Here is a 56,840-nt window from a genome sequence, read left to right as displayed (position 1 = left end):
GATTTGCGGGTGGGCACCATTGTGGCCGCCGAAAAAGTAGCCAAAACCAAAAAGCTGCTAAAACTCACAATTGACCTGGGCCTGGAGCAGCGTACCATCGTGAGCGGCATCGCCGAGCATTTCATCCCCGAAGCGCTAATTGGCCAGCAGGTGCAGGTGCTGTTAAATCTGGCACCACGCGAAATCAAAGGCATCCAAAGCCAGGGAATGGTGCTAATGGCTGAAAATGCCGATGGTAGCCTGGCCTTGATGCAGCCGAGCACGCCCGTGCGCAATGGCAGCGGAGTAGTCTAGTAATTAGTGGTTGTAATAAAAAAGCCCGGCTGCACTGTGCAGCCGGGCTTTTTTATTACAACCACTAATTACGGATTACTTCACATTTACCACGTTCATGGCCCGCTCCAGGCCCATGGCCCCGAAGGCTAAAACGGCATCGGCCGCTTTCTCAATGCGGGTCGGTAGCTCAATTAATTCGTCCGCCGAGAAAGGATTCAACACATAATCGACCTGGCGGCCTTTGGGGAAATTTGCATCCACGCCAAACCGCAGACGCGCGTAAACATCGGTGCCTAGCGTGGCCTGAATATCTTTCAGTCCATTGTGGCCGCCCGCCGAGCCCTGGCCTTTCAGCCGCAGCTTGCCAAATGGCAGCGCCAGGTCATCGGTGACCACCACCATGTTTTCTACCGGGATTTTCAGCGTGGCCAGCCAGTGGGCCGCCGCTTTGCCGCTGAGGTTCATGTAGGTGGTGGGCTTCACCAGGTTATAGGTGTGGCCTTTGTGCTTGAATTCGGTCACAAACGCATGGCGGCTGATTTCAAAGCGCGGCGCGTCAAACTTGGCCGCCAGATAATCGGCAACCATGAAGCCGATATTGTGGCGCGTGTCGGCGTATTCGGGGCCAATGTTGCCCAGGCAAAGAACCAGAAACTTCATAAAATCAACAAGGAATTGCCGGCCGAGGCACGACGCATTTTGAGGTAACTAAAAAGCCGCCCCAAAATTGGAGCGGCTTTTTGTATTTGATTGCCTATTTCTGAAATGCAGAAATAATACGGCAGCAACTGGAATTACTTGCCAGCAGCCAGTTCGCCTTTCAGCGCACGTGGGATGGTGATGGTGGCGATGGGAGCCTCCGAGCTGGTCAGGATGGTGTAGCCAGTTGGCTCCACGGCACCTACCTTAATGGATTTGCCCAGCTCCATCGTGCTGATGTTCACTTCTACGTAGTCGGGGAGGTTATCCATGGTGGCGCGCACGCGCACTTTGCGCAGCTTGCTCACCAGCTTGCCACCGGCCAGTACGCCCGGCGATACGCCTACGTACTTCACGGGGATGTCCATCTTCACCTCTTTGCCTTCTTCCAACTCGAGGAAGTCAACGTGGAGGAGCATTTCGTTCACGGGGTGAAACTGCGCGTCCTGCACAATGGCTTTGTACATGGTGCCTTCCACGTTCAGGTCCACAATGTGTGCCTCAGGCGTGTACAACAACTCGCGGAATAGGATAGCGGGCACAGAGAAGTGCACGGTGTCCTTGCCGCCATACAACACGCACGGTACTTGAGCGTCGAGGCGCAATGCCTTGGCGTCCGTTTTACCGAGATTCGCTCTTTTAAACCCTACAATCTCGAGGCTTTTCATAAAAAACTTTGGTTAGGAATGATTTACCACCCCGGCAACCTTGCCGAAACGGGCCGCAAAGGTAGCCGCTATTTGTCAGAATACCAATGAATGCGGCCAGAAAGACCTTCGAGTTGCCTTCCAAATCACGCGGGTGGCAACTGCCATTTCAACCGCGTGTAGGCTACCTGGAAGCCCGCCCGCTCGGCATTACGCTGCGACTGACTGCCGGGCTGCGCACACATCATGGCCAGCGTACAGCCTCGGTGCGCCGCCCAGTTCAAGCGGGTGGTGAGCAGGGCGCGTTGAGCACCTTGCCCACGAGCTTCGGACACCGTGCTGGCGCCGGCCAATAGCACCACATTCCCCTCAATAAATAGGCTGCCGGCGGCAATGGCCTTCCCATCGGCTTCTACTAGGAATGCATGCATGCCGCGGGCTTGCGCGAGTACCGGCGCAAAGTCCAGCATAAAAGCGCCCAGCTCTTCCGACTCGGCACCCCAGCCGCGGGCCGAGGTTTGTGCCCACAGGGAGACTTCTGCCGGCGTAATAGGGCGGGTGCGTAGTGCCGCCGGGGCCAAGTCGTCCACGCTCGCTTCGATAGGCCGATACATGACGTTGGTAAACTCCAGTGGCCGATATCCGCGCTTCCCCAGTAGATGGAGCGTTTCCGGGGCCGCTAACGGGCTTACTTCGTGCAGAACCGGAGACTTGCGCTCCCGAAAGTACCGTTCGAGCTGGGCGAAAATCTCCGCTGTGGGCACCTCAAACAAGCCCAATCCGAAGGTTTGCGTCAGGGGTGAGCCGGGCCCGTCGAAACAAGCGTACGTGCCCGCTATTATGGCATGTGCTGCGCCCACTTCCGCCGACAACCTTGCCCGGGATTCCACCATGGCCGCATTGCTGCGGGCTTCAGTCAGTTCCAATTGCTGCGAAAGGGCTAAATCTCCGAAAAGCATCGTGCGGCTTTGACTAAAACCAAATGACAGGAAAGTGCCCGTTAGGCAAGTTCAACGGAAGCGTCCCGTCGAGGGCCGTTTACACAAACAGCGAGCTGATGCTCTCGTGCGTCACCACGTTGCGGATGGCGGCGGCGAATAAATCAGCGAGCGAAATCACACGAATCTTGGGGTTTTCCTGGCGCAGCGGAATTGTGTCCGATACGATTACCTCCGTAAGTGCCGACTCGCGGATGCGGTCGTGGGCTGGGCCCGAGAGCAGGGGGTGGGTGATAACCGCGCGCACCGACAGGGCGCCGCGCTCCATGAGCAGGTCTGCGGCTTTGCAGATGGTGCCGGCCGTGTCCACAATGTCGTCTACCAGCACCACGTTCATGCCCGTCACGTCGCCGATGACTTGCATGGACGCAATTTCATTGGCCCGCAGGCGCATTTTGTCGCAGACCACGATTTCAGCGCCGAACTTCTTGGCGAAGGCGCGGGTGCGCACCACGCCGCCCACGTCGGGCGAGGCGAAAATGAGGTTTTCGAGGTTCAGCGACTTGATGTAGGGGGCCGAGACCGTGGCGCCGTCGAGGTGGTCGACGGGAATGTCGAAAAAGCCCTGAATCTGGCCGGCGTGCAGGTCGCAGGTCATCAGGCGGCTGGTGCCCACGCTCTGGATGAAATCGGCCACCACCTTGGCGCCGATGCTCACGCGGGGCTTGTCTTTGCGGTCCTGGCGGGCATAGCCGTAGTAGGGCATCACAATGTTGACGGAGTGAGCCGAGGCCCGCTTGGCGGCGTCTACCATCAGCATCAGCTCCATCAGGTTTTCGGCCGGCGGGTTGGTGCTCTGGATGAGGAAGACCGCGCAGCCGCGCACGCTTTCGTTGAAGCTGGGGCCGAGCTCCATGTCGGCAAAGCGCTGGATGCTGAGGTCGCCGAGCTGGGTGCCATACGCCGCGGCAATTCGCTCTGCCAGGTCGTGCGAGGCATTTCCGGCAAATATTTTGACCTGTTTCATAGGGGAAGGTGCTGAAATAATAAGTTGAAGCGCAGTAAGGCTCGGGCCAACGAGGCGATGGAAGCGGCCGGGTGGGAAAAGCGAAAGGCGCTGACCACTCCGGAAGTTGGAGAAGCCAGCGCCTTGCGTTTACTCGAGCTTTGTCGTTGTCCGACCAGGGCTCGAACCTGGACTTTCTTGAATCAAAATCAAGCGTGTTGCCAGTTACACCATCGGACAATTTCCCAGTGGGCTACGTGCCGTTTGGGAGTGCAAATGTACTACCGGAAAAATTCGAGGCAAGTTTTTGTGGAAAAATTTTCTGAATAAAATTGAGCCGGAAGCCCGGGTAAAACGCCAAAATGCTCATTGCAGGCTGATTTACACGGTGTAAAGTGCCTTGAGAGGCTCAAAAGTGAGGAGGCCGGCCTTATACTGCAAGGGGTTGGAAAAGCCGTGCTTCTGCCGTAATTTTGCGGCCTGAAAACCGCATCATCTTCATTATAAATACATCGCAATGGCGAATACCGGCAAAATCACCCAGGTCATCGGCCCAGTAGTGGACGTGAGCTTCGCGGGTGAAAACACGAAGCTGCCCAACATCCTCGACGCGCTCGAAGTAACCAAAGACAACGGCCAGGTGGTGGTGCTGGAATGCCAGCAGCACTTGGGCGAGGACCGGGTTCGGACCATTGCCATGGACTCGACCGAAGGCCTGACCCGTGGCGCCGAAGTGCGCGACCTCGGCGCTCCGATGTCGATGCCCACCGGCGACGCCATCAAAGGCCGTCTGTTCAACGTTATCGGCCAAGCCATCGACGGCATTCCCCAGCCCAAGTCGGACGGCCCACTGCCGATTCACCGCCTGGCGCCTCCCTTCGAGGACCTGGCTACCTCGTCGGAGATTCTCTACACGGGCATCAAAGTAATTGACCTCCTGGCTCCCTATGTAAAGGGTGGTAAGATTGGTTTGTTCGGTGGTGCTGGTGTGGGCAAGACCGTACTCATCATGGAGCTGGTAAACAACATCGCCAAGGCCTACGCGGGTCTGTCGGTGTTTGCCGGTGTGGGCGAGCGTACCCGTGAGGGCAACGACTTGCTGCGTGAATTCATTGAGTCGGACATCATCAAGTACGGCGATGCCTTCAAGCACTCGATGGAAGAAGGCGGTTGGGACTTGTCGAAAGTGGACGAGGCGGAACTGCTCAAGTCGCAGGCTACCCTCGTGTTCGGCCAGATGAACGAGCCCCCCGGAGCCCGTGCCCGCGTAGCCCTCTCGGGCCTCACGGTAGCCGAGAACTTCCGCGACGGCGACGGCACCGGTGCCGGCCGCGACATCCTGTTCTTTATCGACAACATCTTCCGCTTCACGCAGGCGGGTTCGGAAGTATCGGCTCTGTTGGGCCGGATGCCTTCGGCCGTAGGTTACCAGCCCACGCTGGCCACCGAAATGGGCGCCATGCAGGAGCGCATTACCTCGACCAAGCGCGGTTCCATCACCTCGGTACAGGCCGTGTATGTGCCTGCCGATGACTTGACTGACCCGGCTCCGTCGACGACGTTTGCCCACTTGGATGCTACCACAGTATTGAGCCGCAAAATCTCCGAGCTGGGCATCTACCCCGCCGTGGACCCACTGGACTCGACCTCGCGCATCCTGTCGGCCGACGTAATCGGCAACGAGCACTACAACACCGCCCAGCGCGTGAAAGAGATTCTGCAGCGCTACAAGGAACTGCAGGACATCATCGCCATCCTGGGCATGGACGAACTCTCCGAGGAGGACAAGCAGGTCGTAAACCGCGCCCGTCGCGTGCAGCGCTTCCTGTCGCAGCCCTTCTTCGTGGCGCAGCAGTTCACCGGCCTGCAAGGCGTACTCGTTGACATCAAGGACACCATCCGCGGCTTCAACGAAATCATCGACGGCAAGCACGACCACCTCCCCGAGGCGGCCTTCAACCTGGTGGGTACCATTGAGGATGCCGTGGTGAAAGGCGAGAAGCTGATTGCTGAAGCCAAGTAAGTTGTTAATTATGAGTTATGAGTTGTGGATTATGAGTTGCGATTTTGCCAATTCATAATTCATAACTCATAATTTTTAACTCAAGAATATGCACTTAGAAATCATCACCCCCGACCGCAAGGTATTCGAAGGCGAAGTGACGTCAGCCCAATTTCCGGGTGCCGATGGCTCGTTTGAAGTGCTGAACAACCACGCCCCGCTGATTGCCGCCCTGCGCGCCGGCGAGGTAACGCTGACCAGCGCGACCGGCCGCGAAGCCATTCGCATCGAAGGCGGCGTGGTGGAAGTGCTGCGCAACAATGTGATTGTGCTGGCTGAAGGCGCCATTGCTTAAGCCGGTTGTTAAAATGAATTGAGAAAAGCCTTTCCGTGACCGGGAAGGCTTTTCTGCTTTACTGCCTGTATGAACATCATCCCCAAAATCACCCCGATTTACCAAACTTCCGTCTTCAAGTTTGAGGACCTGGACGCCGTGCAGCAGTACTTCGACGAGCCAGGCAGCCGGTACCTGTACTCGCGCAACGGCAACCCCAACAGCGACGAACTGGCCGAGGCCGTGAACCGCTGGGAGGGTGGGGCGGGCGCCGTGGCCACCGGCTCGGGCATGGCTGCCATTTTTGCAGCGCTGATGACCTACTGCCAGGCCGGCGACCACGTGCTGTGCGCGGCCGATATCTACGGCGGCTCGGCGGCGCTGCTGAACCAGGAGTTGTCGCGACTGGGGGTGAGCGTGAGCTACGTGCCGTTTGAGGAACTGTACGAGCTGCGGCCGTACGTGCAGGCCAGCACTAAGCTGCTGCTCTGCGAAACGATGAGCAACCCGCTGCTGCGCGTGGTAGACCTGCGGGCAATGGCCACCGAGTGCCACCAGCACGGCCTGAAGCTGGTGGTAGACAATACTTTTGCCACGCCGGTACTCACCAAGCCCTTGGCTTTCGGCGCCGATTTGGTACTGCACAGTGTGACCAAATACCTGGCCGGCCATTCCGACGTGACCGCCGGGGCCGTAGTGGCGCGCACCGCCGAAGATGCCGCCCGCCTGCGGCAGATAGGCATGGTGTTCGGCCTCACGCTTAGCCCCATGGAAAGCTGGCTGAGCGTGCGGGGCATGAAAACCATGCGACTGCGGGTGGCCGCGCACAGCCACAACGCCCAGCAAGTAGCCGATTTTCTGGACCTGCACCCGGCGGTGCAGGCCGTGTACTACCCAGGGCTGCCCACGCACCCGCAGCACGCGCTGGCAGCCACGCAGGGCCACGGGCTGTTCAGCGGCATGCTGTCGTTCCGGTTGCCCGACGATGTGGCGGTTGTCAACCGCTTTATGCAGCGGTCCCAGCGGTTTCCGTTTGCGCCTTCGCTGGCGGGCGTCGACTCGTCGTGCTCGCACCCGCTCTACACCTCGCACCGCGCCCTGGCCGATGACCAACTGGCCGAGTTGGGCATCACCGTTGGGCTAATTCGCCTGAGCGTGGGCATTGAGCCGGTAGAAGAGCTGCTGGCCGATTTGGCGCATGCCCTGGCCTAGCGTTAGCCGGTTGAGCCGCGACAGCGCTGTTGTCTTGGCTAAGTGACCGAACCCGCCGTAGAGGTACTTAAAATGGGACGCTTTCGCTACCTGACTCGGGCCGTGTGGCTGCTCTCGCTGGTCAGCCTGTTCACTGACCTGGCCAGCGAAATGCTGTATCCGGTCATGCCGATGTACTTGCAGTCCATCGGCTTTTCCGTGTTTTTCATCGGGGTGCTGGAAGGCGTGGCCGAAGCGGTGGCGGGGCTAAGCAAAGGCTATTTTGGGCAGTGGTCAGACCGGTTGGGCCGGCGCGCGCCCTTTGTGCAGTTGGGCTACGGGCTGAGCGCGGTGTCGAAGCCGCTACTGGCGGTGCTGGCTACCCCGGCCTGGGTGCTGCTGGCCCGTACCCTCGACCGGCTGGGCAAAGGACTGCGCACAGGAGCCCGCGATGCGCTGCTGTCGGACGAAACCACGCCCGCTGACCGGGGCAAAGTATTTGGCTTTCAGCGCTCTATGGACACGCTGGGCGCGGTGCTGGGGCCGCTGGCGGCGCTCCTGTGGCTGGGTGCGCACCCGGGGCAGTTCCGGCCGTTGTTTCTCTGGGCCTTCGTGCCCGGGGTAGTAGCGGTGCTCATCACGTTTGCCTTGCGGGAGCGGAGTGCCGTGCCATCGGGCCGGCCGGTGGTGCCATTCTGGGCGTCTTTCCGCTACTGGCGGCAGGCTTCCGGCTCCTACCGCCGGGTGGTGGGCGGGCTGCTGGTGTTTGCACTGTTCAATAGCTCCGATGCGTTTCTGCTGCTACTGGCCCGGCAGCGGGGCTTACCCGCAACGCAGGTTATCGGCCTCTATATTCTCTACAACGTGACCTATGTGGCCAGCGCCTGGCCCCTGGGCCACCTGGCCGACCGCCTCGGCCCGCACCGCCTGATGGTGGCGGGCCTGGTGGTGTTTGCCGCAGTCTACGGCGGCGTGGCCTTCGCACACGAGCGGTGGGTGTTTGCCGCCCTGTTTATGCTATACGGGGTATACGCCGCCGCTACCGAGGGCGTGGGCAAGGCCTGGGTGAGCACGCTATGCGCTAAAACCGATACCGGCGCGGCGTTGGGCACGTACGCGGGCCTAAGCAGCCTAGCTGCTCTGGGGGCCAGCACCGTCGCGGGCCTGCTGTGGCAATGGTACGGCCCCTTGGCAACCTTTGGCCTGGCGGCTGCGGTCACGTTGGGTGTGGCCGCGTACCTGGCAGGGGTGCGGGTAGTGAAGCAGACAGACCAGCAGCTGTCTTCCGTTTAACTGACGGGTACGGGCAGGCCTTCGGCTACGGCCTCGGCTACCCGGCGCAAGTCGGCATCCGTCATAGCGGTGCCGCTGGGCAAGCACAGGCCGCGGTCAAATAAGTTGGCGCAAACCGAGCCGCCGTACATGGGCGCCCCTACAAATAAGGGCTGCAGATGCAGCGGCTTCCAGAGCGGGCGGCTTTCTACGTTGTGGGTTTCGAGCTGCAGCCGCAGGGTTTCCGGCGTGGCATTTGTCTCGGTGGGGTCGAGCAGGACCGTGGTAAGCCAACGGTTGGAGCGGCTGCCGGTGGGCTCGGTGGCCGGGGCCACGCCGACGCCGGGCAGGCCGGCGAGGTGTTCCTTGTACCACGCAAAAATTTCGCGGCGCCGCTTCACCCGCTCGCACAGCAGCTCCATTTGCCCGCGGCCGATGCCGGCCAGGATGTTGCTCAGGCGGTAGTTGTAGCCCACTTCCGAGTGTTGATAATGGGGTGCGTCGTCCTTGGCCTGGGTGGCCAGAAACCGGGCTTTCTGGGCCAGGGCCGCGTCGTTAGTCACCAGCGCGCCGCCGCCGCTGGTAGTCAGAATCTTGTTACCGTTGAAGGAAAACACGCCGACCGTGCCGAAGCTACCCAGCGGCTTATTGTTGAAACAAGAGCCCAGCGCTTCGGCCGCGTCTTCTAGGATGGGCAGCTCGTATTCGGCCGCGATAGCCAGTATCTCAGTGAGCCGGGCCGGCATGCCGTAGAGGTGCACCAGAAGCAGAGCTTTGGGCTTTTTGCCCCGGGCAATGCGGTCCGCTATGGCTTCGCGCAGGCGGTCGGGGCACAGGTTCCAGGTGTCGGCTTCGCTGTCTACAAAAACCGGCGTTGCGCCCACGTAGAGAATGGGGTTGGCCGTGGCCACGAAGGTGAAGGAAGGGCAGAGCACTTCATCGCCGGGGCCCACCCCGAGCAGAATCAGCCCAAGGTGAATGGCGGCCGTGCCCGACGACAGCGCCACGCAATGCGCCACGCCGGTAGCCTGGCAAATATCGGCCTCGAAGCCGGTCAGATTGGGCCCCGCCGGCGCCACCCAGTTGTCCTCAATGGCTTTGTGCACGTAGTTCATTTCGTGACGGCCCAGGTGCGGAGGGGATAGAAAAAGGCGGTCGTGGTCTTGGCTACGCATACTGTTTTGCTTATTTAGGAATTAACAATGAAGAAAATGGAATTATCGGATTTGACCAATGCTTCAGTCTTCATTCTTCATTTTTAATTCCCTGGCGGGGACGCCCACCGCCGTCACATTGGCCGGTAAATCGCGCACGGCCACCGCCCCAGCCCCGATGATGGTGTTGTCGCCGATGCGCACGCCCTGGATAACGGTGGCGTTGGTACCGAGGTAGGTGCCGGTGCCCAGTTGAGCAGCGCCGCTCACGTTGGCGTGGGGCATTAGCGAGCAAAAATCGCCGAGCACGGCGTCGTGCCCCACGGTGCAGCCCAGGTTGAGCAGTACGAAGCGGCCCAGCTCAATGTCGCAGGTCAGCAGGCAGCCTTGCTGCACGATGCAGCCCTCACCTAGCGAAACCCGTTGGTGCGAGGCCAGCATCACCTGCGGGTGCACCAGCACCGGAAACGATAGCCGCGGCGAGGTGAGCCGGGCCACCACGGCGGCCCGCCCGGCCGAGCTGCCCACGGCCACGGCCACGGCCAGCGGCACGGAGGTGGCGTTGAGGTCGGCGCTGGTGCCCAAGTAGGGGAGGGCGGCTACGGTGGGCGTAACGGGGGCCAAGTCGTCGTAGAAGCCGCGCACGTCCCAGCTGGGGTGGCTCAAGTTGAGCTGTTGCAGCAGCAACAGCACCTCCCGCCCCAAGCCGCCCGCGCCAAAAATGACGATGGGCGTGCCGGCTTCCATTTCTTCGTATTCCGAGAAAAACAACTTGGTCATACAGCAATCTACGGGGAAACGGAGGGAGGGGGGCTACCCTGGAAGGCCACGGTGGTGGCGTGCCCGGGAGTAGCCACGCCGCTGCCGCGCAGTACCCGCCCGGCGGTGCGCCACAAGATGTTCATATCCAGGCGCCACGATAAATTATCCACGTACCACACGTCGAAGGCAAATTTCTCTTCCCAGGAAATGGCGTTGCGGCCGTTTACCTGCGCCCAGCCCGTGAGGCCGGGGCGCACCTCGTGGCGGCGGGCCTGGGTGGGGGAGTAGAGGGGCAGGTACTCCGGCAGCAGTGGGCGCGGACCCACCAGGCTCAAGTCGCCGCGCAGGATGTTCCAGAGCTGGGGTAGCTCATCCAGCGACGTAGCGCGCAGCCAGCGGCCCAGGGCGGGCAGGCGGGCGGCATCGGGCAGGAGGCGGCCGGCCGGGTCGCGCGCGTCGGTCATGGTTTGAATTTTATAGAGCACGAACGGGCGCCCGTGCCAGCCCGGCCGCAGCTGCCGAAACAGCACCCGGCCCCGGTTTTGGGCCGCTGCTAGCGCGGCCGCGCCGGCCAGCAGCGGCAGGGCCAGCACCAGCAGCGGCAGGACAATGGCCACATCAAGCAGGCGCTTGCCGTGGCGGACGTAAAAAGAAGCAGGAGCGGGCACGGCGCAAAAGTAACTTTGTCCCGCAGGCTTTGGCTTGCCTTCCGCTCATGCTGGTATTTCCCAACGCCAAACTCAACCTCGGCCTCTACGTTACCGAGCGCCGCCCCGACGGGTTCCACAACCTGGAAACGGTGTTTGTGCCGCTGCCGTGGACCGATGCGCTGGAGGTATTGCCGGCCGAAGCGGGCCATGCCACCAGCATCACGCTCACCGGCCGCCCCATTCCCGGCAGCCCCGCCACCAACCTCTGCGTGCGGGCCTACGAGCTGCTGCAAGCCGATTTTCCGCAGCTGCCGGCGGTCCAGATGTACCTGCACAAAATAGTGCCCATCGGGGCGGGCCTGGGCGGCGGTTCGGCCGATGCCGCCTTTGCCCTGAAGGCAACCAACGACTTGTTTGGTCTGGGGCTCACGGTGGAAACGCTGGAAAACTACGCCCGGCGCCTCGGCGCCGACTGTGCCTTTTTCATCCGCAACAAGCCGGTGCTGGCCGTGGAAAGGGGCGACGTTTTTAAGGAAATTGAGCTGAACCTGGCGGGCACCGGGTGCGTGGTGGTCTACCCCAATCTGCACATTGGCACACCCGAAGCATTTGCCGGCATTGTGCCGCAGCGGCCCGCGCACAACCTGCGCGAGGCCGTGGCCCAACCCCTGGAAACCTGGCGGGCTACGGTGAGCAACGATTTTGAAGCGTCGTTGGCGCCAGCCTACTCGGTGCTGGCCGACATCAAGCAGCAGCTGTATGCGGCGGGCGCGGCTTACGCCAGCTTATCCGGTTCGGGCTCTGCCGTGTACGGTCTGTGGCCGGCTGCGGCAGCCGTTCCGGCCACGGTGTGGCCCCCCGACTACACCGTGTGGCAAGGCGTGCTTTAAACCGGGATGGGCGGCGTGGGCTCGGGCTGCTTGTCCTTCATCAGGCGGGCCACCAGCGGGTGAATGAGCACGCTGAACACAATGAGCAGCGTGCCCAGGTAGAAGCCCGTGGCCATGCGTTCCTTGCTGCCAAACACCAGCACGGCCAGCCCAATGCCGTACACCGGCTCGAGGTTGATGGTCAGGTTGACGGCAAAGGGCGAGAGGCGCTTCATCAGCTCAACCGAGGTAGAAAACGCGTAGACGGTGCACACGCCGGCCAGCAGGCCCAGCCAGAGCCAGTCGTAGCCGTGCCAGGCCAGCTGCAGCCCCTTGCCCTGGGTGAAATAATGACTGTAAACCGGGAAGAACAGCGCGATGCTCAGGCAGGCACCCAGCATCTCATAAAACGTGAGCCGCAAGGGCGGGTGCGACTTAATCAGCTTGGCATTCAGGACGCTAAACAGCGCCGAGAGGCCCGCCGACAGCACTGCCACGCCCAGGCCCAGGAGCTGGTCCAGCTCGGCCTGGCTCACCAGGTACAGGCCCACCATGGTAATCAGGCCCAGCCCAACTTCGTAGCCGCGCACCCGCCGCCACAGCAGCAGCGGCTCGAGCAGCGACGTCCAGAGCGCCAGCGTGGCCAAGCCTGCCAAACACACACTCACCGACGAAAGCCGGGCCGCCAGAAAGAACGTAATCCAATGCGCGGCCACCAGGGCGCCCACGCTCATCAGCCGCACCGCCTGCCCCGCTGGAATTCGCCACACAGCCCGCCGCGCCACCAGCAGCACCGCCAGGCCCGTGGAGGCCAGCAGCGTGCGCCAAAAAACCAGCTCCACCGGCGGCACCGTCAGCAACTTGCCCAGAATGGCCGTGAAGCCCCACAGGAGCACAATGAAATGAAGCTTGAGGTAGTCTTTTAGCATAAACAGGGGAGCTGATTATTTCGGCACGAAGCGGTACAGCGCCAGCCCAATTACACTGAACACCATGCTCGGTATCCACGCCGCTATCAGAGGCGCGAGACTGCCTACCTGCGCGAGGTTGCGGCTTAGCATGACAAAAATGATGAACACGAAGGCCAGCACAAAGCCCAGTGCAATTTGGCCGCCCACGCCGGCCCGCGATTTTCGGGCGCTAAGAATGACGCCAATCAGCGTGAGAATCACGATGGCGAAGGGGTAGGAGTACCGCTCGTATTTCTCGCTCAAATACAGCTGGGTGTCGTCTGCCCCGCGCTCAATCTTGGTTTTGATGTAGGCGTTCAGCTCGGGCAGGGTTAGGGTTTCGGCCAGGCGGTACGTGCTTGCGAAGTCCTTGGGAAACAGGTTCAGGGTGGTGTCGCGAGCCGCTATTGTTTCGAGCTTTTCATCCTGCGTGCCGTGGAAGGTGCGCACCAGCTGCGGCGATAAATGCCACATGTGCTTGGTCGAATCCCAGTTGATGGCATCGGCCGTGAGCCGGCGGCGCAGCATGGTGCCGTCCACGGTTTCGAGCGCAAAATGGAAGCCGATATTGCTGGTATTGTCGTAGCTCTCCATGTACACGTAGCTGCGCGGCCCAATTTTGATGTGCACGTTGCGCCCTTGAAACCGGTAAGGCAATTTGATGTACGCCCGCTCAAACGCCACCCGGGATTTATTGCCAAGCGGCAGCACCCACCCAATCAGCCCAAATATCAGCAGCCCCACCACTGCGCCGCCTATGGCATAGGGCAGCATCAATCGCCGAAAACTTACGCCACTGGCCAGAATTGCCACAATTTCGGTGCGCGCCGCCAGCTGCGCCGTCACAAAAACGACGGCAATAAAAATGGTAATCGGCGAAAGCAGATTGGCGAAATAGGGAAACAGAAAAATATAATAGCCGAAAATAATTTTCGACATCGACAGATTGTGCTGAATGAAATCGTCGTTTTTCTCGGTGAAATCAATCACGCAAATCACCGACACGAGAATCACCACCGAGAAGAAAAACGCGGCGAGAAATTTCTTAATTATGTATTTGTCGAGGATATTCACCTTAAAAGAATTATGAGTTTTGAATTACGAGTTATAAATTGAGCGGCGGTCGTCTTTGGTCGAATACAACTCATAATTCATAACTCATAATTGGGCTGGCTACAGCCTCGTCATCACCTGCTTCACCATCCGCTCTTTCCAGGGGGCAAACGTGCCGGCCACGATTTGCTTGCGCGCCTCTTTCACCAGCCACAGGTAAAAGGTGAGGTTGTGGGCCGAAGCAATTTGCGGGCCCAGCATCTCCTGGCACTGAAACAAATGGCGCACGTAGGCTCGGGTATAGAACGTGCTGGCGGGCCCGCCTAGTTCGGCGTCGATGGGCGTAAAATCGTTGGCCCACTTCTTATTCGTCACGTTCATAATGCCCTGCGTGGTGAAGAGCATGCCGTTGCGGGCGTTGCGGGTCGGCATCACGCAGTCGAACATGTCCACGCCCAAGGCAATGTTTTCCAGGATGTTGGCCGGGGTGCCCACGCCCATCAGGTAGCGCGGCTTGTCCTTGGGCAGGATGTCGCACACCAGCTCGGTCATTTCGTACATCAGTTCGGCCGGCTCGCCCACGCTCAGGCCGCCGATGGCGTTGCCCTCGCGGCCCTGGGCCGCAATAAACTCGGCCGACTTGATGCGCAAGTCCTTGAACGTGCTGCCCTGCACAATCGGGAAAAGTGCCTGTTGGTAGCCGTAGAGGCCTTCGGTGCTGTCGAAGCGCTGAATGCAACGCTGCAGCCAGCGGTGCGTCATGTCGAGGGAGCGGGCGGCGTAGTCGTACTCGCAGGGCCAGGGCGTGCACTCGTCGAAGGCCATAATGATGTCGGCTCCGATAACACGCTGGATGTCCATGACGCCCTCGGGCGAAAACAAATGCTGGCTGCCGTCGATGTGCGAGCGAAACTTCACGCCCTCTTCCTTGATTTTGCGGGTGTTGCTGAGCGAATACACCTGGTACCCGCCGCTGTCGGTGAGAATGGGGCGGTCCCAGCCGTTGAACTGGTGAAGGCCGCCGGCCGCCCGCAGCACGTCGAGGCCCGGGCGCAGGTAAAGGTGGTAGGTATTGCCGAGAATAATCTGGGCTTGGATGTCCTCTTTCAGGGTCTGTTGCGATACCGCTTTCACAGTGCCAGCCGTGCCCACGGGCATGAAAATGGGCGTTTCGATGGCCCCGTGGGCCGTTTCTAGGCGGCCGGCGCGGGCTTTGGTCGCGGGGTCTTGGGCGAGAAGGTCAAAAGTCATAAGCAGAAGCAAAGGTAGCCCACCCGCCCGGCGTCCCGTACTTTTGCCGGCCCCTTTACGCTGCCCCGCCTTTGCATCTAACTGTACCCAACTCCCCCTTTTTCTGGCTTTTGCTTGCGTGCGTAGGGGTGCAGTTCTTTTACGCCGCGTATTTCTTCTGGCCCTTTGCCCGCCGCGCTCCCGAAGCCCCGGCCGAAGTGCCCGGGCCCGATGCTGAGCCGGTTTCCATCGTCGTCTGTGCCCGCAACGAGCTGGACAACCTGCGCCGCCTGCTGCCGCTGCTGCTCCAGCAGGACTACCCCGCCGGCTTCGAAATCGTCCTCATCGACGACCGCAGCGACGACGATACCTACCTTTTCGCCCAGCAGCTCGCCCAGTACTACCACGAAAAAGTGCGCCTCGTGAGCGTGGCTCGCACGCCCCGCGACTTTGCGCCGAAGAAATACGCCCTCACCCTGGGCATCAAGGCGGCGCGCTACCCGCGGCTGCTCTTCACCGATGCCGACTGTATTCCGGCCACCAACCAGTGGCTGCGCCTCATGCAGCGCGGCTTCGCCAACCACGGCGCGGCACCAGCCGATTTGGTTGTGGGTTTCTCGGCCTATGTCGAAGCGCCAGGCTTTCTCAATAAGCTTATTCGCTACGAAACCTTGCTCACTGGCGCCCAGTACTTAAGCTTTGCCTGGCGCGGCTGGCCCTACATGGGCGTGGGCCGCAACCTAGCCTATACCCGGGCCTGCTTTACGGCCACCAAAGGGTTTGCCTCGCACATCCGCCAGCTCAGCGGCGACGACGACCTGCTGGTGCAGGACGCAGTGCGCAAGGGCCAGCGGGTGGCCGTGGTGGCCGATGCGGCGGCTCACACCCTCAGCGAGCCAGCCGCCACTTGGGCCGCGTGGTGGCGTCAAAAACGCCGGCATTTATCGGCTGGGCGGGCGTATCGGTTAACCGACCGTTTGCGGATAGGCACCTTCTTGCTGGCCAATATGTTATTCTATTTGACCGTGGTTGTGCTATTATTTTACCCAAACATTTGGGTACCTTTGGCGGTGGTATGGGCCCTCCGAACTTTGTTCGTTAGTGCCGTGTATGCCCGTCTAAGTAGCCGCCTTCACCAGCCCGTAAACGTCGGGCTGCTCCCCGTGCTCGACTTAGTTTATTTTTCTCAATATCTGGCCTTAGGAATCTCCCTATTCCTTAACCGAACCCTTCGATGGAAGTAAACAATCAGGATATTCAAAAGCAGTTTTCAGCCAAGGCCAAGCACGACTTTAAGCTGATTCGCGCCGCCGTGGACAACGGCGACGAGAAAGCTTATGCCGAGCTGATGCACATCTACAAGAAGCCCGTTTACCACGTGGTACTCAAGATGGTACGCAATCAGGACGACGCCGAAGACCTTACCATCGAGGCATTTGCCAAGGCATTTCGCAACCTGCACAAGTTCAACCCCGAGTACGCTTTTAGCACGTGGCTTTTCCGAATTGCGACGAACAACTGCATTGATTTTATCCGTAAGAATAAAATCAAAACCATGTCGATTGACTCGGCTATTAAAGTCGATAACGGCGATGAAATCACCATCGATTTCCGCGACAATGACCTGAATCCGGCCGAGCACGCCGTGCGCAATCAGAAGATTGAAATCATGCGCCACGTGGTGTCGCGCCTGCCCGATAAATACCAGCGCCTCGTGTCGCTGCGCTATTTCGACGAGCTCAGCTACGAGGAAATCGCCACCGAATTAAAAGCCCCGCTCGGCACTGTAAAAGCCCAGTTGCACCGCGCCCGCGAATTGCTCTATGACATGGTGAAGCACACCAAACAGATTATTTAATTGCAGAAAAGCCCCGGCGTAAGTCGGGGCTTTTTTTATGCAGCCCGTCATGCAGAGCGGAGCGATGCATCTCGCTTGTGATAGTAATCAAATGTTAGCTCAACGAACCGAGCGAGATGCATCGCTCCGCTCTGCATGACGGGCTGCTACCCACTTTACTCGGCGCTCGGCTACCGACAAACGTGCTGTTCTAAACCGTGGCGTGCAACTTTGCACCCATGAATCTTTTGCAGCACTACTTCCCCGAGCTTACGCCCCAGCAACTCCAGCTTTTTAAGGAGTTTGAAACCGAGTTTCGGGCCACCAACGAAGCCATCAACCTTGTGTCGCGCACCGACATGGACAACTTCGTGGAACGCCACTTGCTGCACTCGCTCGGCATTGCGAAGGTGATTAAATTTCCCAAGGGCAGCACCGTGCTCGACGTGGGCACCGGCGGCGGCCTGCCCGGCTTGCCCCTGGCCATTATGTTTCCTGAGGTGCATTTCCACCTCGTTGACAGCATCGGCAAGAAAATCCGGGCCGTGCAGTTCATGGCTGCCGCCCTGGGCCTGCACAACGTCACCGCCGGGCAAACCCGGGCCGAGCAGCTACGCACCAAGTACGATTACGTGGTAAGCCGGGCCGTGGCGCGGCTTGCCACTTTCCACCCGTGGATAGCCCATCGCTTCAAGCCCCTGGGCCAGCCCGGCTCAGGACTCTATTACCTGAAAGGCGGCGACCTAACCGAAGAAATAGCCGAATCCGGCCTGAAAGCCAAAGTCACAGACCTGAGCGATTTCTTCAAAGAAGAATTTTACGAAACGAAAAAGGTGGTTTTTGTGCCTGCCAAGTAGGAATGTGTCATTGCGAGGAGACACGACGAAGCAATCCGTCCTGGTCTCAGCGACCAGCCCAATAATGTGATAAGCCCCGGTTCAGCTCGAGCCGGGGCTTTTCGCTTTAAAAAATGCCTGGTTTCTACAGAACGGATTGCTTTGCTCCGCTCGCAATAATAGAAGGGGCCTATGCTGGTACCTCAGCCGTGAGAAACTCCACGGCGCGCCGCTCCGAATAGTATTCACCATCGGGCGAGCCTTCGGGGAAGCCCACGTGCCCGCCTTCCGAGGGGGTTTCCAGGAATACAAACGGCGAATTGTTGGCCACCTCGCGGGGGAAGCAAGATTCTGGCAGAAACGGGTCGTTTTGGGCATTCACGAGCAAGGTGGGCACCTGAATGCCGCTCAGGTAGCGCCCCGAGCTGGCATATTTGTAATAGGCATCAGCCGAGTCGAAGCCGTGCATGGGCGCAGTGTACCGGCTGTCGAATTCCTGAAAATCACGCAGTTCGTCGATGCCCGTCAGGTCGACCTGGCCCGGCATCATTTCGGCTTTTGCCCGCACTTTTAGCCGCAGCGTCTTCAGGAAACGGCGCAGGTACACCTGGTTTTGGAGACGGGCGATGTGCACGGAGCTGGCCTGCAAATCGGTGGGGACCGAAAACACGGCCGCTCGCTTTACCTCGGCCGGCACGCGGTCCGGGTCTTCGCCCAGATATTTGAGCGTCACGTTGCCGCCGGCACTGAAACCGGTGAGGTACACCCGCTGGTAGCGGCCCGTGGCCAGGGCATGGCGCAGCACCATATCCAGGTCGTCGGTATCGCCGAGATGGTAGGAGCGGAGCAGGCGGTTCATCTCGCCGCCGCAGCTGCGGTAGTTCCAGGCCAGGGCATCGAGACCGGCCCGGTTGAGGGCGCGCACCATGCCCCGCACGTAGGGTCGTGAGGCATCACCTTCGAGGCCGTGCGAAACGATGACCAGGCCATCGGTGGGCCGCGTCTCCGGCAAGCGGCTCCAGTCTAAGTTAAGAAAGTCTCCGTCGGGCAGCTCCAGTCGTTCGCGTTGGTAAGTCACATCGGGAACGGTGCGCCACAAGCTGGGTACAATGGTCTGCAAGTGGCCGTTAAAGAGATAGAACGGCGGCTGATAATGAGATTCGGATACGAGAGGCATGGCGCAGATACGATAACGGAAAGGACATCGCAGTAAGGGGATAGGGTAGCTAGTAAAGTACGCAAATAATCGGCATGCATACTAGTAAAGGGCGCTGAATATGGTTGCTCACTTGTTCTTGCATAACACGTTTATTCGGAGTCCAGTTGCAAATAGCTTTGTCACTTTGGCTCTTTCGGCGAACCCAGCTTAATCAACTTGAAACACGGCTGAGCTACCTCATTCATCAGCCAGCAGATTACAGCGCGCAGGAACCACTTTCCTGTCCAGGTTACTTTAGCCCAATTGAATGGTCATCAGGCGTTGCAGCAAGATTTTTGCCAATATGGTTTGATATTGCCGAGCAGGTTCGTACCTTTGCCCTCCCAAACACAGAACATAAGCATAACGCTCCCATATATTCCCACTCATGGCAAACCATAAGTCGGCCCTCAAACGCATCCGCAGCAACGAAGCTAAGCGCGTGTTGAACCGTTACCAGCACAAATCCACTCGTACGGCCATCAAGCGCTTGCGTGAAGCCACCGATAAAACGGCCGCTCAGGAGCTGCTGAAGAAAGTTTCGTCGATGTTGGACCGTTTGGCCAAGAAGAACATCATCCACAAGAACAAAGCTGCTAACAACAAAAGCAAGCTGACAAAACTCGTCAATGCGCTTTAGCGCGTAGCGAGTTTAGTAGGGCCAGACTGCGCCGCCCCAAGGTCTGGTTCTACGCTCCTTCACAGAAGCCCTGCTCGGAAACGTGCAGGGCTTCTTGCGTTTGGGCAATTTGGGTGCGTAGATGGTGGAGTCCCTCGCAGCTTTGGTGAAGAGTGTTGAGCTGTGGTAACTGCCTTTTGGAAGAGGTTATGTAAGGTTTCAATTGTAAAAGGACGGTCATGCAGAGCGCAGCGAAGCATCTCGCTCACGCCTCTTGTCATGCTGAGGCACGAAGCATCTTATCCCCGCTGCCGAATCGTTGAGCCGTGAGAAGATGCTTCGCTGCGCTCGGCATGACAGGCGATAAGCCGATATCCCCAGAATGTCAACTTCGCTGCGCTCGGCATGACATTCTTGAGTCGCAGGCAACTTAACGTGATTCCTAACACGCAGAAAGCCCATTCCAATCAAGGAATGGGCTTTTGCAAGTTAAAATCAGCGAAGCGTGCTGGGGCTTATGCCACGCTCACTTTCACCATATTGGCTTTGCCTTTATCTTGAATGGGCATGGAGCCGGTATTGATGGAGATATCACCGGGCTCCAGGTGGCCGGTGGTGGTCAGCACGTAGCGGATGTCGGATATGGTGCTGTCGGTGCTGATGAGGCGGTCGTAGTAGAAGCTGCGCACGCCCCACACCAGGCTCAGAGCCGTGAGCAGGGGCCGGTTGTCGGTGAAGATGAAGATATTGGCTTTGGGGCGGTATTTAGCCAGCTGGAAAGCGGTGTAGCCGTGGTGGGTCATGCCCGTAATGGCTTTTGCGCCCGTGTTTTTGGCCAGGTGGCAGGCTGCCGACAGCACGCTGTCGGCCATGAAATTGGGACTCGTGGCGTCGATGGGGAACCAGTGGTGGAAGAGCTGCGGGCTGTTGGTTTCCACGCTCAGAATGGTGCCGACCATGGAGCGAATTACTTCGGCTGGGTAGGCGCCCACGGCGGTTTCGGCCGAAAGCATCACGGCATCGGCGCCGTCGAGCACGGCGTTGGCTACGTCGCTGGTTTCGGCCCGGGTGGGGCGCGGGGCCGTTATCATGCTTTCCATCATCTGGGTGGCCACGATGACGGGCTTGCCAGCGGCGTTGCACTTGGCAATAATCATCTTCTGGGCCATCGGCACCTCTTCCATCTTCACTTCTACGCCCAGGTCGCCGCGGGCCACCATCACGGCATCGGTGATGGCGATGATTTCGTCGATATTGCGCAGGCCGTCGGGGGTTTCAATCTTGGCCACCACGCGGGTGGTCTTGCCGGCCTCGGCAATCAGGTTTTTGATAAAGCGGATATCGTCGGCTTTGCGGGCAAAGCTGAGGGCTACCCAGTCTACGTCGTGCGCCAGACCAAACTCGAGGTCTTCGATGTCCTTTTCGGTCATGGAGGGGGCCGAAACTTCGGAGTCGGGCAGGTTGATGCCCTTGCGGGGCTTCACTAAGCCGCCGTAGATTACCTCCACGTCCACTTCCTGGTCGCGGTCGGTGGCAAGTACTTTCAGCTCAATTTTGCCGTCGTCAATCAGAATCATGTCGCCGGGCTTCACGTCGCGGGCCAGGCCCAGGTAAATCGTGCTCAGGCGCGTGGCCGTGCTGATTTCCTTTTCGCCGCACACCAACTTGATTTTGTCGCCGGCCTTGATTTCAACCCCGCCGCCTTCTACTTCGCCGAGGCGAATTTTGGGTCCCTGCAAATCCTGCAGCAGGCCTACGGCGGTGCGCATGTCCTTATTAAGGCGTCGCACGGTGTTGATAACGGCCAAATGGTCGTCGTAGGAACCGTGCGAGAAATTGAGCCGAAACACATCGACGCCCTCGCGGATGAGGGTGCCGAGCCGCTCGTAGGTATTGGAAGCCGGGCCGACGGTGGCCACGATTTTGGTCTTGTTAAACGTGTGGCGATTTTCCATGCATAGGGAGATTAATGACAAAAAAACTCCCCTCCCTGGGAAGGAGGGGATGTTTCAGCGTGGAGCTGAAACGAGGGTGGCGGAACCCCTGAACGATTCCTCCACAATGGGTACTGCACCGGTGTGTGCGGCGGGCAGTTTTTCCTGCTTTATGAGCAGAGGGTATTAATTACAGAATCAGGTTTTCCTTGTATTTGAGGGTGTTAGGGTCGAATTGGCAGGCGTACTGCACGGCGTCGAGGGCCGTGAGCTGTTGTAGCAATTCATCGTCGGCGAGGGCTCCGCAGCCGTTGCTCACGGCCAGCAGATAGTCGTACTCTTTGATGTCGGGCGCTAAGAACGGCTTTTTTAAGTTGGAAGGCTCCACCGAGCGGTTGCGCAACAGCCGGAAGGTCAGGGTTTCGGTGGCGTGCAAGTAGTGCGTGAATACCAGCCGGCCCTGGCTGAGCAGGTTGAGCAGCAACTCGGGTTGCTTGACGAGGCGCAGGCGCAGGGCGCGGTTCAGCATCCAGGCCAGGGTGTAGTCGCGGGTGCTGCTCACCAGCCCAAACAGGGCAAAGTCGCACTCATAATCAACGTCGAGGGTGAAGGTCTTCATAGCAGCCGCAAAGGGAGCTCCGCGCTAGCGGGTGAGGGCAAAGCTACGGCGTGCGGCGGGCCGTTGCCAGAACCACAGCCATAATCTTGTACCCGCAATTCGAAAGCGAACCGGTGGGTTAGTTGGAAAATCTCTCGTTACTTTGCGCCGTAGTTTTCCCTAAACCCCACGGAAATGTCTGAAATCGCAGAAAAAGTAAAGGCCATTATTATTGATAAACTGGGCGTTGAAGCATCGGAAGTAACCCCGGAAGCAAGCTTCACCAATGACCTGGGTGCTGACTCGCTGGACACCGTCGAGCTGATTATGGAGTTCGAAAAGGAGTTCAACGTGAGCATCCCCGACGACCAGGCTGAGAACATCGGTACCGTGGGCCAAGCTGTCAGCTACCTCGAAGAGCACGCTAAATAGTTTTTTTTCATATCCGAGCGGAGCAAAGAATTTGAACGAATCAGTTTACCCAACTTCTTCGTTTCGCTCGGAATGAACAATTAGTTCTGCGCATACCGGCCGGCCCGCCGCCGGCCGGTTTCGTTGTTTTATCCCGCTTCACCTTTCGCGCCATTGGCGTTTGCTTATGTCGTCTATTCGACGGGTTGTCGTTACCGGCCTTGGGGCCATTACTCCGCTGGGGAACACCGCCCCGGCCTACTGGGAAGGCCTACGCACGGGAACGAGCGGCGCCGCCGCCATCACCCGCTTCGACCCGGCCAAATTCAAGACCCGCTTCGCCTGCGAAGTGAAGGGCTACGAGCCCGATAATTTCTTTGACCGCAAGGAGCACCGCAAAATGGACCTCTTCACCCAGTTTGGGGTGGTAGCGGCCGATGAAGCAATTGCCGATTCCGGCCTGCTGGAAAGCGGGGTCAACAAAGACCGGGTGGGCGTGATTTGGGGCTCCGGCATCGGCGGCCTGAAATCGCTGCAGGAAGAATGCATCGCCTTCGGGCGGGGCGACGGCACGCCGCGCTACTCGCCCTTCTTCATCCCGCGCATGATTGCCGACTCCTCGTCGGGCAACATTTCCATTAAAAACGGCTTCCGCGGGCCCAACTACGTGACCACGTCGGCCTGCGCTTCGTCGAACGACTCCATCATTGCTGCCTTCAACAACATCCGCCTCGGCCTGGCCGACGTGATGGTGACCGGCGGCTCCGAAGCGGCCATCACCGAGTCGGGCGTGGGCGGCTTCAATGCCCTCAAGGCCATGAGCGAGCGCAACGACGACCCGGCTTCGGCTTCGCGGCCCTACGATAAGGACCGCGACGGTTTCGTGCTGGGCGAAGGCTCGGGCGCGCTGGTGCTTGAAGAGTACGAGCACGCCAAGGCCCGTGGCGCCAAGATGTACGCCGAGCTGATTGGCGGCGGCATGTCGTCGGACGCCTACCACATCACCGCGCCCGACCCCAGCGGCAGCGGCGTGGTGCTGGTAATGCACAACGCCCTGCGCGATGCTGGCATCACGGCCGCCGAGGTGGACTACATCAACACCCACGGCACGAGCACGCCCCTGGGCGACGGCGCCGAAATCAAAGCTATTGAGCAGGTGTTTGGCGAGTTCGCCGAACAAATCAACATCTCCTCGACCAAAAGCATGACCGGCCACTTGCTGGGCGGTGCTGGCGGCGTGGAGGCCGTGGCTTGCCTGATGGCCATGCACCACAGCCTGGTGCCGCCCACCATCAACCTGCACACGCCCGACCCGGAAATCAACCAGGCGCTGAACTTCACGCCGAATGTGGCCCAGGCGCGCGACGTGCGCGTAGCCATGAGCAACACCTTCGGCTTTGGCGGGCACAACACCTCGGTGATATTCCGCAAGCTGTAGTTTTTACAGCTCTTCTAAACGGAACGTCATGCTGAGCTTGCCGAAGCATCTTTACCGCGCAACTAATTAGATTTAGTTTTGAGGTAGCGATGCTTCGGCAAGCTCAGCATGACGTTCCTGCTTATTACCTGTTTGAATAGGGTAATAAGTTCTTAATTACTCGATAGCACCTCTTACTTTGCTTGGTTTCGTTTCCCGGTTTTTTGGTTCTGATAAGGCATTCCGCCAGGCAATTAGCACAGTTACGGGCCTGACGCCTACCAATGTGCGGCTATACCGGCTGGCTTTTACGCACTCCTCGGCGGTGCGGCAGCAGCCGTCGATGGGGCGCCACCTTACCAACGAGCGGCTGGAGTTTCTGGGCGATGCTGTGCTGGGCACGGTGGTAGCGGAGTATCTCTTCAAAAAGTATCCTTACGAGCAGGAAGGCTTCCTGACGGAGATGCGCTCCCGCATCGTAAACCGCGAAAGCCTGAACAACATTGCCCTCAAACTGGGCCTGGATAAGCTGGTGCAACTGGATACCGCCCAGGGCCGCGCCGCCCGCTCGCGCTCCGTGAACGGCAACGCCCTGGAGGCCCTAGTAGGCGCGGTGTACCTGGACCTGGGCTACAAAGCAGCCCGGAAGTTTGTGCTCACCCGCCTGGTGAAAGGCTTTGTGGATGTGCACACGCTCACCACCACCACGGCCAACTTCAAGAGTAAGCTGGTGGAGTGGGCCCAGCGCCAGGGCAAAACCCTGCGCTACGACATCACCGGCGAGGCCCGGCCGGGCGGTATGATGGAATTCACGGCCACCGTGCTGCTGGACGAGGAAGTGGTAGCCACCGGCATGGGCTTGAGCAAAAAGCAGGCGGAGCAGTTGGCGGCCGACCGGGCGCTAACCGCTTTGGGGGTAGAATAAGTAAATTATTGAACAGTAAAGCCCCAGCGGGGCGGCATTCGCAACGTTCGAATGACGCCCCGCTGGGGCTTTTTTCTATTTATTTCGTACACGCTTCGCAACACCTGGCCCTGTCGGGCTTTTTTGTTGTAACCGTAATCCCAAACGAGCCATAAGACTATGCGTATCGCCGGCGCCGCCCTCAACCAGATTCCCATCGATTGGGAGCACAACCTTCGCAACATCCGTATTGCCATTGAGCTGGCCAAGGAAAACGGCGTGGAGCTGCTGTGTTTGCCCGAGCTGTGCCTGAGCGGCTATGGCTGCGAAGACCTGTTTCTGAGCGACTGGATGCCGCAGGCGGCGCTGGCCCACCTGCAGCAGGTGCGGCAGTGGACCAACGGCATCTGCGTGGTGGTGGGCTTGCCCGTGCGGCTCAACCACCGCACCTACAACACGGCGGCCGTGCTGCGCGACGGCCAGATTCTGGGCTTTGCGGCCAAGCAGTTTTTGGCCAACGACGGCGTGCACTACGAAACTCGCTTTTTCGCGCCCTGGCCCGCCGGCGAAACCACCACCGTGGACTGGGAAGGGGAGAAGTGGGCGCTGGGCGACCTCATTTTTGAGCACAATGGCGTGCGCTTTGGCTTCGAGATATGTGAAGACGCGTGGCGGCCCGATGACGTGCGCCCTGCGTGCCGGCTGGTGGGCAAAGTCGATTTGATTGTGAACCCATCGGCCAGCCACTTTGCCATGAGCAAAACCGACGTGCGCTACCAGTTGGTGATGAAGGCCTCGCGCACGTTCAACTGTACCTACCTCTACGCCAACCTGCTGGGCAACGAGTCCGGCCGCATCATCTACGACGGCGAGATATTGGTGGCGCGCAATGGCCATTTGCTGCTTCGCAATCAGCTGCTGAGCTTCAAGGAAGTGGATTTGGAGTGGATGGATGTTGACTTCAAAACTGAGCTGGCGCCGGCTGCTGAGATTGTGCCGCTGGCGGTGCCCGACGAGTACAAAGAGCTCAACCAGGCCATGAGCCTGGGTTTGTTCGACTACCTGCGCAAGGCGCGCAGCCGCGGCTTTGTGCTTAGTTTGAGCGGCGGGGCCGACTCGTGCTTTTGTGCCGTGGGCGTGGCCGAAATGGTGCGCCTGGGCGTGGAAGAGCTGGGCGTGGAAGAGTTCAAGCGTCGCAGCGGCTGCTTCGCCGAAACCGCTAAGGTGGTGACCCAGGAAGGAGCCGGCGGCAAAGCCGCCCAAGTGGTGGAGAGTGCCGAACCCGCGAACGAGTTGAGCAGCAACCAGCAACTGGTGCGGCAGTTGCTGACCTGCGCCTATCAGGGCACCGTGAACTCCTCCGACGACACCTTCAATTCAGCCCAAGAATTGGCCGACAGCATTGGGGCCCGCTTTCACCACTGGGGTATTGATGAGGAAGTAACCGGCTACGTAGGCAAAATCCAGGGCGCGCTGGGCCGGGAGCTGACCTGGCAAACCGACGACCTGGCCCTGCAGAACATTCAGGCGCGGGTGCGGGCTCCGGCCATCTGGCTGCTGGCCAACGTGCAGAACTGCCTGCTCATCACCACGTCCAACCGCTCGGAGGCCAGCGTGGGCTACTGCACCATGGACGGCGACACGGCCGGCAGCATTTCGCCCATTGCGGGCGTCGACAAGGACTTCGTGAAGAAGTGGCTGCGTTGGGCTGAAACCGAGTTGGGCTACCCGGCCTTGCGCCACGTCAACGCCCTGCAGCCCACCGCCGAGCTGCGCCCGCTGGAAGACAAGCAAACCGACGAGCGCGACCTGATGCCCTACACCTTGCTCAACCGCATCGAGCGGCTGGCTTTCTACGACCGCCTCAGCCCAAGCCAGGTGCTGGCCACCCTGGAGCAGGAGGAAACCGGTTTCGACCGCGAGGAGCTGAAGAAGTACGTGCGCCGCTTCTACTCGCTCTGGAGCCGTAACCAGTGGAAGCGTGAACGGTACGCTCCCAGCTTCCACCTCGACGATTACAATGTGGACCCGCGCTCCTGGCTGCGGTTTCCCATCCTCAGCGGCGGTTTTGCCGAGGAGCTGGCGGGGCTGTAGAAACGGGCGTAAGAAGCGGTAGCAGGACTTGCTATCCCGCTATCCCGCAGTAGAGCGTGCTGCTAAGCCTGCTGAAGTATCTCGCTCGCGCCTCTTGTCATGCTGACGAAGGAAGCATCTTATCAGGTCAGCACGAATCGTTAAGCCGTGAGAAGATGCTTCGCAGGCTCAGCATGACAGACGATTGGAGTTACTGCTGGAGTTACTGCTGAAATAAAGGCGGTTCGTAGTGCCTGGTCAGAGGTTGTGGTTTTACTTTAAAGCCAAGCACCATGCGCTGAGTACCTTTGGGGCGCACCTCATTTCTGTACTGCATGCTGCCTTTCCTCGCTGCCATTTACTGGAACGTCAATCCCATCATTGCCCATCTCGGGCCAATCACGTTGCGCTGGTACGGGCTGTTTTTCATGCTGCCCTTTGTGATTGGCACGTTCCTGCTCACGCACATCTACCGTTCGGAGCGGGTGTCGCCGCAGTGGGTCGACGTGATTACCATTTACATGCTGATTGGCACCATTGTGGGCGCCCGGCTGGGGCACATGCTCTTCTATGATTTTGATGCGCTGATGGCCGACCCCATGGTGGTGTTCAAAATCTGGCAGGGCGGCCTGGCCAGCCACGGCGCTACCATCGGCATCTTGCTGGCCTGCTGGCTGTTTGCCCGCAACAACAAGTTCGATTACCTGTGGGTGCTCGACCGCATTGTGATAGTGGTGGCGCTGGGCGGCGCCTGCATCCGGACCGGTAATCTGATGAACTCGGAAATCGTGGGCAAGCCCACCAACGTGCCGTGGGCCTTCATCTTTCCGCGCGACACCGAGCACCTGATTCAGGGCGTGGCCGTGCCGCGGCACCCCACCCAGATTTACGAGGCGCTGTTCTGCATTTTTCTGCTCATCCTGCTCTATTCTATGTGGAACCGCACCAAGGAGCGCACGCCCCGCGGGCAGCTCTTTGGACTGTTTGTGGTGCTGCTGTTCACGCAGCGCTTTCTGGGCGAGTACCTGAAGGAGAACCAGGTGGCGTTTGAGAACGGCCACTTGTTCAACCAGGGCCAGTTGCTGAGCATTCCCCTGATTCTTGTCGGTATCTGGGTGCTGTGGCGGGCCGGCAAGGACCCCAAGAACCCATATGGCTACGCACCGCGCGACTTGGGCAAAGAGGGCGACCCGGTGACCCTGCCCGGCAGTGGCCCGCTGCCAAGCGCAAGCGTGACCCAGCCTCGGGAACTGCGGAAATAAGCCTCGCCATTACCAGTTAAACCAAACGCCCCCGGCGCCCTCGCCTCTTGTACTACCCCTTAGGGAAGATTCAAGCAGTGAGGGCACCGGAGGCGTCTGGTTTACAGCTGTTGGCCGCTAGGGCAGCGTAAACTCAAACAAGCCGCCTTGCTCGGTGGTGATGAGCAAGGTGTTGTCGTCTTTGAAGGCGGCGCCTTCGGTTTGGCCGGCGCCGGTGAGGTCGACGCGGCGGGGCGTCGCTTTGAGGATGTCGGCCCAGGTGTTGCCGTCCAGGATAAACAGCTCGCCACGACCCAGCAGCACCAGGCGGCGGCCGTCGGAGCGCAGCGCGGCATCGGTTACTTCGCCGGGAATGGCCAGTTTGGTTACCAGCTTGGCCGTGTAGTCGCCGGGCTGGTCGGGCACGGTGTATACCTTGCTGGTGCTTTCCTGGGCCCGGTCTTTGGTAAAGAGCCACACTTTGCCGTCGTGCCAAAGGCTGGCTTCGCAGTCGAAGTTGCGCTGCTTTTTCTTGGGCGGGAATTCGCTTTGGTCGGGGTAGGAGAAGCTGATTTTGCCGACTTGCTTGGGGTTATCCAACCGCACGCGGTAGATGGCGAGGTCGCGGCGCGTGCTTTCGTTGTTGCCGCAGTCGCCAATGTAGTAGTTGCCCTGCGGGTCGCGGCTCAGGCTTTCCCAGTCGATGTTGGGCGCGTTGACGTCGATGGTGCGCACCAGTTTGCCTTCGCTAGTGATTTCGTAGAGGTTGGAGGAGTTGCCGTCGTCGCCGAAGCTGTAGTAGTGCTGGCTGGTTTCGGCGGGGGCCAGGCCCGAGCTTTCGGGTACCACGTTTTTGATGGAGCCCACCCGGTGCAGGCCGGCAATTGCCGCGGCCGCGTCTTTGTCTTTGCGGCGGTCGCCGCCTTTCACCTTGCTGGAGGCACTGGATTTGTCGGACTGAGCCTCCGAGCAAGAGGCCGTGAGTAATATGGCAAGGGCAGCCGGTAACAACGGAATAAAGCGCATTAGAAAGAGTTAAGCAGAAGGTTGACCCAGCCTATACGCAACTGCTGGGCTATGGTACGGGGTCGAAGCCGTGGCCGCCCCACGGGTGGCAGCTGGCAATGCGCCGCAACGCCAGGCGCCCGCCGCGCCACGGCCCGTACTTGGTGATGGCCTGGGCCGCATACGCCGAGCAGGTGGGTGAGTAGCGGCAGCTGGCCGGCGTGAGCGGCGAGATGAAATGGCGGTAAAACCACACCAAGCCAAGAAAAAGGGCGCTAAATAGCCGGGACATGAGCGGGAGGGTGGGAAGGCCAGCGGCCGATGATTTCCTTTTGGGCTAAAGGAAAATAGAATGAACGGCCGCTATTTCGGCAGCGCGTTAAGCTCCACTTTCCACTTTTCCCAATCGGGCATTAAGCGAGTCTGCAGGTCGTAGAAAGCCTTGGAATGGTCGCATACCAGCAGGTGGCAGCACTCGTGCAACAGCACGTAGTCGAGGCACTCGGGGCGGGCCCGGATGAGCTCCGGGCTGAGGCGGATGCGAGCGGTGCGCGGGGTGCAGCTGCCCCAGCGGGTGCGCATGTGGCGCACGGCCAGGGTGGGCCGAACGAGGTTGAACTCGGCGAAGCGGGGCCACACCCGCTCCAAGGAATCGGCAAAGTGGGGCGCGGCTTGGCGGGCGTACCAAGCGTGGAGCAGGGCCTCGGTCTGGGCGGGTGTGAGGGGCGCAGGGGAGGATATCACCAGCTCATCGGCCACGACGGTCACTGCCATTCGGCCGGCCTGGGCGAATCGCAGCGCGTAGGGCCGGCCCTGATAATAGTGAATGCTGCCGGCCTCGAAGCGGCGGGAGGGCGCGGGGGCCGGGCGGCTGGCAAAGGCAGCCTGGTGCTTGAGAATCCAGTCAGCTTTTTTCAGGACTTGTTGGGCTACCCATTCGGGCGAGGTGCCGGCGGGGGCGGTTACGTGCACGCTGCCATCGGGCTTCACGGCGAAGCCAATAGTGCGCCGCGACCGGAAAACGAGGGTGTAGCTAAGCGGCTGGTTGCGATAAAGAAGGCTTTCGCGGCGGGGCGCGGCAGAGAAGGAGCGGGGCATAAGGAGGCAAGTTCGGCAGTGGTGCCGCAATACCTAACCAAAAAGCGCGGCAAAATAATTTCTGCCGCTCCCCTCAGCCATTAACCATGGCAATATTACCTTCCCCTTATGCTACACTTTCTACCACGTTGTTCTTTGCTTATTTTATTTGGGCTTCTTGCCTGTTGGCCAGTCGCTTCGGCATTGGCTCAGGGGGCGGGCCCCGGGGTGCGGGGCGCCCGGGCTGCCGCGCTCGGCAATGCCTCGGTAGCCCTTGCCGGCGAAGTCTGGAGCATGGGCAACAACGTGGCCGGGCTGGGTGAGATTCAGCAGCCCACCGTCGGCTTTTATGCCGAGAACCGCTACTTCAGCGCTGCCCTCAACGTGGGCGCGCTCACCGCGGCCCTGCCGCTGGGCCGGCCCCTTGGGGCGGTGGCCGCGGCGGATGGGGCCAGCCCAACGCAGGCCGTGGCAGCGCCGGCCCAAGCCGCCTGGGCCCGCAACGGGGTGGTGGCTTTCGAAGCCCAGCGCTTCGGTGGCCAGCTCTACAACGAAACGCGGGTGGGGGCAGGCTACGGCTACCGGTTCGGGCAAATCAGCCTGGGCGGCCGCCTCGACGTGCTGCAGGTGACCATCGAAGGCTTAGGTAGCCGGCGCGTGGTGCTGGGCACGCTGGGCGGGCAGATTGAAGTAGTGCCCCAGCGGCTGAGTTTCGGGGCTTTGCTCTACAACCTGGGCCAAACCAAGCTGGCCAGCTACCAAGACGAGCGGGTGCCTACCGTGCTCAAAGCCGGCCTGGCCTACCGCCCCAGCTCCCAGGTGCTGCTAGTCGTCGAAACCGAAAAAGACGTGGAACGCGCCGCCAATTTCAAGGTGGGCTTGGAGTACCGCCCGGTGCCCGTACTGGCGGCGCGGCTGGGTCTGGCTTCGCTCACCGAGCAGGCCAGTGCTGGCATCGGCGTGCTGGCCGGCGCATTTCATATTGACTACGCAGCCGCGTTTCAACAGGCCTTAGGATTTAGCCAGCATTTAAGCGTTTCCAAGTCATGGGGGCAGAAAGCGCAGTAGTGCCATGGTTGGCTGCGTTGGGAGTCGCTTCACAACTTCGAACGATTGGAACAGGGCTGTGCCTAAATTCCAGGCGCTGCTTGGCACTGTTGCTAATACTGTTGAATCTATTGGCAGCCACTGAAGCTTCAGCTCAGGACTACACCCGCCGTCCACCCGATTTGGACCGCCTCACTCAGGAGCTGTTTGCTGAAATACAGTCGGACCAAGTGCCTTACGAGGACTTGTACGAAACGCTGCTGCAGTACTACCAGACGCCCATCAACCTCAATACCGCGACGCGGGAAGAGCTGCGGGCGCTGCTGCTCTTGAATGAAAACCAGATAACCACCTTGCTGCTCCACCGCCAGGCCAACGGCGACCTGCTCAGCGTGTATGAGCTGCAAAGCATCGAGGGTTACGACCTGCGCACTATCTCGCGCATTCTGCCCTTTGTGAGCGTCCAGAGCAGCAACCTAAACGCTGCCCGCGGCTCGCTCTGGCAGCGCATAGCCCGCGAAGACAACAACGCCCTGTACCTGCGCTATGAGCGGGTGCTGCAGGAGCGCCAAGGCTACACGTCGCCCACGCTCTACCACGGCCAGCCCACCACCCGCTACCTTGGCTCGCCCGATAAAATGCTGATACGCTACCGGGTGAGCCACACCAAGGATTTCAGCGTGGGCTTTTCGCTGGAAAAAGACGCCGGCGAGCCGTTGAGCTGGAACCCCGGCAGCGGGCGGCTGGGGGCCGATTACGTGTCGGCGCACGTGCTGCTGCAGGAGCGGGGGCGTCTGAAAACGCTGGCCCTGGGCGACTACCAGCTGCAATTTGGCCAAGGCTTGCTGCTGTCGTCGGGGCTGGGCGTGGGCAAGGGCGCCGAGACGATTACGACCCTGCGGCGCTCGTCGGTGGGCGTACGGGCGTATGCGTCGCTGCTCGAAAACACGTTTTTCCGGGGTGGGGCGGCCACAGTGCAGGTGGCGCCCACGGTACAAGCCACGGCGTTTGTGTCGCACAAGAATGTGGATGCCAACCTGCAGCAGGCGCAGGATTCGTTGGCTCAATTTGATGAGTTTACCTCGGGTCTGCTCTACACCGGCTTCCATCGCACGGCCTCCGAAATAGCCAACCGACACCAGCTTTCCGAAACCATCGGGGGCGGCAACCTGGGCTACACCAGCCGCGATGGCAACCTGGCCCTGGGCGCCACCGGCGTGTTTACGCACTACGGCACGCCGCTGCTCAAGCGGGCCGAGCCGTACAACCGCTTCGAATTCAGCGGCAAGGAGAACCTGGCCCTCAGCCTGAACTACAGCTACGTATGGCGCAACCTGCTGCTCTTCGGCGAAACGGCGCGCAGCACCGGGGGCGGTCTGGGCACGGTGAACGGCCTGCTGGCCAGCCTGGGGCCCACCGTAGATGCGGCCCTGCTGGTGCGGCACTACGACGCCGATTTTCACACCCTCTACGGGAATGCCTTCAGCGAAAACACCCGCAACATCAACGAATCCGGCGTGTACTTCGGGCTGAAAGTGCGCCCCGTGGCCCGCTGGGAAGTATCGGCCTACTACGACCAGTTTCGCTTCCCGTGGCTGCGCTACCGGGCCAGCGCCCCCACCGCCGGCCACGATGCCTTGGTGCGCCTGGCGTACACGCCCTCCAAAACCAGCCTGCTCTACCTGCAGCTGCGCCAGCGCCTCAAGCCCCGCGACCTGCCCTCCGATGACGTCGTGCGGCCCATTCCGCTGCCCGGCGAGCAGCTGCGCCAGAGCCTGCTGCTGTACTACAACACCGCCCCCAGCACCGCCCTGGAGCTGCGTACCCGCCTGCAAGCCTCCCGCCTGCGCGACGACCCCGGCCTGGCTTGGCGGCGCGGCTACGTGCTGGCCCAGGACGTGAGCTACCAGCTCAACCGCACCCTCAAGCTCACGGCCCGCTACGCCGTCTTCGATGCCGACGACTACGACACCCGCCAGTACGTGTATGAGCACGACGTGCTGCTGGCCGTGTCGGTGCCGGCGCTCTATGGCCAGGGCACGCGCGTATATGGCCTGGCCGAAATCCGCCTCAACCGCTCCCTCACGCTCTGGCTCCGCTACGCCGAAACCCGCTACCGCCACCAGCAAACGGTGGGCTCGGGCCTGGAAACCATCCAGGGCGCCCTGCGCAGCGAGGTGAAGGCGCAGCTACGGGTGAAGTTTTAGTAGGCCTTCTTGGTGATTTCAAGTGCTGCAACCTGTCCGACTTTGGGTAGCTGGCTCAGAATGCAAAAAGCCCCGGCTCTAAATGAGGCCGGGGCTTTTCTTGGGCTAATTCAAACCTTGTTAGGGGCGAACGGCGGGCGGAATGCCGGCTTTCTCATTGGCGTCGGCCTGCTCCCGGATTTTGCGATAACGGGCCTGAATCATCAGCCGGCGCTCGTATTGCGTCGGGGTGAGCGTCGCTTTCAGCTCATTCTCAAACTGGTTGTTGATAGCCACGTCTTCCCCTTTCAGGGCGTCGTGGTCGTTGGTGGCATTATGCTTTTTGAGCAGGGCCAGCCGCTGCTGGGCCTGCACCAGCGCGGCGGCCCGCACCCGGGTAGTTTGCTCTGGGCTGAGGGAAAGCTGCCCGGCCATGGTGGAAGCCTCCCGGTCGGCCTGCTGCTCGGGGTTGATATCATTTACGCCCAGTCTTAGCCGCTGAACCATAACGGGCGCGGTGCCGGTGCTGGGTGCAACGGGCTGGGTTTGGGCCGAAGACGCAGTGGTGATGCCCATCAAGGTGCCAACGAAAAGGAAGATTTTTCTCATGAAGCGAAGTTGTAAAGGGTAGATTGAGCTGACAAGGTACTCAACTCAGCTCTCCGTTTTCAGCAGCACAATCTGCGCCTTGTCGGCAAGGCTGATTTTGCGGCGAAAGTCCAAATAGCCGGCGTAGGCGGTGCGGGGCATTTGGGCGCGTTTCAGCTCAAGCCGGCGGATATACTGCACCGTGCCGTCGGGCAGGGCCTGGTATTGGCTGGCGTAGGTGCCGTAGGCGGTGCTGAACTGCACAGCCGCGGGCAAGGTTTCGGGCCGGAAGCCGAGCGGCAGGTGCAGACGCACGGTATCGGCTTGCAGGCTGGCGTGGGGCAGCCACACGGCGGCCTGGCGCTCGCCCACCTGCGCGGGCAGGGCGGGCAGGCGGCTCAGTAGGTTGGGGGCCACAAACACGCGCTTGCCGCTGGGCATGGCAAAGCCCGGCAGCGTCAGCCCCAGGGTTTCGACTACGCCCGGGGTGGGGCCGGGGGCGGTAGCGGCCAGGTTGAATTTGGTGAGGGCGAAGGTGGGCAGCTTGAGCCGGTCGGTTACGTACTTTTTCTGCTCTACGGGGCCCAGCTCGTGCAGCAGCTGGGCGTAGAGGTCCTGCTCTTGGCCGGTGCGCAGGGTGCGGGCCGTGGCGGTGGCGCCGCCCACGGCATCCAGGTACAGGTCGATGCGGCGTTCGCGGCGGTTTTCGGCGGCGCCGTAGCGGGGGGTGGCCACCAGCTGCCCGCCCTGGGGCGTGAGCAGCAGCGCGTGGCGGTTGCCGGTGAAGCTGCCCATGTAGCCAAAAGCGTCCGTTTGGCTGGTGCACTCCAGCCACAGGGTGTCGGGGCGGCCGGCTTTGGCCATGGGCACGCACACAATGGCGTGGTTGAACTGCGAGCTGGGGAAGTCGGCGCGCAGGTCGGGGTGGTCGGAGCCGGCGCCTACCAGCGCTACGTAGGCAGGCACGCCGGCAGCGGCCAGCAGCGCCTTGGTGTAGTTGCTCAGGGCTTTGCAGTCGCCGTAGCCGTTGCTGGCCACGGAGCTGGCCGGGAAGGTTTGCCAGCCGCCCAGGCCCAGCTGCACCGAGATGTAGCGGGTGCTGCCTTGCAGCATTTCGTATACCCGCTGGGCCCGGGTGCGGGCGTCGGGGGCGTCTTTTACCAGAGCGGCTACCTTGGCCAGCGTGGCGGGTGGGAGCACGTCGCGGCCAGCGTTCAGCTCATAGTTCCACTGGCCGAAGCTTTGCCAGCTGGCGGCGGTGCCCTTGTGGCCTTGCACCTCGAAGGTGCTGGGGGCCAGCACTACCCTGGGCGTGGTACAGTACAGCGGCGGGGCCGCTTCCTCGTCTTCGGCGGCTGGCAGGTTGGCCAATTTCCACTCGTAGATTTCCTGGCTGCTGGCGGTGGTGTGGGCCACGGCGGCACCTGACGGCAACTCCCGCTCTTGGTAGCGCAGGGGCAAGGCCGTGGGCGTGGTTACGCGCAGGGTAGCGCTTTGCACGGCCAGGCCTTCCTCTTCCTGAGGCTGCCAGTCGGGGTAAAACAATGTGTTGTCGGATACGATTTCGTATTCGAATTCAACGGTGTAGGGCGTCTGGGGCTGGCGCAGGTCGGCGTAGCGCACGCGGATATCGGTCATGAAGCTGCCGCCAGCGTCGCCCATGCCCTGGTCGTGGATTTCGGCGGCCCGCAGCTGGTGCAGCAGGCGGCCATCGGCATCATACACGGCCCCGCGCAGGTAGCTCAGGGAGTTGAGGGCGTCGTAGCTCACCATTTGGCGGCCGAAATCGTCGCCGGCAGGGTCCAGCACGGTTATCACCCGGTGCACGGTGTGCACCAGTCGCCCAGCCGATTTTACGGTTACCACCTCGTCATCGGCCCGCAGCACGGCGTGCGCGCCCTCCTGCAATGTTGCTGGAATATCCGCCACGGCGTATTTAGGCGCCGGGGCTGCAGGGTGTAAGGATAGAAAGCTGCTCAGGGGCAGTGCAGCAAGGAAGGGTAGCAGTGCTTTCACGAGATGATGGGGAATGAGGTAGTTTATAATTGGGTAGGATGTTGGGCTGAAAGTTGAGTTGGATAGACTGTGGCAGGTAGAAAGGTCAGGCAATGTGCAGCACCCCGCTTGCTACCGCGCCGCTTGTCATGCTGACGAAGGAAGCATCTTATCACGCCTGAGTCGTTCCACGGTGATAAGATGCTTCCTTAGTCAGCATGACAGACGATTATTGACGGACGATTGGATTACTGCCCCGGTAAAGATGCTTCGCTGCGCTCTGCATGACGTCCTATCATCCTGACATTCTGAGGACTTCAACTCAACCTATGCCTTCTTTTTAATCACCAGTTTTTCGCCTTGCTTCTGCATCATGAGGCGGTAGAACTCGCGGAGTTGGGCGTATTCTGCGGCGGCGTAGGCGGGCTTGCGCAGGCTCAGGCGGCCGGTGAGCTGCACCGTATTTGGGGTAGTAGCGGCAACGCTGTAGAGGAACCGGCCCCCGCCGTCGGGGAGCTCCAGCACGGCGGACTTAGGCATTTCGGCCAGCTCGTAGCCCGTGGGCAGCGTGAGGGTTACCATGGTGGTTTCGTCCTGCGCGGCGCCAAAGTCTACGGGAAACAGGCGGTCGTCGTGGCGGAAGGGGTTTTGCTCGCTGCTAAACTCCCGGAGCGGGCTCAGGTAGAAGGTGCCGGCGGTGGCGTTGTCGTCGGCGGGCTGCGTGAATTCGTAGTCCAGGGCCAGGGGCTTGGCCACGTTTTCGCGCTGGCCCACCGTGAGCTTGGGCACGGTCCAGGTGCTGTGCTGGGTGGTTAGCTCGGCCAGGTATTTTTTCTCGCCCAGGGTGGCCATGTGCTTGCGGGCAGCCACGCCGGCGTAGCCGCCGTGCTCCTGGTGCACTTTGCCGGTCAGGCCGCCTTGCGCGTCCATGGTGAGCTGCACTTGCTGGTAGCGCACGTGGCGCTGGGCAGGCGACAGGTCGACCCAGCGGCCGTCTTCGGGCTTCTTCGTTATCAGGCGGCCCAGGTGGTTGAGGCAGCGCTCGGGCAGCATGCCGGCGGGCAGCAGCGGCTCGGTGGCGTCCAGGAGCAGGTCTTTGCCATCGGCCAGCGGCACCAGGGCCACCACGTAGTTAAACTTGTCGAGCAGCGTCAGGGCCTCGTTTACGCGGCCGTGGCTGCGGGTGCTCAGCAGCAGTGGCTGGGCCGGAATGCCGGCATCGCGCAGGCCGGCAATGAGCAGCAGGTTCACATCGGCCGCGCTGCCCAGGTGGGCGTCGTAGGCTTTGCGCAGCGAGCCATCGGTAGAGTAGCGGTTGGTGCCGTCGTAGCGAATGCCGCTCATCACCACCTCGCGCACGGCGGCGGCGCGTTCCGCCACGTCGGGGTATTGGGTGGCCAGGGCCTGCATCTGGGACTTCAGGAAATTGCCGCGGTCGAGCTGCAAGCCGAAGTTCTCATCGCTCAGCAGCTCCGAGTTAATCTTGTCCCAGGTGGCGGCTACGTTTTGGTAGGCCTGCCCGGGAAACTGCTCGCCCGCCAGCTGGAAGTTGATGCGGTCGACGTAGTCCTCGGAGGTGGTCATGAACGGCTCGTCGCGAAACGCCGGCACGTTCTTCATGGCCCAGTTGTAGTTGGTCACGCGGGCCGTCACGGTTTCGTTGCTGGCGGCTTCGCGGGTGGTGCCAAAGCCGCTGCCGGAAAAGCCGCCCGCCGTGTGCACCGTAAACTGCGTCATGTTGTCCGTCTTCGTCTGCACTTCCAGGGGGTGGTAGCCCTGCATCAGCATCTTGTAGTGGAAATACTCGGGAATGGTGGCCCGAAACTCGCTCCAGCGCGTGGGGATGTCGCGCTGAAAGGTCCAGTCCTGAAAATTGAAAAAGAAGTCCGACGTTACGGTGTAGGCGTACTCAATCACGGCGCCCTCGCGCACATCGGGCAGCGTGAACTTGCGCACCCGCACGTTTTTGGTGCGGTCTTCGGTGAAAACGTTGCTGCTTTCCAGCTTGGTTTTTTGCACCTGCCCGTTCACCAGGTTGTAGGTGAAGCCGCGCAGGCCCGTAATTTTTTCTTCGCTGCTGTTGCGGTGGAAAAGCGGCACCTGCACCGTGGCCACCTCGTAGCCTGCTTTCTTCAGGATTTTGATGCGCGTAATCCGCTCCGACACCAGCTGGAAGTCGTTGTTGACGTACTGAATGGTGGTGGTGCCGTAGTCGCACAGCACCACGGCCGCGGCGGCGCTGTCGCCCACAAAGGGCGCGGCCGTCAGGTCTTTCGGGTCGGGCTTGCCAAATTTGATGGGCTCGGGCTGGGCCTGCGCCGCAAAGGCACTCAGCAAGGCGGCTAGGGTAAGAGACGAGCGTAAGGGTAGCTTCATGCAAAGAGGAAATAAGGTAGAAAAGGAATAAGGCGGGAGTCCGAAATTGAGCTGATTGTATTGGCGGTCAACGGATAATCCGGGCAGGCCGGGAGTTGGGATAGCCGGAAGTTGAGCTAACCGTTGGCTTTCTTCTTGATGATGAGTTTTTCCGCCTGTTTTTCCAGCAGCAGGCGGTACAGCTCGCGCAGGTTGGCGTAGTCTTCGGCCGCGTACACAGGGTTGGCCAGGATGAGGCGGGTGGTGAGCTGCACGCGCCCGGGTGTGGCGGCGCTAACCATATAATAGAACTTGCCGCCGTTGTCGGGCAGGTTCACATTGGCGGGCTTGGGCACCTCGGCCAGCTCGTAGCCCGCGGGCAGGGCCAGGTTGATGACCACCAGCTCTTCCTGCGCGGCCCCAAAGTCGACGGCGAAGGACCGCTGCTCGTGCCGAAACGGGTTTTGGCTGGTCCCAAACTCGCTCAGCGGGCTCAGGTAGAGGGGGCCGCCGCTGGCCTTCTCGGTACTGGGCTGGCTGAACTCGTAGTCCAGGGCCAGGGGTTTGTCCACGTCGTCGGCGTGGGTCACGGCGAGCTTGGGCATGGCCCAGGCCTCGTGCCGCTGCTGCAGCCCGGCCAGGTACTTCTTCTCGCCCAGGGCGGTGAGCTGGGCGCGGGCGTCGGCCGCGGCGTAGCCGCCGTGCTCCTCGTGCACGGTGCCCATCAGGCCGCCGTCGGCATCCAGCGTCAGGTTTACCTGCTGGTAGTGCACGTGGCGCTGGGCCGGGGTGAGGTCCACCCAGCGGCTGTCGTTCGGAAACTTGGTGATGAGGCGGCCCACGCGGTTGAGGCAGCGCTCGGGGAGCATGCCGCAGGGCAGCTGCGCGTCGGTGGCGTCTACCAGCAGGTCTTTGCCGGTGGCCAGGGGCACCAGCGCCACCACGTAGTTGAAGCGCTCCAGCAGCGGAATTTCCTTGTTGACACGGCCGTGGTCGCGGGTGCTGAGCAGCAGCGGGTGGGCCGGCACGCCGGCTTCCTGCAGCGCGGCCAGCAAGAGCAGGTTCACATCGGCCGACGAGCCGCGGTGGGCGTCGAGGGCCTTGCGCAGGGGCTCCCGGGCATAGTAGCGGTCGGTGCCGTCGTAGCGCATGGCGGCCAGCACCAGCTGGCGCACAGCGGCGGCGCGGGCCGCTACGTCGGGGTATTGGGCTGCGAGGCCCTGCAATTGGGCTTTCAGCGCCCCGGCCTGGCCGAGGCGGCCGCCAAAGTCCTCGTCGGCCAGCAGCCGGGCGTTGATTTTGTCCCAGGTGCCGGTCAGGTCCTGGTAGGGCTGCTCGGGCCACTGTTCGCCGGTGAGCTCAAAGTCCAGCCGGGCCACGTAGTCCTGGGCGGTGGTCATGTACGGCTCTGCGCGAAAGGCCGGCACATTTTTGAGCACCCACTGGTGGTCTTCGGTGGAGGCCGTTACGGAGAGGGTGCCGTTGGTCAGCCCGGCGCTGAGGCCGTCCCCTACTTTGTTGTCGAGCATCAGGGTGGTCTGGCCCACGCTCATCAGGTTCACATCGGGCGTGCGGTTGCCCTGGTAGAGGATGTTGTATTTGTAGAAAGTGGGGATGCTGGAGCGGTACTCGCTGTAGCGCACCGGAATATCGCGCTGAAAGGTCCAGTCCTGAAAGTTGAACAGGAAATCGGAGCTGAGGGTGTAGGCGTATTCCACCACGGCGCCTTCCTGCACATTGGGCAGCGTGAATTTCTGCACGTTCACGTTGGGCGTGCGCTTTTCGACGAAAGCACCGCTGGGCTCGAGCTTGGTTTTTACCACCACGCCGTTCACCAGGTTGTAGGTGAAGCCGCGCAGGTTGGAAATCTTTTCCTGGTCGCCTTCGCGGTGGTAGAGCGGGATTTCGACGGTGGCTTCGTCGTAGCCCGACTTCTTCAGGATTTTGATGCGCGTGACCCGCTCAAATACTATTTCGAGGCCGCTACGCTTGCCCCGGAGGCGCGAGCGGCCAAAATCGCAAAGCACCACGGCCCCGGCCGCGCTGTCGGCGGCGAAGGGGGCGGCCGTGAGGTCGGCCTTGTCTATCTGGCCAAATTTAATGGGCTCTGGCTGGGCCTGAGCGGCCGCTGCGGCCAAAAAACAGCCCAACAGCACCGGCAGTGCCTGCCGCCGCCGGCCAGGCAGTAGAGTAGTGTACATCAACAATAAAGAATGGGGTAGACAATCTTCGAAACCCTAAAAGTAGGAGGTCCGAATGAAAGCTCACCTATTCTTCATCATTATTTTATGCAAATATTTAATATCTCACACCACCTCTTCGGGCGAAGGCTCGGGGGCCGACTCTGGCACGCCCACGGCAGCCATGGGGCCGGTCAACTTCACGGTGAATAAGTACGCCACGGCCAGCAGGACGCACAGCAGGCTGAGGGCGTGCACGTAGGGCAGGCGGCCGGCCAGGTTGGAGAATATCCAGCCGGCGAGCAGGGCACCCAGCCCAATTCCGAGCTCGAGGGCGATGTACATGGTGGCCACGCCGCGGCCGCGGCGCTCGGGGTGGCTCAGGTCGATGGTCCAGGCGTAGAGCGTGGGCGAGTTGAGCCCGGTGCCGATGCCGAACACCACGGCCCCCGCCAGAAACACCGGCACCGACGGCGACCACACCAGCAGCACCAGCCCCGCCGCCAGGATGCCCGCCGATATGCGCAGCACCGGCACGCGCCCGTGGGTATCGGAGGCCTTGCCCGCCACCAGCCGGATGCTCAGCGAGGCCACCGTGTAGCAGATGTAGAACAAGCCCTTGGTGGAGCCGGTGAGGCCCAGCAGCCGGCTTTGGTCGGGGATGACGGTGAGCACGGCGCCGTAGGGAAACAGGCACAGCGCCGTGACGATGGCCGGCGCCAGCACGCGGGGCTCCAGCACCTCCTCCCACTTCAGCTTGAGCAACCGCAGGCTAAAGCGCCGCCGCTGGGCCAGGGGCAGGGTTTCGGTGAGGGTGCCCTGCACCAGCAGCGAGAGCAGCGCCGCGCCACTGGAGCAGTAAAACATGGTGTTCAGGGAGAAGTGCTGGGCCACCCAGGAACCAAACGCCGGCCCAAACGCCATGCCCAGCGCCCCCGTGACGCCGAGCAGGCCCATGGCCTCGCCGCGCCGCTCCATGGGCACAATGTCGGCGATGAAGGCGGCGGTGCCCGTGGGCTTGAACCCGGTGCTGAAGCCGTGCAGTAGCCGCAGCGTGAGAAACCCCGTGACCGTGAGGGCCCAGGGGTAGAAAAACCCGCACACAAAGCACACCAGCGAGCCAAACACCATCACGGGGATGCGCCCCACGGTATCGGCCAGCTTGCCCGAAAAGGGCCGCGACAGGGCCGCCGTGACCGTAAACAAGGCAATGATGTAGCCCTTATACTCACCGCCGCCCAGCCGCGAAAGATGGTCGGGCAGCTCTGGCAGCAGCAAATTGAAGCTCAGGAAAAACAGAAACGACGACAAGCACATCAGCCAGAAGCCGATGGAGTAGGGGCGGGAAGCAGGAGTGGCCATGGGTGCCGCAAAGGTCGGGCACAGGGGACGAAGCTGCTATCGGCTCATGGCGCTGCTGTTTTGGAGCCACCCTCCGACACAGTATGGCTCAACTCTGGCCAATTTGCGAGCAGTAGCTACAGCGCCTTGCCGAAGCGGTAGCGCACGCCCGCGGCGATGTTCGGATTAGCCCCGTAGGAGGAAAGGGTTTTGCTGATGATTTGGCGGTTGAGGACAGCCTCCGCCGTCAATTCGAAGCGCGGGCAGAGGGCGTAGCGCACGCCGGCTCCCAGCGTCAGGCACGCGCTGTGGGTGGTAGAGGTTTCCTCACCCGTGGCGAGGACCGTTCCGTTTTCGCTCATCCTGAAAACGTCGCTGCGCACATTAAACCGCACATAGCTCACGCCCCCGAGCACGTCGGCCTGGAAGCGTTGGGCCACGCGCCGCGTCAGGGCGTAGCGGCCCAGCACGGGCACCACCAAGGTCCGGTTCCAACTGGTGCGTTTCAGGTATTCACCATTGGGTAGGGCCGGGCCATAATCGATGCCAGCGTAAGAGTGGCTGGCATCGAAAGCACCGCTCAATTGCAGCGCCAGCCGCGGCCGTAGCTGCAGGCCCACCGTTGGGGCCGCCGTGGCCACGTTCACGCCGGTCTTGGTGGGCAACGGGTAGCCGCCAAACGAGCCGCTCACGCCCACGAAAAAGCGGGGGAGGGGCGCTGCCGGGGCTACAGGCGTTTGGGCAAAGCCAGCCAGAGGCAGGGCAGTTGCCAGTAAGCTGGCGCTAATGGAGCGGCGGAGCAGCATTGGGGAGGTAGATTTAACGAATTGTGAAGGAAGGATTTCCTTGCGAAGCAACGCTATATTTGCTTATGCTATTGCATGGGCAGAGCTAACCCGGGCCGTATAGTGCGGTTTCGAGGTAAGTGTATTCGATTGGCCTCAGCCTCTCCCGCGGAGAGGGGAACCGGACGATTGTAGCGCGGGCTCTGTAGTCCGCGTCCACGGCGGAAACCCGAACGACACCCAAATGGCGCGGGGACGCGGACTACAGAGTCCGCGCTACATTCCCGCCGCCGTGATACCCTCTCCCCGGACAGGGGCTGGGGGTGAGGCGTAACGTGCACACCGACTCCGAACCTGCTATAAGTAGACCCTTTCTGCCGGTTAAAGGTTTAGGTGGTTGAAATAGCTCAACCTCAACCGGACCAGCTGCCAAAACGGCAACTCTCACCTTCCGGCCCCAACCTTGCCTTCGCCCCGCCGATGTTTGAATTCCTGAAAACCATATCCGCCAAGAACCCCAACGGCTCCCGCGGGGGGGGCGACAAGCCGCCCGTGAGCGTGCGCGAGCGGGTGTCGGCGCTGCGCAATCTGCCGGCGTTTCTCAAGCTTATCTGGCAAACCAGCCCCGCGTTGGCGCTCTCCAATATTGTGCTGCGCCTGCTACGAGCTGGCCTGCCGCTGGCCATGCTCTATGTGGGCCAGCTCATTCTCGATGCGGTGGTGCACCTCACCCGCCTGCCTGCTGCCGAGCGGGTGCTGGCGCCCGTACTCCAGCTGGTGGCGCTGGAGTTTGGCCTGGTGCTGCTCACCGATGCTCTGGGCCGCGGCGTGGCTCTGCTCGATTCGCTGCTCGGCGACCTGTTTGCCAACCAGTCGTCCATCCGCCTCATGGCCCACGCCGCCGAGCTCGATTTGGACCAGTTCGAGGACAGCACCTTCTACGACAAGCTGGAGCGCGCCCGCCGCCAAACCCTCTCGCGCACCGTGCTCATGAGCCAGGTGCTCTCGCAGGGCCAGGACCTGGTCACGCTGGTGCTGCTGGCCGGTGGGCTGGTGGCCTTCCAGCCGTGGCTGCTGGTGCTGCTGCTGCTGGCCGTGGTGCCGGCCTTCCTGGGCGAGTCGCACTTCAACGAGCGCAGCTACTCCCTCTCGCACTCCTGGACGCCCGAGCGCCGCGAGCTCGACTACCTCCGCCAAACCGGCGCCTCCGACGAAACAGCCAAGGAAGTGAAGATTTTCGGGCTCTCCGACTTCCTCATCAACCGCTTCCGCGAGCTGTCCGATGACTTCTACCGCCAAAACAAAAGCCTCGTGCTGCGCCGCGCCGCCTGGGGCACGCTCTTCGCCGCCATTGGCGCGGCCGGCTACTACGGAGCGTACGTCTACATCATTACCCGCGCCGTGGCCGGGCAGATTTCGCTGGGCCAGCTCACGTTCCTGGCAGGGTCGTTTGCACGGCTGCGCGGGCTGCTCGAAGGCATCCTGAGTCGCTTTAGCTCCGTGGCCGATGGGGCCTTGTACTTGCAGGACTTTTTCGACTTCTTTGCATTGCGGCCCCGCATCGTGCGGCAGGAAGTTAAAGGCGAAACGGCCCGGCCGTTCCCCCGGCCCATCCGGCAGGGTTTCCAGTTTGAAAACGTCGGGTTCCAGTACAAGAATGGTACAAAATGGGCCATTCGCAACCTCTCTTTTAAGCTGGAAGCCGGCGAAAAGCTGGCACTGGTAGGGGAGAATGGAGCTGGCAAAACCACGCTGGTGAAGCTGCTGGCCCGGCTCTATGACCCCACCGAGGGCCGCATTCTGCTCGATGGCCACGACCTGCGCGAGTACGACCCCGCCGAGCTGCGCCAGGAAATCGGCGTCATCTTCCAGGACTTTGTGCGCTTCCAGCTGCCGGCCGGCCAGAACCTGGCCGTGGGCCGCATCGAGGAGCGCCAAAACCAGCCCCGCATCGAAACCGCCGCCCAGCAAAGCCTGGCCGATACCGTGATTGCGAAGCTGCCCGGCGGCTACGACCAGATGATAGGCCGCCGCTTCAACGGCGGTGTGGATTTGAGCGGGGGCGAGTGGCAGAAAATTGCCCTGGGCCGGGCCTACATGCGCGACGCCCAGCTGCTCATCCTCGACGAGCCCACCGCCGCCCTCGACGCCCGCGCCGAGCACGAAGTTTTTCAGCGATTTGCCGAATTAACCAAGGGCAAGACGGCCGTGCTTATCAGCCACCGGTTCAGCACGGTACGCATGGCCGACCGCATCCTGGTGATTGAAAACGGACAATTTGTGGAAATCGGCTCGCACGAAGCCTTGCTCGCCAAGGGCGGGCGCTATGCCGAGCTGTTTGCGCTGCAGGCCGCCGGCTACCGATAGGCTTTGATTATCAGGACGGTTTGTGTAACTTGGTTCGTAGCAAATGTGCCCTGCTACCTATGACCAATTCTTTACGCATTCTCTTGACCCTTAGCCTCGGTGCGGGCCTCAGCAGCTGCATTACCATGCAGGAAGCCCGAATTGAATCAGACTATAGCTACAGCGGCAATTTTCGCCGGTATCGCACCTACGATTTTGTGCACTCCTACGGGCCTCTGAGCGACACCAGTCGCCTGGGGCTGGTGCTGCGCGACGCCATTCAGCAGCGCCTGCAGCAGCAGGGCTACCGGGCCGCAGCCAAACGGCCCGACTTACTCGTCAACTACCACATTTTTGAAGGCGCCGTGAACCTGCGCGGCTACAACCAGGAAGACCTGGAGCGCTGGGTGGCCCAGCACGAAGGCGAAGCCGACGACACCCCCGAGCAGAGCCGCCAAACCTACGACCCGGTGCGCCGCCTGCTCACCGATGGCACCTTGATGGTGACCCTGGTAGACGCCCGCTCGCAGCGGGCCATCTGGAACGGCTACGCCTCCGGCGTGGACGTGCCCGACAACGCCCGGGCCGAAACCGTGCTGCGCCGCTCCGTGCGCTCCATTTTCGACCGGTATCGCATTCTGGCCAAAGGCTACCTCCTGTCGCCCAACGCCGCCGAAACCGGCGGCCACTAGCCCCGGTACCCGGAAAAGAGGGTGACCCAGTTGCCGGCAATTCACGGCCCGGCAGTACGTGTTCCACGTTGTCATTTCGCACTTGCAAAGCCTGCTCACCCGTCAATTCCCACTGCCATGTTACGCATTATCAACTCTCTGTCTCTTATCGGTCTGGTGGCAGCTTTGGCGGCCTGCATGACCACCCGCGAAGCCAAGGTTGACTCCGACTACAGCTACCGCGGCAATTTCCGTCACTACCGCACCTACGATTTCGTGACCGGCTCGGGCCTCACCGCCGATACCAGCCGCCTGGGCACGTCGGTGCGTGAGGCCATTCAGCAGCGCCTCTCGGCGCAGGGCTACCGCCTGGCCCGCCGCCGCCCCGATATGCTGGTGAACTTCCGGGTGTACCAGGGCGACATGAACTTCCACGGCTTTGCGCAGGAAGACCTCACCCAGTGGATAAAGCGCAACATTGAGGAAACCGACGACACCCCCAAGGAAGAGCGCCAGGGCTACCAGCCCGTGCGCCTGCTGCTGGCCGAAGGCACGCTGCTCGTCACCCTCATCGACGTGAAAACCAACCGCGCCGTATGGAACGGCTACGCCTCCGGTGTGAGCGTGCCCGAAGGCCCCATGGGCGAAATCGTGCTGCGCCGCTCCGTCCGCTCCATCCTCGACCGCTACCGGGTCTTCACCGAAGAATTCGCTAATGGCTCTCTGCCCCGCACCGAGTCATCCGGAGAATCGGACCGGTGAGGGTTGGGGGATGCCAAGCGGGCGTGGAAAACCTCACCCCCGGCCCCTCTACGGCGGAGAGGGAGCCGGACGATAATTGTCATTGCGAGGACGCAGGACGAAGCAATCCGTCCTCTCAATGAGACTCGCCTTCTAATGTGAAAAGCCTCGGCGCTGCACGGTGTCGGGGCTTTTTACTGAAAGGGCGTTGTCACATTCCAGGGTTGGTCGCAGCGAGAGGACAGATTGCCGCATTCCGCTACGCTCCATTCGCAATGACAGACGAGAATTGTCCGGCTCCCCTCTCTTTTGGAGAGGGGCTGGGGGTGAGGTTCCCCGCCAGAGTTTCCACCGCGCTTCGTATAGCAGACAACACTCAGCATCTCAAGGAACCACAGCCACCTTCTGAACCGCTTACCTATGCCGTACCTGAATCAGCTCGGCAACGATGCTAATGGCAATTTCCTCGGGTGTCTGGCTATTGATAGCCAGCCCAATTGGGCCGCGAAGCCGAGCAATTTCTTCAGCCGAGAAACCGTCTTCCTGCAAGCCCCGGCGCAATTCCACAACTTTCGCCACGCTGCCCATCACGCCGAGGTAGCGGTAGGGGAGGCTAAGTAGCTGGCGCAGCACAAGGGCATCGGTGCGGTAGCCCACGGTCATTACCACCACGTACTGGTGCGGGCCCCGGGGGATTTCAGCCGCCACGTTGTCGTAGCTGATGACGCGCCGATGGTGGGCTGCATCGTTAGTGGCCAGCGTGGGCAAATCGGTGCGGTCGTCCAGCACGGTTAGCTCAAAATCGAGCAGTGCCAGGGCTTTTGACAAAGCCAGGCTCACATGCCCACCGCCCACAATGGTGACGTGGTCGCGAAAGCCCAGCTGCTCGCGGTAGCTCCACTCCGGCCCCGGCTGGTAATCGTAAAACGCCGCGCTGGCAGGATGAGTCGCCGAGCCATTGGGAGCGTCTGTAAGCAACTGTAGTTCCGATTCGATGCTCAGCATCAGTTGGCCGCGGGTGCCTGCGAGTAGCGCCATTTCAATGTCCGCCACCACGGGCAAGTCGGCGACTGCCAGGGGCCAGAGCAGCACTTCCTGCTCGCCCGAGCACATCATGCCCGAGCGGTCGGCCGGGGCTTCGCGGCGGTGAATCTGGGGCCGCAGCGCCGGGCTCAGGTCGCCGGAGAGCAGCCGCTGCCGGGCCAGCTCAATAAACTTGTGCTCCATAATGCCCCCGCCGATTGAGCCGGCCGTCTCCGCCGCCGTCACGCTCATCTTGAAGCCCTGTCGGCCGGGACTGCTGCCCGCGCTGCTTACTACGCACAGCAGCGCCACGGGCACGCCCGCCCGCAAGCTGGCAGCAGCCAGCGCCCAAACTGGCAAGTCGCGCGGAGAAGCAGGCATACGCTTCGTTTAATGAATATTGGGGAATGAAGAATTAGAAATGAACGACACCCTCATCCTTGCGAATGAAGGTGTTAGATGTTCTGGTTTACTTGTTCAGGGCGCCCTGCTCAATCCAGCACCGGATTAGGTCGCGTTCTTCCTGAGTAATCTGGGTTTTGTTGTTCTGGGGCATGGTCTTGGTTACCACCACGCGCTGCATGATTTTGTCCTTCAGGCGAATGATATCCTCGGGGGTATCATAAACGACGCCGTTGGGCGGCGACTTGAATACATCGTCGGTGGGCTTGGCGGAGTGGCACTGCACGCAGCGCTTTTGCACAATGAGGTTTACCTGGCTAATGCCCACTTCCTGGGTGCAGCTGGCGGCGGCTCCGGCGCTGTCCTGGACGGGCGGGGCCGTTACGAATACAACCCCCAGCAGCAGGGCTACGGCGGCGGGCAGCACCCACACGGCTGTGTCCGTCTGGTGCTTTTCGCGGAGGTTGAGCCAATGCTTTACGCCGGCCGTGCCCAGCGTGATGGCCGCCAGAATCGCCCAGGGGTAGGAGTGGCCGAAGGTGCTGGGGAAGTGGTTGCTCACCATCACAAACAGCACGGGCAGCGTGAAGTAGTTGTTGTGCAGCGAGCGGGCCAGGGCATTTTTGCCCAGCTGGGGGTCTAGCGGCGTGCCTTCGGTGGCGGCCTTCACCATGGCCTTCTGGGCCGGGATGATGGTGAAGAAAACGTTGCCCACCATGAGCGTGCCCAGCATGGCCCCGAAGTGGATGTAGGCTGCCCGGGCGCTGAATACCTCCGCGTAGAAATAGGCAAATGCCGTGGCAATTGCGAAGCCAATGACCTTGAACCAGGGGCTGCGCACCAGCGCCGTGCGGCACAGACCGTCATAAACCAACCACGCCGCCACAAACGAGCCCACCCCGATGCCCACGCCCGCCAGCGGCGAAATGTCGAGCACCCGAGGGTCAATCAACATGGAGCTGGCGTTGAAATAGTACACCACAAACAGCAAGCTGAAGCCCGAGAGCCAGGTGAAATAGGCCTCGTACTTAAACCAGTGCAGGCTTTTGGGAATGACCTTGGGCGCCGACTTGTACTTCTCGAGGTAGTAAAAGCCGCCGCCGTGCACGGCCCAGAGATTGCCGGCCAGCTCTTCGCGCACGTTGTCGGTGCGATTCAGGGCATTTTCGAGGAACACGAAGTAGAACGAAGCCCCAATCCACGCAATGCCGAAGGTGATGTGCATGAGGCGCACCACAATATTGAGCCACTCCATGATGTGGCCGGCCCAGGGCGTGTCGCGCACCACCACGTAGCAAATGCCCACGGCCGCCACCACGGCCAGAAAAATGAGGGCGTAGGAATAGCCCTCGAGTGTGAAGCCGCTTTCGCCCACCACGCCACCATCGGGCCGCGTTTTGGCCACGCGCTGCAACGCGAAAATGACGCCCAGCAGCAGCAGAAACGTCAGTATTAAAGCAATCAGGGTAACGTATTGAATCATAGTTAAGCAGTGGGAGAGGGCAGCAGGTATTTAGATGGTCATGCTGAAGATGGTCATACTGAGCTTGCCGAAGCATCTCGCGTGCGGCAGTAATCAAATCAATCGGCTGTCATGCTGACGAAGGAAGCATCTTATCACCGCAGAACGACTTGTTCAAACGTGATAAGATGCTTCCTTCGTCAGCATGACAAAAGGCGCGGTAAAAAAGCGCGGCAAAGATGCTTCGCTGCGCTCTGCATGACGGACGATTGCCAGCGCACGACGTTCTTCCAACTCCGCCTTTAATTGAGCCGGGAAAAAGTCCCCAATTTAGCGCCAAACTTCTCCTTCATGCCAAACCTTGCTCTGCGCAGCCAACGGGTCGTCACGCCCGAAGGCGTCCGCGCCGCCACCATTCTTATCGAAAACGGCCGGATTGCCGCCCTGCTGCCCCACGACGCCGATATAGCCGAGGCTACGCTCGTCGACGTGGGCAGCCGCGCTATTCTGCCGGGCGTCATCGACCCACACGTTCACATCAACGAGCCAGGCCGCACCGATTGGGAAGGCTTCGATACCGCCACCCGCGCCGCGCTGGCCGGCGGCCTCACCACCCTGGTCGATATGCCGCTGAACTCGGCCCCGGTCACGACTTCGGTGGCGAATCTGGAAATAAAGCGGGCGGCCACCAAGGGCCAGCTGCATACCAACGTCGGTTTCTGGGGAGGGGTAGTACCCGGCAACGCCGCCGAAATTGAGCCATTGATTGCGGCCGGAGTATTGGGCTTCAAAGCCTTTCTGACGCATTCGGGTATTGATGATTTTCCGAATGCCACGGAGGAAGATTTGCGCCGGGTAATGCCGATACTGGCGCGGCACCAGCTGCCGCTGCTGGTGCACTGCGAGCTGTCGGTAGAAGATGATGCCTGGAAGCAGAACGACCACCGCTCTTACCCGAACTACCTAGCCTCGCGGCCCAAGGAGTGGGAAGACAAGGCCGTGGCGATGATGATTCGCCTTTGCGAAGAATTCCGCTGCCCCGTGCACATTGTGCACCTGTCGTCGGCCAATTCCATAGCGCCTATTGCCGCTGCCAAGGCCCGGGGCCTGCACCTGACCGTGGAAACCGGCCAGCACTACCTCTACTTCAACGCCGAGGACATTGCTGATGGCCAGACACAGTTCAAGTGCGCGCCGCCCATCCGCGAAAAGGCCAACAACGACCAGCTCTGGGCCGCCTTGCAAAGCGGTATTATCGACTTTGTAGCCACCGACCACTCGCCCGCGCCGCCCGACTTGAAGCAGCTCGAAAGCGGCGACTTTACCACGGCCTGGGGCGGCATTGCCTCGCTGCAGCTGGCCCTGCCCGTGCTCTGGACTGCTGCCCGCCAGCGCGGCGCCACGCTCCCGGACCTGACGCGCTGGCTCAGCGAAAATCCAGCTCAACTCATCGGCCAGAGCCACCAAAAAGGCCGGATTGCCGTGGGCTACGACGCCGATTTAATCGTGCTCAGCCCTGAAAAATCCTTCGTCGTGCATGAGAAAATGATTCAGCACAAACACAAAGTGTCGCCTTACATTTGCCAGGAATTGTGGGGCGTAGTGGAGCAGACTTTTCTGAAGGGAAAGCAAGTGTATGAGCACCCCACGTTCACCCACCTCAACCAAGGCGAAATCATAACTCGGAGCTGAATGCAGCAGGAATACACAGCGCGCGCTGAGCAAATCATGCAGCGCATTCAGCAATTGGCGGCCATCAGCGAAGACGAGCACGGCGTGACGCGCACCTTCGGCACGCCCGCGTTCTTAGCCGGCCGCGACCTGGTGCAAAGCTGGATGGAGGCCGCCGGCCTCGTTACCCGCGTCGACGGCATCGGCAACCTGCGTGCCCGCCTAGAAAGCCAGAATCCCGACGCGAAAACTTTCGTGCTGGCCTCGCACATAGACACCGTGGTAAACGCCGGCAAGTTCGACGGGCCGCTGGGCGTGCTCATGGGGCTCGACTTGCTGGAGCAGCTTCAGAGCCAACAGGCCGACCTACCGTTTCATATTGAGCTGATTGCCTTCAGCGACGAAGAAGGCGTGCGCTTTCACACCACCTACCTGGGCAGCGCCGTGGTGACCGGCGCTTTCGACCACGCCCTGCTGGCCCGGCGCGACGAAGCCGGTGTGACGCTGGACCAGGCCCTCGAAGTGATGGGCGGCGATGCCTCCCAACTGGCGCTTGATGCCATTCCGGCGGCAGAGTGGATGGGTTATTTTGAGATGCACATTGAGCAGGGCCCGGTGCTCTGGGAGCGCAACGTGCCCGTGGCGCTGGTCACGGCTATTGCCGGGCAGCAGCGCGTGGAGCTGGTGTTTCGGGGCATGGCCGGCCACGCCGGCACCGTGCCCATGAACATGCGCCAGGACGCCCTGTGCGCCGCCGCCGAGTTCGTGCTCACCGCCGAGCAGTTTGCCCAGGCCCACGGCCAGGGATTGGTGGCCACGGTGGGTAAGCTGAGCATCAGTAACTCGGCCAGCAACGTCATTCCCGGCGAGGTAACCTGCACCCTCGACCTGCGCAGCGCCAACCAAGCCCAACTCGCTGATGCCTACCGCGCCTTGCTCAACTTCGCCGAAGGCCTTGCCGCCCAGCGCAACGTGGAGCTGGTGTGGAAGCTGGTGCAGCAAACTGCCCCCGTGGCCTGCAGCCAGCCCCTGAACGACCTACTGGCCCAGGCCATCGCCGAGTCCGGCTACGAAACCATCTCGCTGGTGAGCGGTGCCGGCCACGACGCCGTGCCCGTATCGGCCGTGGCGCCGGCCACCATGCTATTTATCCGCTGCTACAAAGGAATCAGCCACAACCCGCTGGAAAATGTGGAGCTGGACGACCTGGCCGCCGCCATCGCCGTAGCCGACCGGTTTTTACTTTCAGTAGCGCGGACTTTGTAGTCCGCGCCTGAACAACCCAATAGAACAATCCACACGCGGACCACAGAGTCTGCGCTACATGCTTTAAAAATGGAAATGTCGGCCCTGACCCGCTCGGTTGTCAAGCGCAACCACGCCATCATCGCCCCCGATGGCTACATCAACAGCAACGTGCCCGGCTGGACCGGCTGCACCGTGAACGTCATCATCAACGAGCAAATGGGCGCCCGCCTCTGCCAAACCTTGATTACCCTCACCGACGCCGGCAAACTCGTGGGCGAAACCAAGGACTCGCAGATTTTCTTCTACGTGGTGCAAGGCCAGTGCCACGTAGCCGTGGGCGGCGAAACCCGCACGCTCACCGTGGGTCAGTATGTGTACATCCCCGTGGGCCAGGCCTACGAGTTCAGCCAGCCCTCAGCCGGCACGCAGCTACTCACCTTCCACAAGGTGTACGAGCCGCTGGAAGGCCACACCACCCCGGCCATCTTCTTCGGCGAGCGGGACTACAGCAAAGCGCCCATTTACATGAACGACGAGGCCCTGCGCATCCAGGAGCTGCTGCCCAACGAGTTGGGCTTCGACATGGCCGTGAACATCTTCACCTACGGCATCGGCGGCAACCTGCCCATGGTGGAAACGCACATCATGGAGCACGGCCTCATGTACCTCGAAGGCCAGGCCATCTATATGCTCGACCAGTGCTGGTACCCCGTGAAAAAAGGCGACTCCATCTGGATGGCGCCCTACTGCCAGCAGTGGGCCACCGCCATGGGCCAGGAGCCCTCGGTGTACATCTATTACAAGAACGTTAACCGCTTCCCCACGGTGATATAATTAGCGCTTCCCAATAAAACGGTCATGCTGGGCTTGTCGAAGCATCTCGCCCGCGCCAGTAATTAATTGCCTAATGAAAATCATCGAACGGTTACTTTCGGTGCTGGGGTGGCTCCAGATATTTATTTCACCGGCTATAATTGGGGCAGTTACCGGCGCTTTTATTTGGCTGGCGCTGCGTGGTTCTTTGGGTATCGTGCTTGGACTGTCTATGGGGATATTGGGCTGTTTCGCAGGGTCTGTTTTCGCTGAAAAAGCCCGACGGGGCAAGGGCACGATTGAATTCATGTCCCGTACCATAGCCCACCCGGAATTGCGAGAAAAAGAAAAGAAAAAATGACTCTGGAAGAACTTAATCAACTCAATAAACCTGCTCTCACCGAAGCCCTGCACAAATGCTGCGGCTCCACGGCGTGGGTGGAAAACATGGTCGCCATATTCCCCGTCGCCGATGCCGAAACCCTGATGGACCAGGCCAATACGCAGTGGAATAAATTGAGCGAAGCTGACTGGCGCGAAGCCTTCACGCACCACCCCAAAATAGGCGGTGATGTAGCGGCCCTGCGCGAAAAATTTGCCAGCACCAGCACGTGGGCCGAAGGGGAGCAAGCCTCTGTAAAACAAGCTTCGCAAGAGACACTGGAAGCTTTAGCTGCCGGCAACACCGAATATGAAAAAAAATTCGGCTACATCTTTATCGTCTGCGCCACGGGGAAATCAGCGGAAGAAATGCTGGCTTTGCTGCAAGCACGCCTGTCGAATAAACCCGAAGATGAAATATTAATTGCTGCCGGCGAGCAGAATAAAATCACCCGTCTGCGCCTCGAGAAACTATTAGCCGCATGAGCCAAATCACCACCCACATTCTCGACACCACCAAGGGCAAACCAGCTGCGGGCGTGACCATTGCGCTATTGCAGCAAACCGGCGACAACTGGCAGGAAATTGCGCGTGGCGCGACGAATAGCGATGGCCGAATTGCGGATTTATTGCCTAAGGAAACGCAATTAGAATTGGGAGTTTATAAAATGAAATTCTTCACCAAAGAATATTTCGACCAGAACGGAACGGCGAATTTTTATCCGCTGGTAGAAATAATCTTTGACGTGGCCACCACTGAGCATTACCACGTGCCGCTGCTGCTGAACCCCTTCGGCTACGCCACCTACCGCGGTTCCTGATTGGGCCCCAATCGATAACTATTAAGAACGTCATGCTGAGCTTGTCGAAGCATCTCGCGTGCTGTCACTAAACCAATCGTTAGCTGCGCTGACCTTCGGTTCAACGAAGCGGTCGAGATGCTTCGACAAGCTCAGCATGACATTCTGGTTAGCTAAAACATGGCTAGCTGGCAACTGAAATCGAACAACTAAATTCCCACATGAAACTCAGCTTACCAGAATCCGATAAAGCCGCCCTGCTCGATGAGCTCGGCGTGGCCAACCTGCACTTCCAGCAAACCTATCCCGGCGACAAGCCCGACCGCCAGCCCGTGCACACTGTGTACGGCGGCGCCAACCTTTTTAAAGCCGATACCTGCGTGCGCATGGGCGACATTGCCCTCAACAACCTGCAGACCTACGCGCCCAACTTCGTGGAGCTGGCCCGCGTGCTGCAACTCAAAAACCACGAGCACCTGCCCACGCTGACCGCCGACATTGCCGAGCTCACCGCCCGCCTCGATGCCATGACGCCCGCCGAGCGCAAGCACGAGCCGGCCTGGCTGGCGTACTCGGTCTACAATAAGATTGTGCAGAAACTGAAGCGCGAAGCCGTGGAAGACTTCCGCGTGGACTTTGAAGACGGCTTCGGCAACCGCCCCGATGCCGAGGAGGACGAAACCGCCGTGCGCGCCGCCAAGGAAGTAGCTAAGGGCATGGCCCAGGGCACGCTTTCGCCGTTCATCGGCATCCGCATCAAGCCCTTTACCGAAGACATGAAGGCCCGTGGCGTGCGCACGCTCGATATTTTCCTGACCACGCTGCTGGCCGAAACCGGTGGCAAGCTGCCCGACAACTTCGTGGTGATGCTTCCCAAGGTGACCATTCCGGAGCAGATGACGACGATGGTGCGCCTGTTTGAGCTACTGGAAAAGGCCAACGGCCTCGCGCCCGGCACCCTCAAAATGGAGACCATGGTGGAGGCCACGCAAATCATCATGGACGAGGAGGGCCGCAATCCGCTCATGCGCATCATTCGGGCCAGCGAGGGGCGCTGCATAGCCGCCCACTTCGGCACCTACGACTACACCGCCAGCTGCGGCATCACGGCCAAGTACCAGACCATGGGCCACCCGGTCTGCGACTTCGCCCACCACATGACCAAAGTGGCGCTGGGCGGCACCGGCATATTCCTCTCCGACGGCGCCACCAACGTCATGCCCATCGGCCCGCACCGCGGCGACAACCTGAGCTACGCCCAACTGCGAGAAAACCAGGAGTCCGTGCACAACGCCTGGCGCCAGGCCTTCCACCACAGCACGCACTCGCTGATAAACGGCATGTACCAAGGCTGGGACTTGAACCCCGCCCAACTGCCCATGCGCTACGCCGCGACCTACAACTTCTTCCTGAGCAGCTACGACGACGCGGTGCTTCGCCTGAAAACCTTCGTGGAGCGCGCCGCCATTTCCACCCTCACCGGCGACATTTTCGACGATGCCGCCACCGGCCAGGGCCTGCTCAACTTCTTCCTGAAAGCCCTGAACTGCGGCGCCATCTCGGAGGAAGAAATCGAAGCCACAGGCCTCACCCGCGACGAAATCAATACCCGCTCGTTCTTCCGCATTCTGGAAGGCCGGCGCAAGCAGGTGGTCGTTTAAAGCGCCGCCATTACCAAAACTCAAAACAAAAGGCCTCTCACGCGAGAGGCCTTTTGTTTTTGGACAAAGCCCGGGGGTGCCAGCCTCTAAGCGACTGCCGAAGCCGAAGTAGCTGCCGTGGCAGAACTCCAGGCCGTGTTGGCCGCCGAAAACTCGGGGTACAAGCTCACCAGCACCTTTTCGGGCGTCATTGGGGCCGAGAAGGGCAGGGCGGTGTGGGGCTGGAAAGCCCGCACGGCATCGCGCAGGGCGAAGTAGGTGCCGATGCCGTACATGAGCGGCGGCTCGCCCACGGCCTTAGAGCGCAGAATGGCCTTGGGATGGCCGGGCGTGTCGAGGAAGTGCACGTCGAGCACAGCCGGGGCGGCGTAGATGTCCGGGATTTTGTAGCTATTGAGCGAGTTACTGAGCAGGCGGCCTTCTTCGTTGTAAGCAATTTCCTCCATCGTCATCCAGCCGATGCCTTGCACCGCGCCGCCTTCAATCTGGCCGCGGTCGATGACGTGGTTGAAGCTCTGGCCGAAATCGTGGGCTATGCGCAGGGCATCCACGGTGTAGGTACCGCGCAGGCAATCGACGGTGACGGTGGTGAAAGCCGTGCCGTACACGTGGTAAGCGAAGGGGTGGCCCGTGTTGGTAGTGGCGTCGAAATGCAGGTCGGGCGTGGCGTAATGAGCGTTTTCGGTGAGGGCCACGCGCTTCCAGAAGGCCGAGGATACCAGCTTATCCCAGTTGGTTTCGGCAGGGATGCCGGCGGCCAGAACTTCCTCATCGCGGATTTCGAGGCCCTCGTAATTCAGCGTGTACTCGGTGCAGGCGTGGCGCAGCAGGCGCTCGCGCAGGGCGGCGCAGGCCATTTCGGTGGCTTTGCCGTTGAGGTCGGCGGTGGCGCTGGCGGCGCTGGGAGAGGTGTTGGCGACGCGGGTGGTATTGGTGGTTTCGATTTTGATGCGGTTAATCG

At 60.9% G+C, this 56,840-nt stretch carries 52 protein-coding genes and 1 tRNA gene (2 of these 53 cut by a window edge); 27 read left to right on the top strand and 26 right to left on the bottom strand.

Annotated elements, in window-relative coordinates; genetic code table 11:
- Positions 1-294, top strand: the 3' portion of a protein-coding gene (gene metG, locus LJ738_RS12440) for a methionine--tRNA ligase (protein ID WP_227786630.1). It extends 1,749 nt beyond the left edge of the window; 294 of the gene's 2,043 nt are visible here — the last part of the coding sequence; its start codon lies off the left edge, out of view; its stop codon occupies positions 292-294.
- Between the two features lie 75 nt (positions 295-369).
- Here the strand turns inward: metG and pth are convergent, their stop codons facing one another.
- The 5 genes from pth to LJ738_RS12415 all read right to left on the bottom strand — a co-directional run bounded on the left by pth (position 370) and on the right by LJ738_RS12415 (position 3,806).
- On the bottom strand, positions 370-936 hold the full coding sequence (gene pth / locus LJ738_RS12435; RefSeq protein WP_227786629.1) for an aminoacyl-tRNA hydrolase: 567 nt from the start codon (positions 934-936) through the stop codon (positions 370-372).
- Positions 937-1,070: 134 nt separating this feature from the next.
- Entirely contained in the window at positions 1,071-1,643 is a 573-nt protein-coding gene (locus LJ738_RS12430; RefSeq protein ID WP_227786628.1) for a 50S ribosomal protein L25/general stress protein Ctc, read from the bottom strand.
- A gap of 125 nt (positions 1,644-1,768) precedes the next feature.
- Positions 1,769-2,548, bottom strand: a complete 780-nt coding sequence (locus tag LJ738_RS12425; protein WP_227786627.1) for a GNAT family N-acetyltransferase — start codon at positions 2,546-2,548, stop codon at positions 1,769-1,771.
- Between the two features lie 112 nt (positions 2,549-2,660).
- The gene (locus tag LJ738_RS12420) at positions 2,661-3,587 is read right to left on the bottom strand and encodes a ribose-phosphate pyrophosphokinase (protein WP_227786626.1); all 927 of its coding nucleotides are present in this window, start codon (positions 3,585-3,587) and stop codon (positions 2,661-2,663) included.
- Positions 3,588-3,733: 146 nt separating this feature from the next.
- Positions 3,734-3,806: transfer RNA gene (locus LJ738_RS12415), tRNA-Gln, on the bottom strand.
- Positions 3,807-4,083: 277 nt separating this feature from the next.
- On the opposite strand from LJ738_RS12415, the gene atpD reads away from it, so the two are divergent.
- From atpD to LJ738_RS12395, 4 genes are all read left to right on the top strand, one after another.
- Entirely contained in the window at positions 4,084-5,589 is a 1,506-nt protein-coding gene (gene atpD / locus LJ738_RS12410) for a F0F1 ATP synthase subunit beta (RefSeq protein WP_227786625.1), read from the top strand.
- An 88-nt stretch (positions 5,590-5,677) separates the two neighbouring features.
- A complete protein-coding gene (gene atpC / locus LJ738_RS12405; RefSeq protein WP_068188265.1) occupies positions 5,678-5,923 on the top strand; it encodes an ATP synthase F1 subunit epsilon in 246 nt (81 codons plus the stop codon).
- Positions 5,924-5,992: 69 nt separating this feature from the next.
- Entirely contained in the window at positions 5,993-7,114 is a 1,122-nt protein-coding gene (locus tag LJ738_RS12400; protein WP_227786624.1) for a trans-sulfuration enzyme family protein, read from the top strand.
- A gap of 72 nt (positions 7,115-7,186) precedes the next feature.
- Complete coding sequence (locus LJ738_RS12395) at positions 7,187-8,386, top strand: MFS transporter (protein WP_227786623.1); 1,200 nt, start codon at positions 7,187-7,189, stop codon at positions 8,384-8,386.
- Here LJ738_RS12395 and LJ738_RS12390 read toward each other — a convergent pair.
- The 3 genes from LJ738_RS12390 to LJ738_RS12380 all read right to left on the bottom strand — a co-directional run bounded on the left by LJ738_RS12390 (position 8,383) and on the right by LJ738_RS12380 (position 10,949).
- A complete protein-coding gene (locus LJ738_RS12390; RefSeq protein ID WP_227786622.1) occupies positions 8,383-9,540 on the bottom strand; it encodes a DegT/DnrJ/EryC1/StrS family aminotransferase in 1,158 nt (385 codons plus the stop codon). The two genes, LJ738_RS12395 and LJ738_RS12390, sit on opposite strands and share 4 nt — an antisense overlap.
- A 63-nt stretch (positions 9,541-9,603) precedes the next feature.
- On the bottom strand, positions 9,604-10,299 hold the full coding sequence (locus LJ738_RS12385; RefSeq protein WP_227786621.1) for an acetyltransferase: 696 nt from the start codon (positions 10,297-10,299) through the stop codon (positions 9,604-9,606).
- A gap of 8 nt (positions 10,300-10,307) precedes the next feature.
- Positions 10,308-10,949, bottom strand: coding sequence for a sugar transferase (locus LJ738_RS12380; protein ID WP_227786620.1), 642 nt, complete (start codon positions 10,947-10,949; stop codon positions 10,308-10,310).
- A 47-nt stretch (positions 10,950-10,996) separates the two neighbouring features.
- On the opposite strand from LJ738_RS12380, the gene ispE reads away from it, so the two are divergent.
- Positions 10,997-11,821, top strand: coding sequence for a 4-(cytidine 5'-diphospho)-2-C-methyl-D-erythritol kinase (gene ispE / locus LJ738_RS12375; protein ID WP_227786619.1), 825 nt, complete (start codon positions 10,997-10,999; stop codon positions 11,819-11,821).
- On the opposite strand, the gene LJ738_RS12370 is transcribed toward ispE, so the two are convergent.
- From LJ738_RS12370 to tgt, 3 genes are all read right to left on the bottom strand, one after another.
- On the bottom strand, positions 11,818-12,729 hold the full coding sequence (locus tag LJ738_RS12370) for a DMT family transporter (RefSeq protein WP_227786618.1): 912 nt from the start codon (positions 12,727-12,729) through the stop codon (positions 11,818-11,820). The genes ispE and LJ738_RS12370 overlap by 4 nt on opposite strands.
- 15 nt (positions 12,730-12,744) lie before the next feature.
- Entirely contained in the window at positions 12,745-13,824 is a 1,080-nt protein-coding gene (locus tag LJ738_RS12365) for an LptF/LptG family permease (protein WP_227786617.1), read from the bottom strand.
- Between the two features lie 99 nt (positions 13,825-13,923).
- Positions 13,924-15,054 (bottom strand): tRNA guanosine(34) transglycosylase Tgt, encoded by a 1,131-nt coding sequence (gene tgt / locus LJ738_RS12360; protein WP_227786616.1) that lies wholly within the window; start codon positions 15,052-15,054, stop codon positions 13,924-13,926.
- A 128-nt stretch (positions 15,055-15,182) separates the two neighbouring features.
- Here tgt and LJ738_RS12355 point away from each other — a divergent pair, with 128 nt between their 5' ends.
- From LJ738_RS12355 to rsmG, 3 genes are all read left to right on the top strand, one after another.
- Positions 15,183-16,277: a glycosyltransferase gene (locus LJ738_RS12355; protein WP_227786615.1), complete on the top strand. Its 1,095-nt coding sequence runs from the start codon at positions 15,183-15,185 to the stop codon at positions 16,275-16,277.
- The gene (locus LJ738_RS12350; RefSeq protein WP_068188242.1) at positions 16,268-16,891 is read left to right on the top strand and encodes an RNA polymerase sigma factor; all 624 of its coding nucleotides are present in this window, start codon (positions 16,268-16,270) and stop codon (positions 16,889-16,891) included. Before LJ738_RS12355 ends, LJ738_RS12350 begins: the two co-directional genes overlap by 10 nt.
- A 218-nt stretch (positions 16,892-17,109) precedes the next feature.
- A complete protein-coding gene (rsmG, locus tag LJ738_RS12345; protein ID WP_227786614.1) occupies positions 17,110-17,727 on the top strand; it encodes a 16S rRNA (guanine(527)-N(7))-methyltransferase RsmG in 618 nt (205 codons plus the stop codon).
- A gap of 169 nt (positions 17,728-17,896) precedes the next feature.
- On the opposite strand, the gene LJ738_RS12340 is transcribed toward rsmG, so the two are convergent.
- Positions 17,897-18,883 (bottom strand): YheT family hydrolase, encoded by a 987-nt coding sequence (locus tag LJ738_RS12340; RefSeq protein WP_227786613.1) that lies wholly within the window; start codon positions 18,881-18,883, stop codon positions 17,897-17,899.
- A 409-nt stretch (positions 18,884-19,292) separates the two neighbouring features.
- Here LJ738_RS12340 and rpsT point away from each other — a divergent pair, with 409 nt between their 5' ends.
- Positions 19,293-19,544 (top strand): 30S ribosomal protein S20, encoded by a 252-nt coding sequence (rpsT, locus tag LJ738_RS12335; protein ID WP_046245794.1) that lies wholly within the window; start codon positions 19,293-19,295, stop codon positions 19,542-19,544.
- Positions 19,545-20,038: 494 nt separating this feature from the next.
- Here rpsT and pyk read toward each other — a convergent pair whose 3' ends face one another.
- Both pyk and LJ738_RS12325 read right to left on the bottom strand, forming a co-directional pair.
- Positions 20,039-21,478 carry a pyruvate kinase gene (gene pyk / locus LJ738_RS12330; RefSeq protein WP_227786612.1) on the bottom strand — a complete coding sequence of 480 codons (1,440 nt, stop codon included), beginning with the start codon at positions 21,476-21,478 and terminating at the stop codon, positions 20,039-20,041.
- A gap of 169 nt (positions 21,479-21,647) precedes the next feature.
- Positions 21,648-22,076, bottom strand: a complete 429-nt coding sequence (locus LJ738_RS12325) for an IPExxxVDY family protein (protein WP_068188220.1) — start codon at positions 22,074-22,076, stop codon at positions 21,648-21,650.
- A gap of 174 nt (positions 22,077-22,250) precedes the next feature.
- Between LJ738_RS12325 and LJ738_RS12320 the strand changes: the two genes are divergently transcribed.
- The 5 genes from LJ738_RS12320 to lgt all read left to right on the top strand — a co-directional run bounded on the left by LJ738_RS12320 (position 22,251) and on the right by lgt (position 28,122).
- A complete protein-coding gene (locus LJ738_RS12320) occupies positions 22,251-22,487 on the top strand; it encodes an acyl carrier protein (protein WP_068188219.1) in 237 nt (78 codons plus the stop codon).
- 166 nt (positions 22,488-22,653) lie between these two features.
- Positions 22,654-23,904, top strand: coding sequence for a beta-ketoacyl-ACP synthase II (gene fabF / locus LJ738_RS12315; RefSeq protein ID WP_227786611.1), 1,251 nt, complete (start codon positions 22,654-22,656; stop codon positions 23,902-23,904).
- 178 nt (positions 23,905-24,082) lie between these two features.
- Positions 24,083-24,808 carry a ribonuclease III gene (gene rnc, locus LJ738_RS12310; RefSeq protein ID WP_227786610.1) on the top strand — a complete coding sequence of 242 codons (726 nt, stop codon included), beginning with the start codon at positions 24,083-24,085 and terminating at the stop codon, positions 24,806-24,808.
- Positions 24,809-24,967: 159 nt separating this feature from the next.
- Positions 24,968-26,881: an NAD(+) synthase gene (nadE, locus tag LJ738_RS12305; RefSeq protein WP_227786609.1), complete on the top strand. Its 1,914-nt coding sequence runs from the start codon at positions 24,968-24,970 to the stop codon at positions 26,879-26,881.
- Between the two features lie 314 nt (positions 26,882-27,195).
- The gene (gene lgt, locus LJ738_RS12300) at positions 27,196-28,122 is read left to right on the top strand and encodes a prolipoprotein diacylglyceryl transferase (protein ID WP_227786608.1); all 927 of its coding nucleotides are present in this window, start codon (positions 27,196-27,198) and stop codon (positions 28,120-28,122) included.
- Positions 28,123-28,239: 117 nt separating this feature from the next.
- Here the strand turns inward: lgt and LJ738_RS12295 are convergent, their stop codons facing one another.
- The 3 genes from LJ738_RS12295 to LJ738_RS12285 form a co-directional block, all read right to left on the bottom strand.
- Entirely contained in the window at positions 28,240-29,127 is an 888-nt protein-coding gene (locus LJ738_RS12295; protein ID WP_227786607.1) for an SdiA-regulated/phytase-like domain-containing protein, read from the bottom strand.
- A 49-nt stretch (positions 29,128-29,176) separates the two neighbouring features.
- Entirely contained in the window at positions 29,177-29,398 is a 222-nt protein-coding gene (gene yidD / locus LJ738_RS12290; RefSeq protein ID WP_227786606.1) for a membrane protein insertion efficiency factor YidD, read from the bottom strand.
- A gap of 71 nt (positions 29,399-29,469) precedes the next feature.
- Entirely contained in the window at positions 29,470-30,204 is a 735-nt protein-coding gene (locus LJ738_RS12285; protein ID WP_227786605.1) for a M48 family metallopeptidase, read from the bottom strand.
- A gap of 183 nt (positions 30,205-30,387) precedes the next feature.
- On the opposite strand from LJ738_RS12285, the gene LJ738_RS12280 reads away from it, so the two are divergent.
- Positions 30,388-31,251 carry a PorV/PorQ family protein gene (locus LJ738_RS12280; protein WP_227786604.1) on the top strand — a complete coding sequence of 288 codons (864 nt, stop codon included), beginning with the start codon at positions 30,388-30,390 and terminating at the stop codon, positions 31,249-31,251.
- 110 nt (positions 31,252-31,361) lie between these two features.
- Entirely contained in the window at positions 31,362-33,437 is a 2,076-nt protein-coding gene (locus LJ738_RS12275) for a helix-hairpin-helix domain-containing protein (RefSeq protein ID WP_227786603.1), read from the top strand.
- 120 nt (positions 33,438-33,557) lie between these two features.
- Here the strand turns inward: LJ738_RS12275 and LJ738_RS12270 are convergent, their stop codons facing one another.
- The 6 genes from LJ738_RS12270 to LJ738_RS12245 form a co-directional block, all read right to left on the bottom strand.
- Positions 33,558-34,025, bottom strand: a complete 468-nt coding sequence (locus LJ738_RS12270) for a hypothetical protein (protein ID WP_227786602.1) — start codon at positions 34,023-34,025, stop codon at positions 33,558-33,560.
- 45 nt (positions 34,026-34,070) lie between these two features.
- Positions 34,071-36,020, bottom strand: coding sequence for a DUF3857 domain-containing transglutaminase family protein (locus tag LJ738_RS12265; RefSeq protein ID WP_227786601.1), 1,950 nt, complete (start codon positions 36,018-36,020; stop codon positions 34,071-34,073).
- A gap of 306 nt (positions 36,021-36,326) precedes the next feature.
- Positions 36,327-38,375: a DUF3858 domain-containing protein gene (locus LJ738_RS12260; protein ID WP_227786600.1), complete on the bottom strand. Its 2,049-nt coding sequence runs from the start codon at positions 38,373-38,375 to the stop codon at positions 36,327-36,329.
- A gap of 116 nt (positions 38,376-38,491) precedes the next feature.
- Positions 38,492-40,555 (bottom strand): DUF3857 domain-containing protein, encoded by a 2,064-nt coding sequence (locus LJ738_RS12255; RefSeq protein ID WP_227786599.1) that lies wholly within the window; start codon positions 40,553-40,555, stop codon positions 38,492-38,494.
- Positions 40,556-40,660: 105 nt separating this feature from the next.
- Positions 40,661-41,896, bottom strand: a complete 1,236-nt coding sequence (locus LJ738_RS12250) for an MFS transporter (RefSeq protein WP_227786598.1) — start codon at positions 41,894-41,896, stop codon at positions 40,661-40,663.
- A 116-nt stretch (positions 41,897-42,012) separates the two neighbouring features.
- Positions 42,013-42,681 carry a porin family protein gene (locus LJ738_RS12245; RefSeq protein WP_227786597.1) on the bottom strand — a complete coding sequence of 223 codons (669 nt, stop codon included), beginning with the start codon at positions 42,679-42,681 and terminating at the stop codon, positions 42,013-42,015.
- Positions 42,682-43,140: 459 nt separating this feature from the next.
- Between LJ738_RS12245 and LJ738_RS12240 the strand changes: the two genes are divergently transcribed.
- The 3 genes from LJ738_RS12240 to LJ738_RS12230 all read left to right on the top strand — a co-directional run bounded on the left by LJ738_RS12240 (position 43,141) and on the right by LJ738_RS12230 (position 46,439).
- Positions 43,141-45,027, top strand: a complete 1,887-nt coding sequence (locus LJ738_RS12240) for an ABC transporter ATP-binding protein (RefSeq protein WP_227786596.1) — start codon at positions 43,141-43,143, stop codon at positions 45,025-45,027.
- A gap of 59 nt (positions 45,028-45,086) precedes the next feature.
- The gene (locus tag LJ738_RS12235) at positions 45,087-45,698 is read left to right on the top strand and encodes a DUF4136 domain-containing protein (RefSeq protein ID WP_227786595.1); all 612 of its coding nucleotides are present in this window, start codon (positions 45,087-45,089) and stop codon (positions 45,696-45,698) included.
- A gap of 117 nt (positions 45,699-45,815) precedes the next feature.
- Positions 45,816-46,439 (top strand): DUF4136 domain-containing protein, encoded by a 624-nt coding sequence (locus LJ738_RS12230; RefSeq protein WP_227786594.1) that lies wholly within the window; start codon positions 45,816-45,818, stop codon positions 46,437-46,439.
- A gap of 393 nt (positions 46,440-46,832) precedes the next feature.
- Here the strand turns inward: LJ738_RS12230 and LJ738_RS12225 are convergent, their stop codons facing one another.
- Both LJ738_RS12225 and LJ738_RS12220 read right to left on the bottom strand, forming a co-directional pair.
- Entirely contained in the window at positions 46,833-47,822 is a 990-nt protein-coding gene (locus tag LJ738_RS12225; protein ID WP_227786593.1) for an XdhC family protein, read from the bottom strand.
- A gap of 88 nt (positions 47,823-47,910) precedes the next feature.
- A complete protein-coding gene (locus LJ738_RS12220) occupies positions 47,911-49,326 on the bottom strand; it encodes a urate hydroxylase PuuD (protein WP_227786592.1) in 1,416 nt (471 codons plus the stop codon).
- Between the two features lie 330 nt (positions 49,327-49,656).
- On the opposite strand from LJ738_RS12220, the gene allB reads away from it, so the two are divergent.
- The 7 genes from allB to LJ738_RS12185 all read left to right on the top strand — a co-directional run bounded on the left by allB (position 49,657) and on the right by LJ738_RS12185 (position 55,879).
- A complete protein-coding gene (gene allB, locus LJ738_RS12215) occupies positions 49,657-50,997 on the top strand; it encodes an allantoinase AllB (protein ID WP_227786591.1) in 1,341 nt (446 codons plus the stop codon).
- Positions 50,998-52,242 (top strand): allantoate amidohydrolase, encoded by a 1,245-nt coding sequence (locus LJ738_RS12210; protein ID WP_227786590.1) that lies wholly within the window; start codon positions 50,998-51,000, stop codon positions 52,240-52,242.
- A gap of 75 nt (positions 52,243-52,317) precedes the next feature.
- Positions 52,318-53,058, top strand: coding sequence for a (S)-ureidoglycine aminohydrolase (gene allE, locus LJ738_RS12205; RefSeq protein ID WP_262907668.1), 741 nt, complete (start codon positions 52,318-52,320; stop codon positions 53,056-53,058).
- Positions 53,059-53,131: 73 nt separating this feature from the next.
- Entirely contained in the window at positions 53,132-53,398 is a 267-nt protein-coding gene (locus LJ738_RS12200; RefSeq protein WP_227786588.1) for a hypothetical protein, read from the top strand.
- Positions 53,395-53,904, top strand: coding sequence for a 2-oxo-4-hydroxy-4-carboxy-5-ureidoimidazoline decarboxylase (gene uraD, locus LJ738_RS12195; protein WP_227786587.1), 510 nt, complete (start codon positions 53,395-53,397; stop codon positions 53,902-53,904). The genes LJ738_RS12200 and uraD overlap by 4 nt, the downstream gene beginning before the upstream one ends.
- Entirely contained in the window at positions 53,901-54,239 is a 339-nt protein-coding gene (uraH, locus tag LJ738_RS12190; protein WP_227786586.1) for a hydroxyisourate hydrolase, read from the top strand. The genes uraD and uraH overlap by 4 nt, the downstream gene beginning before the upstream one ends.
- 200 nt (positions 54,240-54,439) lie before the next feature.
- Positions 54,440-55,879, top strand: coding sequence for a DUF6986 family protein (locus tag LJ738_RS12185; protein ID WP_227786585.1), 1,440 nt, complete (start codon positions 54,440-54,442; stop codon positions 55,877-55,879).
- Between the two features lie 86 nt (positions 55,880-55,965).
- On the opposite strand, the gene LJ738_RS12180 is transcribed toward LJ738_RS12185, so the two are convergent.
- Positions 55,966-56,840, bottom strand: the final stretch of a protein-coding gene (locus tag LJ738_RS12180) for a xanthine dehydrogenase molybdopterin binding subunit (RefSeq protein ID WP_227786584.1). Its footprint extends 1,441 nt past the window's final position; only the last 875 of its 2,316 coding nucleotides appear in the window; the start codon falls outside the window, past its right edge; it ends in the stop codon at positions 55,966-55,968.

Origin of the sequence: Hymenobacter plasmatis (assembly GCF_020711255.1) — a bacterium.
Classification (GTDB): Bacteria; Bacteroidota; Bacteroidia; order Cytophagales; family Hymenobacteraceae; genus Hymenobacter.
This window is presented reverse-complemented; position numbering and strand designations above follow the sequence as displayed.

Bases quoted from the DNA above. Each gene is read 5' to 3' on its own strand.
- pth (WP_227786629.1), bottom strand. From the start codon at position 936: ATGAAGTTTCTGGTTCTTTGCCTGGGCAACATTGGCCCCGAATACGCC.
- LJ738_RS12430 (WP_227786628.1), bottom strand. From the start codon at position 1,643: ATGAAAAGCCTCGAGATTGTAGGGTTTAAAAGAGCGAATCTCGGTAAA.
- LJ738_RS12420 (WP_227786626.1), bottom strand. From the start codon at position 3,587: ATGAAACAGGTCAAAATATTTGCCGGAAATGCCTCGCACGACCTGGCA.
- atpD (WP_227786625.1), top strand. From the start codon at position 4,084: ATGGCGAATACCGGCAAAATCACCCAGGTCATCGGCCCAGTAGTGGAC.
- atpC (WP_068188265.1), top strand. From the start codon at position 5,678: ATGCACTTAGAAATCATCACCCCCGACCGCAAGGTATTCGAAGGCGAA.
- LJ738_RS12400 (WP_227786624.1), top strand. From the start codon at position 5,993: ATGAACATCATCCCCAAAATCACCCCGATTTACCAAACTTCCGTCTTC.
- LJ738_RS12395 (WP_227786623.1), top strand. From the start codon at position 7,187: ATGGGACGCTTTCGCTACCTGACTCGGGCCGTGTGGCTGCTCTCGCTG.
- LJ738_RS12390 (WP_227786622.1), bottom strand. From the start codon at position 9,540: ATGCGTAGCCAAGACCACGACCGCCTTTTTCTATCCCCTCCGCACCTG.
- LJ738_RS12385 (WP_227786621.1), bottom strand. From the start codon at position 10,299: ATGACCAAGTTGTTTTTCTCGGAATACGAAGAAATGGAAGCCGGCACG.
- ispE (WP_227786619.1), top strand. From the start codon at position 10,997: ATGCTGGTATTTCCCAACGCCAAACTCAACCTCGGCCTCTACGTTACC.
- LJ738_RS12370 (WP_227786618.1), bottom strand. From the start codon at position 12,729: ATGCTAAAAGACTACCTCAAGCTTCATTTCATTGTGCTCCTGTGGGGC.
- tgt (WP_227786616.1), bottom strand. From the start codon at position 15,054: ATGACTTTTGACCTTCTCGCCCAAGACCCCGCGACCAAAGCCCGCGCC.
- LJ738_RS12350 (WP_068188242.1), top strand. From the start codon at position 16,268: ATGGAAGTAAACAATCAGGATATTCAAAAGCAGTTTTCAGCCAAGGCC.
- rsmG (WP_227786614.1), top strand. From the start codon at position 17,110: ATGAATCTTTTGCAGCACTACTTCCCCGAGCTTACGCCCCAGCAACTC.
- LJ738_RS12340 (WP_227786613.1), bottom strand. From the start codon at position 18,883: ATGCCTCTCGTATCCGAATCTCATTATCAGCCGCCGTTCTATCTCTTT.
- rpsT (WP_046245794.1), top strand. From the start codon at position 19,293: ATGGCAAACCATAAGTCGGCCCTCAAACGCATCCGCAGCAACGAAGCT.
- pyk (WP_227786612.1), bottom strand. From the start codon at position 21,478: ATGGAAAATCGCCACACGTTTAACAAGACCAAAATCGTGGCCACCGTC.
- LJ738_RS12325 (WP_068188220.1), bottom strand. From the start codon at position 22,076: ATGAAGACCTTCACCCTCGACGTTGATTATGAGTGCGACTTTGCCCTG.
- LJ738_RS12320 (WP_068188219.1), top strand. From the start codon at position 22,251: ATGTCTGAAATCGCAGAAAAAGTAAAGGCCATTATTATTGATAAACTG.
- fabF (WP_227786611.1), top strand. From the start codon at position 22,654: ATGTCGTCTATTCGACGGGTTGTCGTTACCGGCCTTGGGGCCATTACT.
- nadE (WP_227786609.1), top strand. From the start codon at position 24,968: ATGCGTATCGCCGGCGCCGCCCTCAACCAGATTCCCATCGATTGGGAG.
- lgt (WP_227786608.1), top strand. From the start codon at position 27,196: ATGCTGCCTTTCCTCGCTGCCATTTACTGGAACGTCAATCCCATCATT.
- LJ738_RS12295 (WP_227786607.1), bottom strand. From the start codon at position 29,127: ATGCGCTTTATTCCGTTGTTACCGGCTGCCCTTGCCATATTACTCACG.
- yidD (WP_227786606.1), bottom strand. From the start codon at position 29,398: ATGTCCCGGCTATTTAGCGCCCTTTTTCTTGGCTTGGTGTGGTTTTAC.
- LJ738_RS12285 (WP_227786605.1), bottom strand. From the start codon at position 30,204: ATGCCCCGCTCCTTCTCTGCCGCGCCCCGCCGCGAAAGCCTTCTTTAT.
- LJ738_RS12270 (WP_227786602.1), bottom strand. From the start codon at position 34,025: ATGAGAAAAATCTTCCTTTTCGTTGGCACCTTGATGGGCATCACCACT.
- LJ738_RS12260 (WP_227786600.1), bottom strand. From the start codon at position 38,375: ATGAAGCTACCCTTACGCTCGTCTCTTACCCTAGCCGCCTTGCTGAGT.
- LJ738_RS12255 (WP_227786599.1), bottom strand. From the start codon at position 40,555: ATGTACACTACTCTACTGCCTGGCCGGCGGCGGCAGGCACTGCCGGTG.
- LJ738_RS12250 (WP_227786598.1), bottom strand. From the start codon at position 41,896: ATGGCCACTCCTGCTTCCCGCCCCTACTCCATCGGCTTCTGGCTGATG.
- LJ738_RS12245 (WP_227786597.1), bottom strand. From the start codon at position 42,681: ATGCTGCTCCGCCGCTCCATTAGCGCCAGCTTACTGGCAACTGCCCTG.
- LJ738_RS12240 (WP_227786596.1), top strand. From the start codon at position 43,141: ATGTTTGAATTCCTGAAAACCATATCCGCCAAGAACCCCAACGGCTCC.
- LJ738_RS12235 (WP_227786595.1), top strand. From the start codon at position 45,087: ATGACCAATTCTTTACGCATTCTCTTGACCCTTAGCCTCGGTGCGGGC.
- LJ738_RS12230 (WP_227786594.1), top strand. From the start codon at position 45,816: ATGTTACGCATTATCAACTCTCTGTCTCTTATCGGTCTGGTGGCAGCT.
- LJ738_RS12225 (WP_227786593.1), bottom strand. From the start codon at position 47,822: ATGCCTGCTTCTCCGCGCGACTTGCCAGTTTGGGCGCTGGCTGCTGCC.
- LJ738_RS12220 (WP_227786592.1), bottom strand. From the start codon at position 49,326: ATGATTCAATACGTTACCCTGATTGCTTTAATACTGACGTTTCTGCTG.
- allB (WP_227786591.1), top strand. From the start codon at position 49,657: ATGCCAAACCTTGCTCTGCGCAGCCAACGGGTCGTCACGCCCGAAGGC.
- LJ738_RS12210 (WP_227786590.1), top strand. From the start codon at position 50,998: ATGCAGCAGGAATACACAGCGCGCGCTGAGCAAATCATGCAGCGCATT.
- allE (WP_262907668.1), top strand. From the start codon at position 52,318: ATGTCGGCCCTGACCCGCTCGGTTGTCAAGCGCAACCACGCCATCATC.
- LJ738_RS12200 (WP_227786588.1), top strand. From the start codon at position 53,132: ATGAAAATCATCGAACGGTTACTTTCGGTGCTGGGGTGGCTCCAGATA.
- uraD (WP_227786587.1), top strand. From the start codon at position 53,395: ATGACTCTGGAAGAACTTAATCAACTCAATAAACCTGCTCTCACCGAA.
- uraH (WP_227786586.1), top strand. From the start codon at position 53,901: ATGAGCCAAATCACCACCCACATTCTCGACACCACCAAGGGCAAACCA.
- LJ738_RS12185 (WP_227786585.1), top strand. From the start codon at position 54,440: ATGAAACTCAGCTTACCAGAATCCGATAAAGCCGCCCTGCTCGATGAG.